Consider the following 57,671-nt stretch of genomic DNA (forward strand, 5'->3'; position numbering starts at 1 on the left):
CGACTGGCAGGCTCACCGTATAAATAGTTTAATTCAGTTGGAAAGTTCATTGACGCTAGGGGTTCCGTGGCTGACCGCTATCGGCCGGTGGTTTACCTGGCAACGCGGGAACCAATTGAAAGAAGGACTCACCCTCTTTCACCATTCCCAGCTGATTTCGGGCTCGCTCTTCTAGCGCCTCCAGTCCTTGCTTAAGGTCTTTAACCTCGGCATCTAACTGATGGTTACGATTCACCAGAAGGTCATTTTCAGCCCGTTGCCGTTCGATCTCCTGCTGTAATGCTTGCACATCGCCGAGATTAGCTTCGCCAAACCATAGTCGATATTGCAGGCCGATCAAACAGATCAACAGCAGTAACGATATCGAACGAAATAAACTCAAACGAAACACAGCCTAGCAGCACTCATATTCTATATAGTCAAAAAAGGGGGCGTTAAGCCCCCTAGTATTTCACAGATCAGTTAAAAGTTAACCCTGACCTTTAATTTCAGATAAACCGTTGTAAACAGCGCCGGCACCCAACTCTTCTTCAATGCGCAGTAAACGGTTGTACTTAGCGACACGATCAGAACGACACAGTGAACCCGTCTTAATCTGACCGGCTGCCGTACCCACCGCCAAATCGGCGATAGTAGTATCTTCTGTTTCACCGGAACGGTGGGAGATAACCACGGTAAAGCCAGCATCCTTCGCCATCTTAATCGCATCCAGTGTCTCAGACAGAGAACCGATCTGGTTGAATTTGATTAAGATTGAGTTACCGATGCTCTGCTCGATACCCCGGCTCAGAATTTTGGTGTTAGTAACAAACAGATCATCCCCGACTAGTTGAATCTTGTCGCCGATCTTCTTCGTCAGATACGCCCAACCATCCCAGTCAGACTCATCCAAACCATCTTCGATAGAAACGATAGGATAGTTTTCGGTCAGTGCAGCCAAATAATCACTAAAACCTTCAGCATCAAAGATTTTACCTTCCCCTGAAAGATCATATTTGCCATCTTGGTAGAATTCAGACGCTGCACAATCCAGTGCCAAGGTAACATCTTTACCTAATTCATAACCGGCATTAGAGATCGCTTCTTTAATAACCACCAGTGCTTCTTCATTAGATGCAAGGTTAGGTGCGAAACCACCTTCATCACCGACGGCTGTACTCAGGCCTCGAGCTTTTAGGACCGCCTTCAAAGAGTGGAAGATCTCAGCACCACAACGCAAGCCATCGGAGAACTTAGTAAAGTTAACCGGCTGAACCATAAACTCTTGAATATCGACGTTGTTGTCCGCGTGCTCGCCACCGTTAAGGATATTCATCATTGGCACAGGCAATGAGAACTGACCCGCAGTACCGTTAATCTCAGCAATATGGGCATAAAGGGGCATCCCTTTAACCAGTGCAGCCGCTTTAGCCGCCGCCAGCGAAACCGCTAGAATCGCATTCGCCCCGAGGTTTTCTTTGTTCTCAGTGCCATCCAGCGCCAGCATCGTATTATCTAACGCACGTTGATCCGTCACATCCATACCAATCAACGCATCACGGATAACACCATTAACAGCCGCTACGGCCTTCAAAACACCTTTACCCAAATAACGGCCTTTATCACCATCACGCAGCTCCAATGCTTCGCGGGAACCGGTAGACGCTCCGGAAGGTGCGCAGGCAGAGCCCATTATACCGGAAGCCAAAATTACATCGGCCTCAACGGTCGGGTTACCACGGGAATCAAGAACTTCACGGGCTTTAATGTCAGCAATCTGTGCCATTGACTAAACTCCAAAAATGATAAGTATTCTTTATTTTTCAAGATCTGCGTAAGTTAACGCTGCCTCGATGAAGCCGCTGAATAAACCGTGGCCATCCCTTGGGGTAGAGGTAAATTCAGGGTGGAACTGACAGGCAACAAACCACGGATGATCCGGCGCTTCCACAACTTCAACCAGTTCACCATCGACAGAGCGTCCAGAAACAACCAGGCCCGCCTCTTCAAGCTGAGCAACATAATTGTTGTTAACTTCATAACGATGACGATGACGTTCTTTAATTTCAGTAGAACCATAAGCCTGATAAGCAGTTGTACCCTCTTTCAGGGTACAAATCTGAGCCCCCAAACGCATGGTGCCGCCCAAGTCATCGGTATAGCCGCGAACTTCCTTCGCGCCCTCTTCTGTCATCCACTCGGTGATCAGACCGATCAAGGGTGAAGTGGTATTTGCATCAAACTCGGTACTGCTCGCATCAGTGATGCCAGCAACATGACGTGCATATTCAATAACCGCCACCTGCATACCCAAGCAAATACCAAGATAAGGAACCTTGTTTTCCCGAGCATACTTAACCGCTGCGATTTTACCTTCGACCCCCCGTTCGCCAAAACCACCCGGCACCAGAATCGCCGATACATCTTCTAACAAATCAACACCGTCGCGTTCGATCTGCTCAGAATCAATATATTTGATATTTACTTTAGTACGCAGCGCAATACCGGCATGAGAGATCGCTTCAATCAGCGACTTATAGGCATCCAGCAGCTCCATATACTTGCCGACCATCGCGATAGTCACTTCACGATGCGGATTAAGCTTCGCATCGGAGACCCGATCCCATTCGGTCAGATCCGCAGGCGGGCATTCCAGATTAAACTGCTCAATAACAATCTGATCCAGTTTCTGTTCACTCAACATGCGAGGGATTTTATAAATACAATCAGCATCAGGCAGAGAGATAACCGCACGCTCTTCCACATTGGTAAACAGAGACAGTTTACGACGCGAAGAGATCGGCAGAGCAAAATCAGAACGACACACCAGAATATCAGGCTGAATACCGATCGAACGCAGCTCTTTTACCGAGTGCTGAGACGGTTTTGTTTTGATCTCACCTGCTGTGGCGATATAAGGCACCAGCGTCAAGTGCATAAACATGGCTCGACGGGCACCCAGTTCAACGCGTAGTTGACGCACCGCTTCCATAAAGGGCAACGATTCGATATCACCGACCGTGCCGCCGATTTCAACCAGGGCGATATCCGCATCACCAGAGCCTTCGAGTACACGGCGCTTGATCTCATCGGTAATATGCGGAATAACCTGCACCGTACCGCCAAGATAGTCACCACGCCGCTCTTTACGCAGCACGTGCTGATAGACACGCCCCGCAGTAAAGTTATTGCGCTTCGACATAGTCGTGCGGATGAAACGCTCGTAGTGACCTAAATCCAAGTCAGTCTCGGCGCCATCTTCGGTAACAAATACCTCACCATGTTGAATGGGGCTCATCGTCCCGGGATCTACGTTGATATACGGATCCAATTTCAGCATGGTAACTTTCAGCCCCCGGGCCTCAAGAATTGCTGCAAGTGAAGCGGATGCAATGCCTTTCCCCAAAGAGGAAACAACACCGCCTGTGACGAAAATATATCGCGTCATGAGGAACCTGTATCTGGTCGTGAAAAGTGAGTCGTGCTGTTCAAAAAACAGCTACTAAAGATGGGGCTACAGGGTATCAGAATCACCCTGAACAGACAATGCAGTTGGCTGCCATTTCAACGCAAAACCATGGCCTTTTTTTTCGCTCTGCCAATCTTCGCAGAGACAGATTCCTGGCAGCGCCACAATCTCATCACCGACCACACACACCGGCCAGCTATTTCGTTGCCACGCAGGGATCTTATGTTCCTGAAATAGCTTCTTCAATGAGCACGACCCGCCACGCCCTAATGGTCTGCAGCGATCGCCATCGCGCCGGTTGCGTACCGTCACTCCCGCTAGCGACTGCAACCCCGTCACACCCGATTCACAGCTGACCTCTAAGCAGCCTTGGGCAATCTGCACTCCATTAAGTGACAACGGTCGATGACCCCACTGAACGGCCTCAAGCGCGGCTTGCAACAACAGCACTCCTTGATACCGCCGTAACTGCAGCGCTCCAAAGGACAGCTGCGGCTGCCGATCATCAGCGGCATTGATCAATTGCGTGACCGCTCGCAATTGCGTCTCACCGAGGCTAACACCCACTCGACGACACCAATAACGCAGCAGATTATGTCGCCGCCGCTGACTCAACCCCATTAATCCTTGGCAATCCAGCCCATCACCGCTGGCCACCGATGCCATATCCAATGTGGCAAGATCATCCAGTAATTGCTCAGACTCACGCATGTGTCCCGCTGTAGCCGCCCAACGGTGAGTAAAACCAGGCCAACGCTGGTGTAGTAACGGCAGAATACGATGGCGAAGAAAATTACGATCAAACGAGGGATCCCTATTGCTAGGGTCTTCAACCCATTGCAACTGTTCGGCTATCGCCCAGCGATGTAATGTCTGGCGAGAAACCGCCAATAACGGCCGAAACAAACTTGCTTGCCCTAACAGTCGACGCTGGGGCATTCCAGCCATCCCCCGCACGCCTGCCCCTCGCAAGAAGCGAAACAGTAGGGTTTCGGCTTGATCATCCAAATGATGTGCCAGCAGCAGACAATCACCCGGCTGTAAGATATCGTCAAAAGCCTGATAACGCGCATCGCGAGCGACCCGCTCTAAGCTCGCACCATCTGCGACAATAACCTGCTGCTGATAAAAGGGGAGATTAAGCGAAGCCGCTAAATGACTACAGAAGGCAGTCCATTGAGTTGATTGGGCTTGTAACTGATGATCAATGGTCACCACCAATAACTGTGAGGCCGGCAAAGCTCTCGCAGCTAAGTGTAATAACACCACCGAATCGAGCCCCCCGCTTAAACCGATCACCCAGCGCTTTACCTCGTGGGGATGGTTTTCAAGCTGCTGATTAAAGTGACGCTGTAAGTCTTTCATAACGATCTATATACCAGCCTTTCACCATACTAACAGGCAAAAAAACCGCCGATTTAACGACGGTTCCGATGTTACTGGCTAATGCCGTAGGACATCAAACGCTGATAACGTCTTTCAATAAGCTCGTCGGTCTCGATATCGGTCAATCGCTCGAGCGTTTCCAATAGATGCTTTTTCAGGTTAGCGGCCATCAGCGCATGGTCACGGTGAGCACCACCTAACGGTTCATCGACGATTTGATCGACCAGACCCAACGCATGCAAGCGATCGGACGTTAGACCCATCGCCTTCGCGGCATCCGGTGCGCGGTCGGCACTTTTCCACAAAATAGAGGCGCAACCTTCTGGCGAAATCACCGAGTAGGTTGAGTATTGCAGCATCATCAATTCATCACATACACCAATCGCTAATGCGCCACCGGAGCCGCCTTCACCCACAACGGTAGCAACAATCGGTGTATTCAGGCGGGACATCGCCGCGAGATTAAATGCGATCGCTTCTGATTGCCCACGCTCTTCGGCATCAATACCCGGATAAGCCCCCGGTGTATCAATAAACGTCAGAATTGGCATCTTAAAACGCTCGGCCATCTCCATCAAACGCAATGCTTTACGGTAACCTTCAGGACGAGGCATGCCGAAATTACGACGTACTTTTTCTTTAACTTCGCGTCCTTTCTGATGCCCAATCACCATCACTGGGCGACCTTCAAGCCGTGCAATACCACCGACCAGCGCTCGATCATCAGCAAAATGACGATCCCCATGAATCTCTTCGAACTCATCAAAGATCATGTCTACATAATCGAGGGTATACGGACGCTGAGGATGACGGGCAATCTGCGAGATCTGCCATTCACTCAGGTCACTAAAAAGCGACTTCGTCAGTGTACGGCTTTTCGCCTGTAACTTTGAGATCTCTTCCTCAATATTCAGTTCATTGTCATCGCCAACCAGACGCAGCTCTTCAATTTTTGCTTCTAGGTCTGCAATTGGCTGTTCAAAATCCAGATAATTGGGATTCATGTATTGATATTCCGTAAGTTCGCTTCGTTCCGGCCGGGACACAGTAGCAACAGAGATCAGCCGACGATAAAAAAGTTGGCCTAATTCTACCCTGTGTCGCGATCAAGAACCAGCCTGAATCAGTAGCGAATCCTGACTGCATCGCCACCAAATTGATCTTTCAGTTTGAGCAAAAGCTCATCCGTTGGTTGCACCTGCCAGGCATCGCCAAGACAGAGGGTTGCTGCCGCATCTTGGCTTTTATAGCGTAACGCAACTGGCATAGTGACTCGCCCTTTATGAGCCTCAAGCAGTGATTCAAAAGCCCTTAAGGGGCGATCTTTCAACTGCACAGCATCACAATCGATCTCTATATGTTGTCCATACCGAGCCCGACACTGGGTTATATCGATAATTTTATTACCGCGCACCTTAAGCTTATCGGTGCCCGAATAGCTATCGATGGTAATTTCACCCTCGATCAGCAGTATGGCATCTTTATTCAATAACGGTCGATATTCATCGTAGGCCTCACCAAATAGGGATATCTCGATGCGGGAGGTTCGATCATCCAAGGTAACAAAGCAGAGCGAATCACCTTTCTTAGTTTTCTTGACCCGCACATCCACCACGAGCCCCAACATCTTCTGTTGCTGTCCCCGCTGCGGCACTAGCTCGGCAATTCGACGCGTAATAAAGTGCGGTAGCTCGGCTTCATACTCATCAATAGGATGACCGGTCACATAGAGACCTAGGGTATCTTTTTCACCCTGCAGACGCTCTTTGTCAGTCCACTGCCGTAGCTTCATGTACTCAGCATAGGGATCTCGAGGCTGCTCGGCTTCGACCTCACCAAACAGGTCGAACATTCCAGCACTCTGATTGCGCTCAGACTGATCTGCCGCTTTAAGCGCCTCGCCAATCGACGCCCAAAGCTGAGCACGATCCGGCCCAAGGTGATCCAACGCGCCTGAACGGACCAAGGCTTCCAAAACTCGTTTATTAAGTTTTTTACTACCCACTCGCTTACAGAAATCGAAGATATCCTTGAACTGACCACCCTCATCGCGAGCGGCCACAATGGCTTCTATGGGTCCTTCACCCACGCCTTTGATTGCCCCCAAACCATAAACAATTTCACCCTTATCGTTAACGGTGAACATGTATTCACCCCAGTTAACGTCGGGCAGCACCAAGGGCAATTTCATGGTGCGACACTCTTCAATAAAGATAACCACCTTATCGGTGTTCTGCATATCGGAAGACAGTACCGCCGCCATAAAAGGCGCTGGATAATGAGTTTTCAACCAAGCGGTCTGGTATGACACCAAGGCATAGGCCGCTGAGTGAGATTTGTTAAAACCATAACCGGCAAATTTTTCCACCAGGTCGAAGATATTCCCAGCCAAATCTGGATCGATGCCATTCGCCGCAGAACCTTCCAAAAACGAGCTTCGCTGCTTCGCCATCTCTTCGGGCTTTTTCTTACCCATCGCTCGACGCAGCATATCTGCACCACCGAGGGTATAACCGGCCATCACCTGGGCGATCTGCATAACCTGTTCCTGATACAGGATAATGCCGTAGGTAGGCTCCAGTACCGGCTGCAGGCTGTCTAACTGGTAATCTGCATGGGGATATGCCAGCTCAGCTTGACCATGTTTTCGTAGAATAAAGTCATCAACCATGCCCGATTGCAGCGGCCCCGGCCGAAACAGCGCTACCAAGGCGACGATATCTTCAAAACGGTCAGGTTTTAGACGACGCACAAGGTCCTTCATACCACTGGATTCGAGCTGGAACACCGCGGTGGTTTCCGCCGACTTGAGCAACTCAAAGGTCGCGGGATCTTCCAAGTCAATTAGAGCAATATTCAGCGGTTCTTCACCGGTTTTGGCCCGAATACGGTCGATGGTTTTCACCGCCCAGTCCACGATGGTTAAGGTACGCAGCCCCAAGAAGTCGAACTTAACCAGTCCGGCCTCCTCCACATCGCTCTTATCAAACTGGGTCACCAAGCCATGACCAAATTCATCACAGTAGGTAGCGGAGAAATCGGTCAACTTAGTTGGTGCGATGACCACACCACCGGCGTGCTTACCCACGTTACGGGTCAGGCCTTCCAACTTAAGGGCCATCTCCATAATTTCTTGCGCTTCTTCGCTAGACTCGACGAATTCCTTCATCAAGGGTTCTTCAACCATCGCACGGGTCAGCGTAATACCCACTTCAAACGGAATCAGCTTAGACAGTTTATCTGCCAAGCCAAAGGGCTTACCTTGCACACGGGCTACGTCACGCACCACCGCTTTAGCGGCCATGGTACCAAAGGTGACAATCTGCGATACCGCATCTCGACCATAGGTCTCAGCCACATAGTCGATCACGCGGTCGCGGTTATCCATACAGAAGTCAATATCGAAGTCAGGCATCGATACCCGTTCAGGGTTAAGGAATCGCTCGAATAGCAGATCGTATTCTAGTGGGTCTAGATCGGTGATTTTCTGCGCATAGGCGACCAGTGACCCCGCACCCGACCCTCGACCCGGGCCAACGGGCACGCCGTTATCCTTGCCCCACTGAATAAAGTCCATCACGATCAGGAAATAACCGGGGAAACCCATCTGGGTAATGATATCGAGCTCAAATCGCAACCGTTCTTCATAAGGACGACGTTTTTCCGCGTAGTCTGGATCATTCTTATCCAGCAGAATTTCCAGCCGATCTTCCAGGCCTTTCCAAGACACCTCCGCGAAGAACTCATCCATCGTTACCCCTTCAGGGATAGGATATTTCGGTAGATAATAGGTCCCCAGATCCAACTCAACGTTACAACGCTTAGCAATCTCGACGGTATTGGTAACCGCCGCAGGTATATCGCTAAACAGCTCAGCCATCTCTTCAGCCGTTCGCAGATATTGCTGATCACTATAATGCTTCGGCCGATGAGGGTCTTCGAGTGTGCGTCCTTGGTTGATACAAACGCGTACCTCATGGGCCTCAAAATCTTCCGGGCGTAGAAACATCACTTCATTGGTTGCCACCAAGGGGCAGCCCGTGTCATGGGCTAACTGAACCGTTGCATGCACACAACTTTCATCACCGGGGCGACCAGTACGCTGAATCTCTAGATAGAAGCGATCAGGAAATACGGCTTGCCACTGCGCCAGAACAGCATGGGCAGAATCGTTATCAGCTAACGCCCGACCTATTTCGCCATCTTTAGCACCGGACAACGCGATCAGTCCCGCAGAGCGCTCCGCAATCCAACCTCGTTTCAACAGCGCTAGCTCTGGCTGAATATTTTGACCTTTCTCATAGGCCAGAGAAATCAACTCCATCAGGTTACGATAACCCTGATCATTCATCGCCAATAGCGTCATTCGATGAGGCGTACCCTCAGGGTCCGCGTCATTTTCGATCCAAATATCAGCCCCAAAAATGGGTTTAATACCTGCACCGGTGGTGGCTTTGAAGAATTTAATCAAGGCGAACAGGTTAACCTGATCCGTAATAGCGATCGCCGGAATCTGCTGCTCTTTCGCCACATTAACCAGTTCTTTAATACGAACAAGTCCATCAACCAGTGAAAACTCGGTATGCAGACGGAGATGTACAAATGCCGGATCAGTCATTTCAACTCGTTTAATCAATTATGTCAGTGTTTAACGCTAGTCGCTCAGCCACCGGTTTGAAGCTGCGACGGTGCTCAGGCAGCGGGCCTAATCGACGCAGTTGTTCCATATGCAGGGCGGTTGGATACCCTTTATGCTTAGCAAAACCATAACCCGGATGACATTGGTCCAATGCCACCATTTCCCGATCACGATAAACTTTTGCCAAAATTGAAGCAGCACTAATTGCGGGCTCTTTTAGATCCCCCTTCACGATCGCTTGCGCTTCACAGGGCAAACCCGGCGGACAACGATTACCATCAATCAAGGCAAGGTCAGGCGTCACACTTAAGCCCAATACCGCCCGCTGCATCGCCAACATGGTCGCATGCAAAATATTTAACTGATCAATCTCTTCGGGAATCGCCCAAGCGATCGACCACGCCAGCGCACGCGCTTGAATCAACGGAAACAGCTGTTCACGTTTTTTCTCAGATAGTTTTTTCGAGTCGGTTAAGCCTTCGATGGGTCGACTAGGGTCCAAAATGACCGCTGCCGCAACCACATTACCGACTAACGGGCCACGCCCTACTTCATCAACCCCCGCAATCAAACGTGCGGCCGACGAATTAAGCCTCTGCTGTGCCATCTTGCCCCCCGTGGGATGCTAATAAGCGCACGATTGCATCGACGGCCTTTTTGCTCGCATCTTGACGCAACTGCTGATGGATCTCGCTAAAGCGCTGCTTTAACTCACTCCGCCCATCACTATCGATCAAGGCCTGCTCAACGGCGGGGCCTAATATCTCTGGTCGCACATCATTTTGCAGAATTTCTGGCACCAGCGGCGCATCCGCCAATAAATTGGGCAACGAAATATACTCACTACTAACCAAGCGAGAGAGAATTCCATAGGTCAACGGTGCCATCCGGTAGGCCACCACCATAGGCTTCTTCAATAACAACGCCTCCAAAGTTGCAGTCCCCGACGCGATTAACACCGCATCGCACGCCGTTAATACTTCACGGGAACGTTTTAGAACCAACACAATGGGTAGATCACTGTATTGACGATCAATCAATTCGCTTAGATGATCATAGCGCTCTTGATTCGCCGCCGGCACGACAAATACCAGATCAGCGTGCCGTTTCAACAACCAACGTGCCGTATCTAAAAAAGGCTCAGCTAAATATTTAAGCTCGCCACCACGACTACCGGGCATCAGCGCCACTATCCGTTGACCATGGGGGAGTTTAAGATCGGAACGAGCGGCACTCTGATCAGGCTCAAGGGGAATCATATTGGCTAAAGGATGGCCGACAAATTCTACCAACATACCGTGACGTTGATAAAATTTTGCCTCAAAGGGGAACAGGGTCAGCATTAAATCGGTCGTTTTAAGTATCTTAAACACCCGCTTACTACGCCATGCCCAAACGGAAGGACTAACGTAATGCACAGTAGGAATACCGGCTTGGCGTAATTTACCTTCTAGATTTAAGGTAAAATCAGGGGAATCGATACCAATAAAGATATCCGGCGGTTGCTGGATAAAATGCTTTACTAGGGCTTTACGAATGCCAAGCAACTCTCTCAGTCGACCCAACACCTCAACCAGCCCCATGACCGACAAACGCTCCATAGGATGCAAACTGACACAGCCTTCAGCCTGCATCAATTCACCACCAATACCTTCAACCGTTATCTCGGGAAAACGATGATTAAGTTCAGCCAGAAGCTCGGCACCCAGAATATCACCGGATGCCTCACCGGCAACGATACCAATACGCAGGGTACTCATATCCTAACGAATGATGCCTCGAGTTGAAGCCTTGAGTGAATCGGACAGTAGCTTGATCTCAGGAGTATCAATGACTAGCCGTTCCAATTGTGAAATCGCCTCATCAAGTTTCAACCCCTGACGGTAGATGATTTTATAAGCACGCTTGACATTCTGAATCGCAGCGGGCGAGAAGCCGCGGCGTTTCAAACCTTCAGCATTGATACCATGGGGCTGAGCACTATTACCATTGGACATAACAAACGCCGGAATATCCTTAAGCACCACGCTCCCTGCACCACACATACTGTGCGACCCAATCAAACAAAACTGATGCACAGCAGTGAAGCCACCGAGAATAATATGATCACCGAGATGAACATGCCCTGCCAAGGCGCAGTTATTCGCTAGAATATTATGATCACCAACGATGCAGTCATGGGCAACATGCACGTTAGCCATAAAGAGGTTATGGCTGCCAATGATAGTAATACTGTTATCTTGAATCGTACCCCGGTGAACCGTGCAACCTTCTCGAAAGACATTATTGTCTCCGATTAACAGCTCGGTGGGTTCACCGTTATACTTTTTATCCTGACAGTCTTCGCCAATACTAGCAAACTGATAGATATGGTTATCAGAGCCGATTTTTGTCGGCCCCTTAATAACCACATGGGAATGAATTTTGGTCCCAGGACCGACCTCAACGTTAGGGCCGATAACAGTCCATGGTCCCACTTCAACATCATCAGCCAGACGGGAGGACGGGTCAATAATGGCCGTGGAGTGGATCAAATCTACACCTTTCTATCTGCGCAAAGAATGGTTGCTGAACTGGCTATTTCACCATCAACGGTAGCACGGACATCAAATTTCCAGATACCACGCTTTTCTGAAATAATCTTCGCTTCCAGCTGCAGCCTGTCTCCAGGTACAACGGGACGCTTGAAACGTACTTTATCAGAACCGACGAAATAGTATATTGAACCATCTTCCGGGGTTTTTTCCATGGTTTTAAAGCCCAGAATACCGGCAGCCTGCGCCATTGCCTCAATAATGAGAACGCCTGGCATCACCGGATGATCCGGAAAATGGCCGTTGAAAAAGTTCTCATTCACAGTGACATTTTTATAGGCAACGATTGACTCACCCGGGACCAACTCAACCACTCTGTCGACCAGAAGGAAGGGGTAGCGGTGAGGTAAATATTTGCGGATCTCTTTTACATCCATCATCATTCAGGCTGACCTTCAGTATGCTGCTTTACAAATTTCTCTAAACTTTTAACCCGACGAGATAGTTCGTCCAAATGACGAAATCTCACCGCATTTCGCTTCCATTGCTGATGCGGTTCCATCACTGTGCCTGATGAAAACGCTCCGGCTTCCAAGATCGACTTACTGACCATGGTCATCGCCGTAATGTGGGTACCATCGGCAATGCTTAGGTGCCCAGCGATACCGCAAGCCCCTGCGATAGTACAGTTTTTACCTATCCGAGTGCTGCCCGCGATAGCCGAACAAGCCGCTATCGCCGTATTATCACCAATATTAACGTTATGACCGACCTGAATCTGATTATCAAGAATCACACCATGCCCAATCACTGTGTCATCTAAAGCGCCTCGGTCGATCGTCGTATTAGCACCCACTTCAACACGATCGCCTAATCGAACACCGCCTAACTGATATATCTTAAGCCATTCACCCTGATTATTGGCAAAACCAAAACCATCCGCACCGATCACAGCACCACTATGAATAACACAGTTAGCACCTATTACAGTCTTATTGTACAGGGTTACATTCGCAGCAATACGAGTATTTTCACCGATCACACAATCGGGTCCAATAACACTATTCGCACCGACCTTCACTCCGGCACCAATAACAGAACGCGCATCAACCATTGTATGCGGACCTATGGCCACACGCTCGCCAATAACGGCAGAATCGCTGATCACCGCCAACGGGCTAATAACACTTTCAGCCTGCTGCTCGCAAAACAATGCCGTTGCACGAGCATAAGCGATATAAGGGTCTGCCACTACCAAGGCAATTGATGATACGTCATCCCGATGCTCAGGTCGCACTAATACAGCACCAGCCTGCGACACTGATAAGTGTTGCTGATAACGTCCGCTATGCAAAAAAGACAGCTGATGTTCAGTGGCCGACTCAAGCGTTCCGATACCATCGATCAGATGATTCGAAACAACCGTCTCTGCACCTAGCAGACCTGCCAGTTCAGACACGGTAAAGCGTGGCTTAGCCATAGATCACTTACTTCTTATTCAGTAATTCGACAACCCGAGGAGTAATATCGAGTTCTGGCTTCGCATAAATCGTGGCTTGTTTATTCACCACTAAATCATAACCTTCGCTTTTGATTAGATCACGAATAACGGCATCGAGCTTAGGGCGCATATCTTTCAAAAACCCCTCTTCACGGGCACGCTGCTTCTGCTGCAACACCTGACCTAAGCGCTGATATTCACCATAAGCTTTCTGAAATTGAACACGCTGCTGGTCTTGTACCTCTTTTGACTGAGTACCCGCACCTTTCTGAATAGCATCTTGAAGTTTCTTTGCCTGCCCTTCCAACTCTAACAACTGCTTTTGTTCACTGCTAAATTCAGTTTTCAATTTTTCACGAAACGTATCAGCGGCCTTACTGCTCAGCAACGCTTGCTGCACACTCAGGGTGGCTACTTTTTCAGCCATCGCATTGAAGCTCAGCACTACACCGAGAATAACTACCAGTGGTCGAAACATTTTTTTCTCCTTAGAACGTTTTGCCAAGTGCAAACTCAAAGAATTGCTCATCATCATCTTCTTCAGCATTCAATGCTTTCGCTAGAGCAATAGAGATCGGTCCAATCGGGGTTAACCAACTAAAACCGAAGCCGGTCGAATAACGTAAGTCTCCAAGATCAATACCGTTTTCACAGTTACTACTCACAACAGGGCAATCTGTTTGAAAGACGTTACCGGCGTCAACAAAGAATAACGTTCGCATGGAACTCGAATCTTTTATAAAAGGTACGGGGAAGATCAACTCGGCACTCAGATCAAGCGCCACATTACCGCCAAAGGGATCATCGTTAGAGTCTTCTGGCCCTAATGAGTTCGAGTCAAACCCTCTCACTGAGCTTAAACCGCCGCTATAATAGTTCTTAAAGAATGGATACTCATTGTCGCTAAGCTTACCCGCAAAGGCTACACGACCACGCAAAGAACCAATCAAACCCTCTTTATTTGCCGTTAACGGCATATAGATACGGCCTTTATACTGTTCTTTATGATAGGACAGGTCACTACCGGGAATACCAATCTCGATAGATGCACTCTGGGAATAACCATTCGTTGGGAAAACTTTCCGGTTTAGGTGATTATCACTCCACCCTAAACTCACATTAAAGATTTGGTACTCATCACCTTCGTTTTGAATAAACTCATAAACTTCCTGAGATGTTGTACCCGAAATGGTTTTAACCTTTACCCCCTCGTAGTTCAATCCGAAGTTCAAGCGCTGGTAATCATCCATGGGGTAACCAAAATTAACGCCGGCCCCAATAGTATCTGTGGAGTAGTTACTTATGTTTTCCTCTTCATAGTCCGTTTCACGAGAGTAAATATTATAACCACGGCTCACACCATCAACAGTGTAATAAGGTTCAACGTAACTAAATTTATATTCGGTCACGGTATCACTCTGAGTAATACCAAAGCCGACACTATTACCCGAACCTAAGAAGTTTTCCTGTTCAACACTCAGATTCAGAATACCACCACTGGTCTGGGAGAAACCCACACTGGCAGTAAAGTTACCGGTATTGTCTTCGATAACACTGTATTCCAAATCAACCAAATCATCAGTTCCCGGCACAGGTACTGTCTCAACATTGACATCTTTAAAATAACCGGTTTGATCAATTCGCTGCTTCGAACGCTCTATCGCAGCAGAAGAGACGAGTCCGCCTTCTAACTGAGACATAGAACGTCGAGCTACCGCATCTGCAGTTTTGGTATTACCTTTAATAGAAACGCGGCGCACATATGTCTGTTTACCCGGCGCAACAAAGAACTGTAAGTTAACGGTATTATCATCATTAACCTGCGGCACTGGGCTCACATTAGCAAAAAGATAACCTTTATCTCCTAGCTTACGAATCAACGCTTCCTGAGACTCTGTCATTTCACGACGAGAAAACGTTGTCCCCTCAACGACGGTGATCGCATCCAGTAATTCTTGTTTATCAACGACTAACTCACCGGCCACAGAAACACCTGCGACAGTAAACTTCTCGCCCTCCGTCACACTGACGGTGATATAAACGTGTTTTTTATCAGGTGACAGGGAGACCTGCGAGGAATCAATAGCAAAATTGATATATCCACGATCGAGATAGAATGAGCGCAAACGTTCTAGGTCACCAGATAATTTTTCCCGAGCGTATTTATCTGAGTCACTAAAAAAATCCCAGAAACCTGGGAGTTTTAGAGAGAAATCGTCTTTTAACTCTTCATCACTAAAGACCGTATTACCAACAATATTGACATGCTGAATGGTGGCTACTTTGCCCTCTTTAATATCAATATTCAGTGCTACTCGGTTTTCACTCAGCGGCTCAATTTCCGCTTGAATATCAGCACCATAACGCCCCTGGCCCGCATATAACCGCAGCAGATCCTGACGAATCTTATCCAATGTCGCACGCTTAAACACGTCACCTTCGCGCAGCCCATTTTGCTTCAGGCCGTCCAGTAGAACATCATCCTCTATGACTTTATTACCCTCAAGACGAATAAGGCTAATAGCTGGGCGTTCCTGCACATAAACCACCAGTACATTACCTTCACGAGCAATCCGGATATCATCAAAATAACCGGTACGAAATACTCGACGGGTCGCCTCAGCAATATCCCCTTGATCGACGCTTTGCCCTGAATCAATATCAAGGTTACGAAGCACCAAGCCTGGTTCAACTCGTTGCAACCCTTTCAGGCGCACGTCGTCGACAGTGAATGATTGTGCCACAGCGACCGATGTATAAAGGGCCAGGGAAAAAGAAGTCCGAATCTGATCTTCATGTACTGGTTCTTATATTAAAAGAGAAAATTTAAAGTCGCATTAGATCATTAAAAATAGCGACGCCCATAAGCGAAAACAAAACGGCCATACCTAGCCTTAAGCCAACCATCTGTACCTTCTCAGATACAGGTCGCCCCCGAAAAAACTCAACTGCATAATACAACAGATGACCGCCATCCAACATTGGAATTGGCAAGAGGTTAAGAATACCAAGACTAATACTCAAATATGCTAAAAAGCCAGCAAAAGCTTCAACGCCCGAAGCCGCTGAAGCCCCGGCCACTTTAGCAATGGTTATCGGCCCACTCAAGTTTTTTACCGATAAGATACCTTTGAGCATTTTCCAAATAGAATCAAGCGTTAGGCTAATCATCTGCCACGTTTTCGAAACCGCATGACTAATCGACTCAAACACACCATAACGAACCTGACGCAGCATCTCTGGAGGCCAGGCAACCGCCGCTACTCCAGCGCCTATATAGCCAACGACCCCACTCTCTTCAAGCTTATCTGCCGGGGTAATATTCAATGACAATGGCTGACCATTGCGCTCCACTGTCACATCCAGTGTTTGCCCCGGGTGCTGACGCACGATCGTCACTAACTGTAGCCATTCTGATACTGGCATATCATCTATTGCTGTCACTTTATCACCGGCCAGCAAACCGGCCTTACCCGCCGCCCCCTCTGGCACCACTTGACCAATCACCGCTGGATACACCGGACGAAACGGCTGAACACCCAAGGCCGACAACGGACTCTGCGTTTCAGGATCAAAATGCCAGCCCTTCAAGTCAAGTCGATATTCCCGCCGAGCACCATTGACACTTTGGCGCGCCTCTAATGGCACAATAGTTGATTCACCGATATAGGTTGCCAGTGCTAGATTCACATCATCCCAAGAACGGGTCTCGCGGCCAGCGACCGACATGATTTCAAACCCTACCTGCAGGCCTGCCTGCTCAGCCACACTCGCAGCAGTAACACCACCAATCACCGGCGCAACTTTTTCAACGCCCGAGACAAACATTGCCCAGTACACGAGTACCGCAAAAATCAGATTAACCACTGGCCCAGCCGCCACGATAGCAATACGCTGCAATACGGGTTTACGGTTAAATGTTTGATCTAACAGCTCGGGATCGACATCGCCTTCCCGCTCATCTAGCATCGAGACGTATCCGCCCAAGGGAATCATAGCAATAACATATTCAGTATCTAGCCGGTCACGCCAGCGTAGCAGCGGCTTACCAAAACCAACAGAAAATCGTAAAACTTTAACGCCACAACGCCGAGCCACCCAAAAGTGACCATACTCATGGATCGTTACCAGAATACCGAGGGTAACAATCAGCGCCAAGACAGTATTAAGAATATCCATCATTCCTCAAATCAACTTATCGACAACAGATGCAAACAGAGCACAAATACAGGAGCGGCCGCCGTAATACTATCAATCCGGTCTAAAATACCGCCATGCCCAGGTAATAAACGACTACTGTCTTTAATGCCTCGATGTCGCTTCAACATACTTTCAAACAGATCGCCCAAAACAGAAGCGACACCCGCTAACATCGCTATCAGCATCAGATAGACTCCTGTAAGCAGATCAAGTTCAAGATAGATAACAAAACAGAATGAGATAACCGCACATGATGCCAATCCGCCCCACAGACCTGCACGGGTTTTGCCCGGGCTTACGTTCGGTGCCAGCTTTGCTCGCCCCCACGTTTTACCCGCAAAATAAGCACCAATATCGGCACCCCAAACAAGCAAAAGCAACATCAGCAACAATACCACACCGTTAGACTGGTGCTGCAAATGAACTAACGCCATCCAGCTCGAGGTTAACACCAGCACGCCAATCAACGACCGCTGCCAAACCGATTGCCAGCCACTCGCAAGGGGGTAACGCACCACCCAAAAGACAGCGATCAGCCAAAAAAGAGCGGTTAGCCAAAGAAAATCAGCAAAATCAGCATTCGGTGAGTAATAGTTCAGTGCTGCAATTAACGCTGCAATCAGGGAGGTATATGCAAGTCGAGCGGTCGCGGGAATCAGACCGGACAGATTAGCCCATTCCCAAGCGCCAAGTAAGATAATACCGGCGACAAACAACTTAAAAACGTCAAAGCTGGAGAGAAAAAGCCCCGCCAAAACCACCGGAGCTAACAGGACTGCGGTCCAGATTCTCTCTTTAAGCATTCTCAGCCTCTATCTGTTCACTGGTTTTACCAAAGCGTCGCTCGCGATTAGCGTAGCTTTCAATCGCAGCACCCAGTGCAAATTTATCAAAATCAGGCCATAACAAATCACTAAAATAGTATTCGCTATAAGCCATCTGCCAAATTAAAAAGTTACTAATGCGCTGCTCACCCGCCGTCCGAATACACAGATCAGGAGCCGGCTGATCATTCAAACAGACCATCGAACCTAGCAGGTCGGCATCCAGTTGATCAGGGGTAAAATGTCCGTCAACGCACTCCTGAGCAAAGCGTTGTGCTGCCTGAACAATATCCCATCGACCGCCATAATTGGCCGCCACATTGATCATCAATCCGGTATTCGCGGCTGTTAACTGTTCAGCTTTATCAATTTTCTTTTGTAACGAGCGGCTAAAACGACTTTTATCACCGATAACCCGCATCCGAATATTATGCTTATGAAGCTTCTTAACTTCACGATCAAGCGCTAACGCGAACAGCTCCATCAACCCTTTAACTTCAAGAGGTGGTCGCTGCCAGTTTTCGCTACTAAAGGCAAACAGAGTCAATACTTCAACGCCCAGCTCCGCACAACCGCGCACAACACTGCGAACACTATCAACACCTGCCCGATGGCCGGCAAGACTTCCCTTACCATTCTTTTTTGCCCAGCGGTTATTGCCATCCATGATGATAGCAATATGACGAGGAACAGATCTGCCTGCAGGCAAGCTGAGTTGTAATTTTTCAGACATATCAGTTGCCGGCAGCCGCAGCCGCCGGCTATTCCCTATCAAATTTCCATCAAATCCGCTTCTTTATCCTGAAGCAACTTATCCACATCAGCGATAAATTTGTCCGTCAGCTTTTGAATCTGATCCTCACCACGACGGGCATCATCTTCAGTCACTTCCTTCTCCTTCAGAAGATCCTTAATATCGCCATTAGCATCGCGACGAATATTACGGATAGATACCCGACCATTTTCAGCTTCTGTGACGCGCTTGGCGAATATAACCTTTACGCGTTTCTTCAGTCAGCGCAGGCATAGGCACTCGAATAACAGCGCCAGCGGTAGATGGGTTCAAACCGAGATCAGACTTCATGATCGCCTTCTCAATATCTGGCACCAGATTCGACTCCCATGGGGAGATAGACAACGTCCGGCCATCCTCAACACTGATATTGGCTACTTGGCTTAATGGCACAGCAGAACCGTAATAACTAATATGTACGGTTTCCAAAATACTAGGATGTGCACGACCCGTACGAATCTTTCTCAGATTTGTTGCTAAAGCCTCTAAGCTTTTACCCATGCGTTCTTGGGCATCCTGAGCGATCTCATTCAGCATATATATCTCCTACCGTCGCATTATTATCAATGACGGTTCCTTCGTCGCTACCAACAATCAGGTTGGCAAGCGCACCTGGTTTATTCATATTGAAAACCCGAACCGGCATATCATGGTCCCGGGCCAAACAAATTGCAGTCAGATCCATAACACCCAACTGTTTATCCAGCGCCTCATCAAATGTCAGATGCATATAACGCTTGGCAGACGGGTCTTTCATTGGATCTGCGGTATACACACCATCAACTTTGGTGGCTTTAATCACAACATCCGCATCGATTTCAATGCCTCGTAAACAGGCGGCAGAATCTGTTGTGAAAAACGGGTTACCGGTTCCCGCAGAAAAAATAACAACGTCACCCTGAGCTAGGTAACGGACCGCATTACGGCGATCATAATCATCAACCACGCCGCGCATCGGTATCGCAGACATCACGCGGGTTGCTATATTACATCGTTCGAGGGCATCGCGCATCGCTAAGGCATTCATCACGGTCGCCAGCATCCCCATATGGTCACCGGTTACCCGGTCAAGACCCGCGGCACTCAAAGCAGCACCACGAAAAAGGTTGCCGCCGCCAATCACCATGCCTATCTGAACACCTATACCGACCAATTGGCCGATTTCAAGCGCCATGCGGTTCAGCACTTTGGGGTCAATCCCGAAATTGCCTTCGCCCATCAGGGCTTCGCCACTTAATTTAAGAAGTATACGTTTGTATTTGGAATGCTTATTTGAGGCAGGCATCGGTATCGTCTCCACCCAGACTGAGTTCGCACCAGTGTAACAAGAAAAAAACAGATTGCGCACCCAGAACGGGCACGCAATCTTCACAGGGTTAGATTAACCCTTCAGTTGCTCAGCAACTTCAGCAGCAAAGTCTTTATGCTCGACTTCGATACCTTCACCCACAGCGATGCGGGTGAAAGAAGCAACAGAAGCGCCAGCATCTTTAACCAACTGACCCACTTTCACATCTGGATTTTTAACGAACGGCTGTTCTACCAGGCTGTTTTCAGCCAGGAACTTGTTGATACGACCAACAACCATTTTTTCAGCGATTTCTGCAGGCTTACTAGCCATATCAGGCTGAGCCAGAATAATTTCTTTCTCTTTAGCCACAACATCAGCAGGCATGTCGTCTTTGCTAACGACCTGAGGATTAACCGCAGTAACATGCATCGCAACGTCTTTTGCCAACTCAGCATTACCGCCAGCCAAAGCAACAATCGCAGCTAGAGTACCGGTACCGTGAACATAGGCAGCAACGGTTTCGCCTTCTACAATCAGAACGCGACGAACACTGATGTTCTCGCCGATTTTCTGAACCAGCGCATCACGCACGTCAGTCAGCTCACCCGCCATCAATGCTGCGACATCAGTTTGCTTATCAGCAAACGCTTTTTCCAGCACTGTGTTAGCGAAAGTCGTGAAGTTTTCATCACGCGCAGCGAAGTCAGTTTCAGAGTTAATTTCAACGGCAACAGCATAGCTATTGTCATCAGCAACTTTAGCAACAACGATACCTTCAGCAGCTGTACGACCTGACTTTTTAGCCGCTTTCATGCCAGACGCTTTACGCAGATCTTCAATCGCCTTGTCTACATCGCCATCAGCAGCTGCCAGCGCTTTTTTACACTCCATCATGCCGAGACCGGTACGATCGCGCAGCTCTTTTACCTGCTTAGCGGAGAACTTTGCCATTTGGTTTTACCCCATCAACAATCTATTAATTCAAATTCAAAAAAGGGGAGCAACTCAGCTCCCCCTCCCGCGTGTCTGAATAGTCTATCCAAACCGCTTGACAGTCTGATTACTCAGCAGCAGCTTCGTCGTTGTTTGCAACTTCAACGAATTCGCTTTTCTCGCCAGCTTCAACTTCAGTACCTTCAGAACATGCATCAGCAACAGCTTTAACATAGATCTGAATAGCGCGCAGCGCATCGTCGTTACCTGGAATAACGTAATCAACGCCATCTGGGTTGCTGTTAGTATCAACGATACCAATAACCGGGATACCCAGCTTGTTTGCTTCGTTGATAGCGATACGTTCGTGATCAACGTCAACAACGAATAGTGCGTCCGGCAGGCCGCCCATATCCTTGATACCACCGATAGACAGTTCCAATTTTTCCATCTCACGCTGACGCATCAATGCTTCTTTCTTAGTCAGCTGAGCGAAAGTACCATCTTGGCTTTGTGATTCAAGATCACGGAAGCGGCGGATAGACTGACGGATAGTCTTGTAGTTGGTCAGCATACCACCCAACCAACGATGATTAACGTACGGCATGTTTGCGCGTGACGCTTCTTCTTTGATGGTCTTGCTGGCAGCACGTTTAGTACCCACGAACAAAATTTTGTTCTTGTTTACAGCCATGCCTTTAACAACATCCAGAGCACCGTTCAGTGCTGGCAGAGTGTGCTCCAGGTTGATGATATGGATCTTGTTACGAGCACCGAAAATGTATTTACCCATTTTCGGATTCCAGTAACGGGTCTGGTGACCGAAGTGAACACCTGCTTTAAGCAGGTCACGCATTGTAACTTTTGCCATTATATATACTTTCCTAAAAGTTTAGGGTTAGACGTCCATGCACCCCAACTCCCAACCGCAAGCGGCACCCAAGGAGATGTGTCGGTAACATGTGTGGATTTATGAAACCTGTGTGTTCTGATACAGATTTCGAGCGCGACTTTATAACATAAACAACAAACTTTTTGAAGCGCGATTTACAATCTATTTATCCCATCCTTTTGTTCTTAGCCGCTAAATTCGCTACAATCGCACCACGAACAACCGCCTTCATCGCTATATCCCACGCCCCAAAGGCTTACACATTTAAGGGTTTATATGAGCATCACTATCAAAACGCAGGAAGAGATCGAAAAAATGCGTGTCGCAGGCCGTCTGGCTGCAGAAGTTCTGGAAATGATCGAACCTTTCATTAAACCAGGCGTCACCACCAATGAGATCAATACGATTTGTCACGACTACATGGTCAATGAACAGGACGTTATTCCTGCCCCCCTCAACTACCATGGCTTTCCTAAATCAATCTGCACCTCGGTTAACTACGTTGTGTGCCACGGTATCCCCAACGATAAGCCACTGAAAAACGGTGATATTATCAACCTCGATATCACCGTTATCAAAGACGGTTATCATGGTGATACCAGCAAAATGTTTTATGTTGGCAACGTAGCCCCACACGCTCAACGCCTCTGCGAAGTCACTCTCGAATGTCTCTACAAAGGTATGGCATTGGTAAAACCGGGCGCCCGTCTAGGCGATATTGGTCATGTGATTCAAAAACATGCTGAAGCCAACCATTACTCGGTAGTGCGTGAATACTGCGGCCACGGTATCGGCATAGGTTTCCATGAAGATCCACAGGTGGTTCACTACGGTACACCCGGTACTGGCGTCGAATTACAAGAAGGAATGTGCTTCACCATCGAGCCAATGATCAATGCGGGCAAACGGCATGTTAAAACATTGAAACGTGATGGCTGGACAGTCGAAACCCTCGACAAACGTCTTTCCGCTCAATGGGAACATACCTTGCTGGTAACCGCCGATGGCTTTGAAGCATTAACGAAACGTAAAGACGAAACTTTCTAAATTTACCGCTGACGGAGTCATTCATGTCGCACACCGCTTTTGCCGCTGACGAGACGCTCTTTTCAGCCAGTGACTTTTCGGCCGCATTGGCGAAATCCACCTCACCGATTCCGGTCTTTAAAAAAGCCCTTAAGGCTGCTCAAGAGACCATGGACACCCGCTTTCGGGCGGGCGAAGACATTCGTAAGTTAATCTATGGCCGCGCCTGGCTGATTGATCAGATATTGCTACAAGCGTGGAATCTGTTTGATTGGCCAGACAATAAACATTTCTGTTTGATCGCCGTTGGCGGCTATGGTCGGGGTGAACTTCATCCCCGTTCTGACGTTGATATACTTATCCTGCTGGATAACATCACCGATGCTGAAGTTCAGGATAGCATCAGCCGCTTTCTTACCCTCCTATGGGATATCAATCTCGATGTTGGCTCCAGTGTCCGCACCGTTGATGAGTGTTACGACGAGGCTCAGAACGATATCACCATCGCCACTAATCTAATCGAGTCACGCCCTCTGGTGGGCAATGCAGACTTACATATCCAGATGTATCTGCGAGTCACCTCGGAAGGCGCCTGGACCGATAAAGAGTTTTTCCTCGCGAAGGTCAACGAGCAAAACAGCCGACACGACAAAACCAATGACACCGAATATAACCTAGAGCCCAATCTAAAAAACTCCCCCGGAGGGCTGCGGGACATGCAGACCATTGGCTGGGTTGCAAAGCGTCATTTTGGTGCCACCTATATTCGCGACTTAGTGGATCATGGATTTCTAACTGAACTCGAACTAGACACCCTCAACAAGGGGGAACTCTACCTTTGGACGGTTCGTTATGCGATGCATATGCTCTGTCAGCGCCGGGAAGATCGCTTACTGTTCGATCACCAGCGCAGCCTGGCAGAACTCTTCGGCTACACCGATCAAAATGGTGCCTTAGCCGTTGAACAGTTCATGAATAAGTATTATCTCGTTGCGAAAGCAATGTCTGAATTCAATGGCATGCTGCTACAGTATTTTGATGAAGTCATTTTACGTCACGAAGAAGAGCAGGTCATCGAACCGCTCAACAATCGCTTCAATCTGCACAACGGCTTTATACGGGTAGCTTATGAGAGCGTTTTCGAACACCACCCGTTTGCTATGCTAGAGATGTTTGTCCTGCTGGCACAGCATCCTGAAGTCAAAGGCGTTCGCGCCTCAACCATTCGCCTCATCAGAAACAATCGTCACCGAATTGATGATGAGTTTCGTAACGACATTCGTAATACGTCGTTGTTTATGGAACTACTGAGACAAGATAAGGGTGTTTCGACCGAACTTAAGCGAATGAACCGCTTCGGTATCCTTGGCCTCTATCTGCCAGAGTTTGGCAAGATTATCGGCCAGATGCAGCACGATCTATTTCATATTTACACTGTTGACGCTCATACACTTAAAGTTATTCAAAAAATTCGTAAATTCCGCCATCTCAATCAGCGGGAGAAGTTCCCCATTGCCTACCGCATTATCAATCAGTTGCCCAAACTTGAGTTGATCTATATTGCTGGACTCTACCATGATATTGCCAAAGGCCGTGGTGGCGACCACTCCGAGCTCGGCGCTGAAGATGCTATCGCTTTTTGCCTACGCCATCACTTGGGCAAATGGGATACACACTTAGTACAATGGTTGGTACGTAACCACCTGCTGATGTCGATGACGGCGCAACGCAAAGATATATCAGACCCCGATGTCATTCTTCATTTTGCTAAACAGGTGAGGGATATCGTCCATCTGGATTATCTCTATATTCTCACCGTCGCTGATATCAATGCCACCAACCATAGTTTATGGAATAGCTGGCGGGCCACTCTAATGCGCCAGCTCTATACCGAAACCAAACGCGCCCTACGTCGCGGCTTAGAGAACCCGGTTAACAAAGACGACCGGGTCGAGCAGATTCAGAATGAATCACTGGCGATCATGCAGCGCAAAGGCTACGAAGAAGACGATGTCCTACAGTTTTGGAAACTCCTCGGCGATGATTACTTTCTGCGCGAGCAACCCCAACATATCGCTTGGCAAACCCAAGCGGTGCTCGAACACGGTGATTCTGACCAACCACTGGTAATGATCCGCAAAACATCATACCGGGCGTTCGAAGGGGCTACCGAGATATTTATCTACATGCCAGATCTGCCTAGTCTGTTTGCCGCTGCCGCTTCTGCGCTTGATCAGCTCAAGCTCAACATCCAAGATGCGCGCATCATGGTGGCAGATAATAATCAGGCCCTGAACACCTATACCGTACTGACAGAAGACAATGAACCGCTGCCAGATGACGATGCGTTCTTAGAGCAGATTCGCCATCATCTTGTGGAAGAGCTCGATGACCCCGACGATTACCCGGCAATTATCCAACGACGCATTCCGCGTCAGATGAAGCTATTCGCCTACCCAACTCAGGTCAACATGAGCACTGATCCCACCACCCAGCTAACAACCCTGGAGATCATTTCACCCGACCGCCCAGGCCTACTGGCGCGCCTCGGGGGGATCTTTGTTAATTTTGATATTTCAGTCCGTAAAGCAAAAATTGCCAGCATTGGCGAACGGGTAGAGGATTTCTTCTTTATTACCGACAATCAGGGCCAGCCCATCAGCGATCCAGATATCTGCATCCGACTGCAGCAGGCCATTTGCCAACAACTCGACGAATACAGCTAGCCGTAAAAGCACACGCCCTACTCGCCTAGCGATAGGGCGTGGTCGCTAACCTAAGGAATACCCATGGACAAACAAACACAGACCGAACTCGAAGCGGCCGCCTTTCGCCGCTTAGTACAACACCTCGATGATCGCAAAGATGTGCAAAATATCGACCTCATGATTCTCGCGGGCTTTTGCCGCAACTGTTTATCAAAATGGTACAAAGCCGCCGCCGATGAACAAGGTGTAGAGCTCAGCTATGAAGCCGCCTGTGAACAGGTTTACGGCATGCCCTATGCCGACTGGAAAGCCAAACATCAACAAAAGGCTACCCCAGAGCAACTCGCCGCCTATCAAGCTAGCCAAAAACCAGCTTAAAGCTGTCTATTAATACAAACGTAGACATCAAAATAAACGCAGCCTCTTCACAGGAGCTGCGTTTTTTTAAATTTCACTCAATTATTCGTGTTAATTATTGTTTTCCCAAGCCTGCTGTACCTGACTCAAGTCAACTTCAAGAATCGTCGCATAAACATCGGTTTGTACCGGGTAACTTTTTACCACCCGCGCGCCATGAATAATCCCAGCGACCGCCCCCTGAAACGAATTATTCTGTAAAATCATATCCTTAACGGAAGTTGTGCCAGCTAAGTACTGACCATGCACCAGCGCCGTTAATTCACGATAAGCATCCAATTTTGACGCCTTCATCGCTTGCAATACTTTATGCTGCTGACTTTGGCCAGTCTGTAAACTGATCGGAGCATAACCGGTGACTTGCACCCAATTTGGTTCGAGTGGCGTATTATCGACCCGTGGCGGCAGATCAGGTAAAGCAGACACAATATCCTTGGTAGACTCAACAAAGGTTTCGCAACCAGACAAAGACACTAGCAACAACGCTGCCAAACAAACCTGAGACAGCTTCTTAAATCCAGCAGTCAACATCATCAATTACTCTCCGAGACCCGTTGCCGAGTCCCATTTTCGATTATCATCCCCTCATCCATCGCCTTAATGGGGTCATAGCCCGGCAGTGCCCCTTCTAATCGAGCCACGGGAATATTCGTTTGCGCAGATGCCAAAATTTGTCGCGTCGTGGTGTCCAACACCCGAGCATTAATAATAATGCCATCTTGATGCTGGCTATAGGTGCCGGTCAGAACAAAATGGATACGAAAACGATTACGAATGCTCGACAGGTTCGCCGTCGATAACGGATCTTTTGCGGTGGTATTTAAACTTACTGCTCGAAAATCCACGAGATTGTAGCCATGCTGCTGCAATTGGAAGATGAAGTTCTCACTGAGTCGTTCACCGGTAGGCGTACCAGATGTTTTGCTCCCTAACTGAACAAAAGGCAAGATCGCAATCGGTAATCGCTTCACCCGATTTTCCATCAATCCGACATTCAGCTGCACCGCCATCTGAGCCACCGCTTCACTTAACGGATCAACACCAGAAGACTCCCCTCTCACCAACCCCGTCTCATACTGGCTTAACGCCTGTTGAGCCTCAAGATTTGCCGCATCGGCTTCACGTATCTGTTCCAACGCTTGTGGATCAACATGTTGCACAGTCACAGGAACCGGCTGATTCAGCGCACACCCCGCCAACAAGACTGGACAAAGTAGTAAAGAATATCTCATCAACAGCGACACTCAGAATTAAAGATCCGTTTAAACTAACATAAATCAGACACTTAAACAGTCCCTGCCGTATTGCAACCAACCAATAATTTGCATACCTTAGTGTATTATCGGTCAGCCAAAAAGTATGTTTAGCCCTATGATACGTATCGCCGCCGTTTTACTGCTTAGCTTTCTCAGTCTGTCACTACATGCCGTAACCATGGAAGCAGAAGGACGTGCCTTAATCTTCAATAAGGATATCGATTCCGCCCGCCAAGCCGCCATCAAAAACGCCACTCAACAGGCATCTTTGCAGGCAAGTGCGATTGTCAGCAGCACCCAAAGTATCGATCAGGGTGTACTGAGCATCGACAACATGCAAGTCAGCACTCTCGGTATGGTCAGTAACATCGAAGTATTAGATGAGAAAATACAGGGCCGGATGCTTTGGGTTAAGGTGCGAGCCGATGTCGATTTTGAGGCAGGCTGCCCTGCCGGAGTTTCCGGTCATGGTTATCAAAAATCGGTGGCTGTTACCGCGTTCCCGCTACTTTATCCACAACAGGCCAATTTAGGTGATCTGAGCAACATTCAAACAGAGCTGAGCCATATTCTTAGCAATCAGATTAACCAAACCAGCAATCTAAAAGCACTCAATGCGGGTATGTTGAATGTCCATCAAAATGTCAGCAACGCCCCGACTCGACAACTTAGTGCCGGCGCACTCACCACCGTTCTAGGCTATACCCGACAACTCGATGTGCAATACATTGTTTCCGGCGTTATCCGGGATATGACCATGTACGACTCGTCAGTGACCGACCCAAACCGCAACATCCTGATCGATTTCTATAACCGTATGGATTATCGCAGCAAGCGCCACCTCCGTACTCTCGCACTGGATCTCTATATCCACGATGGTTTTTCCGGGGCGCTACTCTTTAGTAAGCAATATACCACTGCAGGGCGTTGGAACTTAGAGCCCGAAGCACGCCCTCGCTTTGCTAGCGCTGAATTTTGGCGACAAGACTACGGCAAACAAACCCGCAGTCTGATTGATCAAGTAGCCAACGACCTAAACGATGAACTACGCTGTTTACCCTTCTCTGCCCGTATCACCCGTAGTGAAAACAACCTGCTTTGGTTTAATGCCGGCGCCCTATCTGGCATTAAGGTAGGGGACAAACTGACGGTGTATCGTAAATCGAATTTCTTTACTGACAATATGCGCAGCCATGTTCAACTCACGAATACCCGTAAAACCATGACGGTTACCGAAGTCCAACCGATGTTCGCCATCGGTCGGCTGGCTCAAGACGGCACCATCTACAATATTCAACCGGATGATGTTGTTATTTCTTGGTGATTAGCTTGGTAAGAATCACAGAACGGAGCCTTTAACGCCTGTTCGTAGCTAAATGGGCAATTTCGTTTTCTTGTTAGAAGAAGCAAATAAAATCAATGGCCGAGGGGTATTAACCCTCAGCCACACACTCTAAATGACAGGGCTAACACTTATTCATCGATTAGCGGTGTAGCTCTCCGGCCCTTTCAGGCTGATATAATATATCTTCAATGCTTACCTTAAAAGAACCGCCACCAGGTTTTGGCCATTCAATTTCATCGCCCTGAGCAAGTCCCAGTAACGCACTACCCACCGGGGCCAAAATAGACAGCGTTGTACCACTCGAATCAACATCTCTCGGGTACACCAAGGTTAATTCAAACGCCTCTTGAGTTGATTCAATAACAAACTTTACCTTTGAGTTCATCGTCACAATAGTCGGCGGCATGAGTTCAGGAGCGACCACATTCGCCCGCGCTAGCTCCGTTTCAAGCTCCGCGGCCCCGGCAAAACTCCCTTTAGGTAAAGAATCCATCAGATCGTATAAACGATCGACATCAGAAGAAGATATTGTTATTTCAGGTCTTACATTCATAACTGTTCTCAATACATTGATAAACATCGTTGCACTAAAAAATTGGCCTAGAACTTCGCAACTAAACGAAGTAGCCAATAATTATTTAATCCGGATTTTCTGTTTAAGACTTAGATATTCGCGCTGCTTAGCTACCGATACAGCAGTAACTACAGAAAGGTATCTATTTGATAGAAAAAGAATATTTTGCAGCACTCCATAACTTTACCTGTGGATTTTTTATTAAAACAACCGTTAAAGTAACCGCTTTTTCAGCCGTTGCGAGCGCTGCCGACTGATATTCATATATTTTTGATATTAGTCTGTTTTAAACTTAATTCAAGCAATAAAATTCAGCCTAAACATAGACTCTCCTCACACCTAAAAAAACCGCCAAAAGGCGGTTTTAACGAAGCAGTTTCAAACACGGAAAACGACGTTACTATTTCTGCGTCCCACGGATATTAACTTCAACCCGTCGATTCATCGCGCGCCCAGCAACCGTATCGTTACTCGCAACCGGGTAGCGCTCGCCATAACCTCGGGACTGTAAACGCAATGCCGGTACCCCGCCACTGGACAAGTATTGAGCCACACTGGCTGCACGTCGCTCTGATAAAGTCTGATTGGTTTCAAATGAGCCTGTGCTATCAGTAAAGCCATCAACATTCACGATGGTGTTATCAAACTTGAGTAACACTTTAATCACTGAGTTCAACGTGGGATAGAAGCCTTGATCGATATTGTAAGCACCGGTCGGGAAAGTCACATTACCGGGCATAATCAGCCGAATTGAATCACCAATCCGTTCTACTCGAACACCGGTGCCTTCTAATTCTTGGCGCAGCAACATCTCTTGCTGATCCATGTAATAACCAATACCGCCACCCACAGCACCACCTATCAACGCCCCCGCAATAGTGCCTTCAGTACGTTTACCTTTGCCAGCTACCGCATTGCCTAGCACCGCGCCCGCAACCGCACCAATACCAGCACCCGCAGTTGCATTACTGGTTTTAGCTTGCTGAGTATAAGGGTCCAATGTTTGACAGCCAGCCAACCCGATCGCAGCCGCTAAAATTACAATTTTTTTCATTATCACTCCTTTGGGTATCAGTGAAACAGATCAGCCGGTTTCAGATATGCCTGAGTACTGATAAGATTCTTAAATATCATAACCTTTTACACGGCCATTTTAAGCTGGGCGTTTTAGGTCGATCTTAGTCGTTATATTGCCAACTAAGTTCCCCTTTAGCCAATATCGTTAGTAAATTAGCGTTTTTTAACCCGAATATCACCTGAGTGGTGCATTTTTACCGATATAGATCTGGTTTCAAGTTACAACAACTTATAGAATCGGTATTAACACATAAGTAAGACCTTTGTATTTCGGTCGTATCATTAAGTCCCGAGGATTATCACTTGTCTCAACTACCAGTCATTGTGGGGTTCGGCGGCATTAGCCCAGCCGGACGAAGTTCCTTTCACCATGGCTATCGCCGCCTGTTGCTCGACAAGCTCAATGATACAGACCGCAACGAGACGCTGCTCGATCTTGCAACCTTAATGGGTTTAGCAAGTTACAAAGACAACGGTTATATCGATCAAAACGGCAACCCAACACCGGTTGATGAGCTAATAGCCATTATCCAACCTCAGGTGTGTAATAGCACCCTGATTCGCCGTATCGAGAAAGAGTGTTTCGATGTTCACAGCGTAACCTTCAATAAACCGGCGACCCTCAACACCGACGGCGCTATCCGTTTCACTCTCCGTACCCGCCAGATGCCCAAAAACATTCCCGCAAACTGGAGTGTCAAAGCCCTCTCAGCCAGCCAGATGGAAGTGACGGTTCAGGGTGATCTGGACGTGATCTTTCCCGACTTTAAAGAAGCGCTCGTCCAGTCAGCCGGACAACTGCCCAACGGTTTTCAACCAGGCAAACTATATCAATCCCGCAACCACCCTCGCAATATACAGATGACCATCTTCGGTGCCTCTGATGCATTGCAATCGGTCGGTATTCCATGGGACAAAATTGCAGCAAGTGTACGCCCCGATCAGATCGGTGTTTATGCTAGCAATTCCATTGGTCAGTTGGATGATTTAGGCTTTGGCGGGCTAACAAAATACCCGTCAATCGGCAAACGCACCACGTCAAAACAGATGCCACTGGGTTACGCCCAGATGCCTGCCGACTTCATCAATGCCTATATTCTTGGGAGTGTTGGCGTGACTGGCGGCTCATTGGGCGCCTGTGCCACTTTCCTCTATAACTTGCGTAACGCAGTCAATGATATTCGCGCTGGACGCCGTAAGGTTGTGTTAGTCGGTGGCAGTGATGCGCCCGTCATTCAAGAAGTCATCGAAGGCTTTCGCTCAATGGGCGCACTAGCAGAAGACAAAGACCTGCTGGCTCTCGATAACCTGACAGCACTAAGTGCCGATGATTACCGTAAAGCCTGTCGCCCCTTTGGTAACAACTGCGGCTTTACCATTGCAGAATCATCTCAGTTCACTCTATTGATGAGTGATGACTTGGCCCTTGAACTTGGTGCAGATATCTATGGCGCAGTGCCTGAAGTCTTTGCCAACGCCGATGGTCATAAAAAATCAATTTCCGCTCCCGGCATCGGCAATTACATTACGCTAGGTAAATCCGCCGCATTAGTTGGCAGAATGCTCGGCGAAGAATCACTCCAGCAACGCAGCTTTGTCCAAGCTCATGGCACCAGCACCCCGCAAAACCGGGTGACTGAATCCCACGTTATCAATGAAACCGCTAAAGCTTTTGGCATTCAAAACTGGACCGTTGCCGCCCTAAAATGTTTTATCGGGCATTCACAAGGCACTGCCGGCGGCGATCAGTTAAACCTGTCTCTAGGTATCTGGAAACATGGTTATATCCCAGGCATCCTTACCACCCCTGAGTTCGCAACCGACATTCACGCCAGCAATCTGCACCTAAGCAACCAGCATATCGAGGTCGGCCCACAAGGGATGGATTCGGTCATTCTTAACTCCAAAGGATTTGGCGGCAACAATGCTAGCGCCGTGGTCTTAGCGCCTCACATTACCCGACAGATGCTCCTGAAACGTCATGGACAAGCGGCAATCGATCGCTATCAGGATAAACTCGTAGCGACCCAAGCCACAGCATCTCAGTATGATCAAGACAGCATCAAAGGCCTAACCCGTCCGATCTATCTATATGATAACAATGTGCTTGCCGGTGACGATCTTGAAATTAATAGTCAAGAGATCAAACTGCCAGGCTATGCCCAACCGGTCAGTCTGGATATTGAAAATCCATTTAAAGATATGAGCTAAACGGGCACTGCTTTTATCATGCAGCCTTGAGCGATTTAACCTAAGATTGATAGGAAATTACATGTTCAGAGTTATCACAGCATCACTTGTAACCTTGGCGCTGACGGGCTGCATGGACAGCATCACTAAGCCCTCTGAACCGGTCGATACCAGCTATTACACCATCGACTTGAAACATTACACCTACTGTCGTGGAAGCACCCCCACCTGTCATAAACTCAGCATGATCGCTAGTGGTGCGCTGCACCTCAAACCGATTGAAGATATTTATGACGCCAAAATCACTGGCCCCAACTATCGCAGTAGCTTATTACGCATGATGCTTAATCCAGAAGGCCCTTATCCGGTGAAAAAGATGAGCACTAACGGACGTTATTACCGTCTGCCTGTGAATCAACACACGGATACGGTGTGGCAAGCCTTTGAGAATATGAAAAGCTCTCTTTATAACGACAACGTTTTAACCAACTGAGCCGTCGTTACGTCAATAACCTCCTGCAACGGTTGCTGCCTAATCAGCGCAACCGTTTCTGCCACCATAGCGACCCGCTCCGGATAATTCACTTGTCCCTGATAACCACACAGCGGCATATCAGGACTATCAGTTTCCAATACAAAGCTATCTAATGGCAATGTAGCTACCAATCGACGTAATTTTACGGCACGAGGGTAAGTAACGGCGCCGCCAATCCCCAGCTTAAAACCCAGCTTCAAGTACTCTCTCGCTTGCTGCTCACTGCCTGCAAAGGCATGCACTAAACCGGCCCGCGATAGCTTTAATTGCCGTAACTGCTTCAGTAATGGATCATGGGCTTTACGTACATGCAACAAAACCGGCTTATCAAACCGTTTTGCGAGTTTTAGCTGAGGCACCAGCACCGCTAACTGAGCCGTCAAATCAGCAGCGGGAATAAACAGATCTAAACCTATTTCACCGACGGCCACTATCGCTGGGCAGTGCTGTAACATTGCCTCTAACTTGGTAAGACCCTCTGTAGAATCATTCTGTAAAAAACAGGGATGTAATCCTAAGGCCGGATAAAGGCCCGGATGCTCAGCACAGAGATTCAGCACGCCTTCCCAGTTATCCACCGTCACACCAGGCACAATAAAACAATCTACGCCCGCAATATGAGCGCGCGCCAATACTGCGGTAATATCCGCAGACAGTTCAGGAAAATCTAAATGACAATGAGAATCGATGAGGTTCATAACGGAAAGTATACGGTAGATAGTGACGATAACGTACCGTCAACGACTCGAGCCGCGAAAATAGCAACGCGCCCAGAAGGCGCGTTTTGTCTTAGTGCTCTCGGGTAGCCCGGAACTGCAGATCAGGCCAACGCTCTTCGGTTAAACTCAGATTAACCCGCGTTGGAGCCAGATAGGTCAACAATCCGCCACCATCCAAGGCTAGGTTATCGCCACCTTTACGACGGAACTCTTCCAGTTTACGTTCATCATCACACTCAACCCAACGAGCTGTCGCAATGGTGACCGGTTCATACATACATTCCACTTTGTACTCATCTTTAAGGCGATAAACAACCACCTCAAACTGCAACTGACCCACCGCGCCTAAAATCAGATCATTTTTATTGATCGGCTGGAATAGCTGTACCGCCCCCTCTTCCGATAGCTGCTGCAAGCCTTTCTGCAACTGCTTCATTTTCAGTGGATCTTTCGGCCGTACCCGACGAAACATCTCCGGCGCAAAGTGAGGAATACCGGTAAATTTAAGGTCTTCTCCTTCGGTAAAGGTATCTCCGATTTGAATCGTACCGTGGTTATGCAAGCCAATAATATCGCCGGACCAGGCTTCCTCGACATTCGAGCGATCGCCCGCCAAAAAGGTCACCGCATCGGCAATCTTGACATCTTTCTTAATCCGCACATGGCGCATTTTCATGCCACGGGTATAACTGCCAGAGCATACCCGCATAAAGGCAATACGATCGCGGTGTTTAGGGTCCATATTGGCTTGAATCTTAAACACAAAACCGGAAAAAGCAGCTTCATCCGGTGCCACTGGACGGGTAATGGTTTCTCGAGCGATCGGCGAAGGTGCTAACTCGACAAAACCGTCGAGCATTTCACGCACACCGAAGTTCGATAACGCCGTGCCGAAATAAACCGGCGTCTGACGGCCGGCTAGATACTCATCCTGATCATATTCATGACTCGCACCGCGTACTAGATCGACCTCATCAACAAAGTCTTCGTACAGAGCGCCCAGCAGCTGCTTCGCTTCATCAGTCGCCAACCCTTTAACTTGGATATCATCAGGGATAACACTGCCCTGACCGGGGGTAAAGACATGAATAGTATCGGTGTATAAGTTATACACACCGCGAAAATCTTTACCCATGCTAATCGGCCACGTAATTGGCGCCGCCGCAATCTTCAGCACTTCTTCGATCTCATCCAATAGATCAATAGGATCACGGATATCCCGGTCCATTTTGTTGACAAAGGAAAGTATCGGCGTATCCCGTAAACGACACACTTCCATCAGTTTGATCGTGCGATCTTCGACACCCTTAGCGCCATCAACCACCATCAACGCCGAGTCAACAGCCGTCAGGGTGCGGTAGGTATCTTCCGAGAAATCTTCGTGCCCAGGAGTGTCTAGCAGGTTAACAATACGACCATTATGGGGGAACTGCATCACCGATGAGGTAACCGAGATACCCCGTTCCTGCTCCATGCTCATCCAGTCGGATGTGGCATGACGGTCAGACTTCTTACCTTTTACGGTACCAGCCTTCTGAATCAAGTTTCCGAATAACAACAATTTTTCGGTAATCGTGGTTTTACCCGCATCCGGGTGGGAGATGATAGCGAAAGTACGACGCGTCGTGACTTTCTTAGAGATACTAGACATAGAGATCCGGTTATTGTGGCAACAGCCCTGCAAAAGACACCGCAGCGACTTAAAAATAGAATGGCCGCTATTTTCGCCGATCTACCTTAAATCCACAACTGAAAGCGAGCAACCCGGTCGAGATTACTAAGAATATAATCGTTCGTCACTCGCGAGTGAGTCAATGAGGCAATACAACAGTCTGGAAAAGCTGATCAGGCCATCTACATAGGCTCGATGAGTCAACGCAGACTAAAGATTCCTTGGCATCAAGGCGTGTGGTGCATTTAGCTCTACTGAAAGCTAACATCTTAGTCTGAAAACTTCCAAGGCTTGTCTTTAGGCACATACAAACTCGCTTTATTAACACAACGCTGGCTAATATCAGAGGCTTCAGAAAACAGGATATCACGTCCCTCGGCTACTTTTCGGCTATAGAGTGGCGTTATCCAACCGTAAAAAACCGCGTCACAACGTTGTGTTGTTTGTATTTCGGCAATATCTTCTTCATACCAATTACAGGGAAAATCTGCCACGGTCCTCAAAGTATCTTTTTGGGACAGTACATCGTAGGGGATTGTATTTTTTTCCAACAACGGATGGCTTCGTACTCTGGCGACATTTCCAACAGAAACATAGGTGTAGACCGCATCAAGAGTATCCCAGCGTGTTTTCTGATAAGGAGTATAGGTGGTTTCACCACGCTGCCGGGCATCTGCGGGGAGCATCTCACCCGTCTCTTCATAATAGCGAGTATCGGCCGTTGCCGTGACAACCTGATGACCAATTTTATCCGGCTGCTCATCAATTAACCGAGTCACATAATGATCGTAGGTAATCACATACGCGGGCACTTCACCCTCACTGCAATGAAGAGCCCCCGAATCTTCAGCATAACTGGCTGAAGCAGCGCCTAATAAGATCAACGGCAGTAGTAGTGCAAAGACCCTGTTTCGTTCCATCATCAAATCCGTTCGATAGCAAAAAAGTTATTCGATCACTTTGTAACCCGTAAAGCAGTCCAGTGCAACCAAGGGAACCATGACTGCACTCGAGTTGACGATTTTATCACTATAATCAAAACCATGCCCTTACTTGGGGCTCTATCGGTAATCGGTCAGAAAATAAAGCTGTTCTCGCCCTCTAAGACTGAAAACAGTGCGACAATCTGCCACATCCATGACCTACACCTCTTGGTTATAATTCGGCTTTCTGCCAAGCTAACGATATGAACTACACCAGCAATACCCGCCACCAGCTACTGCAGCTGAGTTATATTCGTACGATCACCATTTTTGGTCAGAGCGGCCTATTGCTGTACCTATTTTTTGGACTGCATGTCCATCTGAATTTTTGGTTGGTTGCCTTTGCACTACTGGCAATGGCCTTGCTCAATATGCTGTCATTGCTGCGGCTACGCTCTCCTTTACCGCTGACACAACTTGAGTTTTTCTTTCAACTCATTGCCGATATTGCCTTCTATGTTTGCTTGTTATATCAAATTGGCGGGGTAGGCAATCCGTTCTCAGCATTGCTATTAATCCCTCTAATTATCAGCGCGACGTCCTTACCAAGACAGTACACCTGGCTGACCGCTCTCTTGGTAACCCTAAGCTATACCCTGTTGATGCGTTTTTTTATCCCTATCACCCTGCCAGATACCGGTCACCAGCATCAAGCCGCAGCCTTATTAAACCTTCACCTTGCGGGCATGTGGTTGAACTTTATATTGACGGCCATTTTGATCACCTGGTTTGTGGTTAATATCCGCGAAAATTTATATCGACAAGAACACAAGCTAAAACAAGCGAGAGAATCCAACCTGCGCAATCAGCAACTATTGTCATTGGCGACGATGGCCGCGGGCACCGCCCATGAGATGGGCACTCCATTAGCCACCATGCGGGTGCTCTTACACGAACTCAAGCTTGATCACAGCGATGATGCCGAGCTGCTCGAGGACATCGATATTCTGCAAGCACAGGTAGAAAACTGCTCCGGCCACCTCAAACAGCTCGCTGAATCGGTGCAGCAAGAGCAAAAAGAATCTCGAGCACTGCCCGCGACACAATTTTTCAACGAAATAATGGAACGCTGGCAACTGATGCGCCCCACTGCCAAATTTAACCCACCTAAGATCAACTTCACCGGTGAGCCGACCGTTATTAGCTCTATCCCTTTACAACAAGCGTTTATCAATTTGTTGAATAATGCCGCCGATGCTTCCGCCGAACCGCTACAAATTGAAGTTTCATCCGATGCCCAACAGATACTCTTTACTATTCTGGATAAAGGGCCGGGGATTCCGTTAGAGCAAGCAGAATCCCTCGGCAGCCCTTTTATCACCACTAAGGGCAAAGGACTGGGGATTGGTTTATTCTTAACCGCTAATGCCCTAGACAGCTATGGAGGCAAGGTTTGTCTATTCAATCACCCTCAGGGTGGCACACTGACTGAAGTTAAACTCCCAGTGATAAAAGAGAGCCCGCAGCATGGACACTAACGCAGCCACACGACGTTTCCTCATCGTGGATGATGATGACACCTTCTCACGCGTACTGAGCCGAGCGATTAAGCGCCGAGGTTATGACACTGCAATTGCTAGTTCAGCGGAGCAAGCACTGGAGATGCTGGCAACATTCAAACCCGATCTTGCCACCTTAGATTTAAAAATGGGTGGCGCTTCTGGGATTACCTTGATTCCCCAGCTCAAGGCCGTTAACCCCGAGATTCGAATTCTAATTCTAACCGGCTATGCCAGTATATCTACGGCTGTTGAGGCCATTAAACTGGGTGCCACTGACTATCTAGCAAAACCCGCGGATACCGATCAGATTCTAGCTAAACTCAAAGGCAGCGCCCCTGATCCCGATGTCGAAATAGCCGATAAACCGATGTCGGTTGGCCGCTTAGAATGGGAACATATTCAAAAGGTACTGACCGAGCATGAGGGCAATATCTCTGCCACCGCCCGGGCCTTGGGAATGCACCGGCGCACCCTACAACGTAAGCTGCAAAAACGCCCGGTGAGAGAGGAGCACTGACCAGATGACTACTGATCGTCGATATATTTTTTCGCGTCAAAGGTGCGAATCCAATCAGGATAGAATACCATCATACCGGTCATAATAATGCCGTTGAGCAAGCCCTCGGGGAACGCAATGAGCGGCAATATCTGGATATATTCACTATAGATTTTTTCGCCAGTGTAGATATCACCAATCCAAAGCAGAAATCCCATACTCAGTCCGCCCGCTAGCGTTGCCGCACCGGCTCCTAAGAATGCACAAAGAAATAGATAAACAAAGAAGTTTGGCGGCAGTCGTGCTTCCACCTGCCGAAGAATGAAATAACTCAGTAAGACCGGAATCACAATGGTGCAGAGGCCATTAACGGCAAAACCATTCCAGCTTTCTTGCCCAATCAACGTAGTACCTAACAATGCCATACTGGCAGACAAAATCGCCAAATTCCAACCAAACATCAGCGTTAACACGGTAACACCTAGAAAATGAATCCCTAGTCCGGGTGTAATACCCGCACGCAACTGCCATAACACGACCAAACCAACCGTCGTCCCGAGAAACAGATGCTGTAGTTGGCGGTTACTAATAAGGGTCGACCAAGGTGCCGACCAGATCGCCGCACCAAGCAACAGAAAATATCCTACCTGAGCAAACCAAAACCAAAAGCCGGTAATCAGATCTGATGTTAAATTCATAGATTAATCCGTTAATAGAGGTCGCGTTAACCCGCGCTACCTGTTGCCACCCAAGCAGTCAAAATTTTAGATCTTAACTTAGCGTTAAAGCCGGTCGGCTGATAGTGCTTAACCACCTAAAGCAGACTTAAGCTTGCCACAGCTCATTAAAATAGCATCTTCACTACCCTTGGCGGTTGGATAATAGCCCTTACGGACACCGTCCTCCTGATAGGCTAAACGATGATAGAGTCCCAAAGCCGGCGTATTAGAGCTTCGCACTTCTAGTAGGCAGCGATTAATACCCCGATCATTGAGCCGAGCATGTACATAACTCAGCAACTCTGTCGCCCCGCCCTGTCCACGGTAATCGGGATGAACGCCAATTTGCAGTAGCTCTGCCTCATCCAACACCGTCGACAACAGTGCAAAACCGTGCAATTGAGTTGTCGACCATAGGCCAAAGCAAAGATAACGTTCACCGACTAGATACGTACTGAGCTGTTTTTCAGACCATGGATGGTCGAAACAGACGGTTTCTAATTCAAGCAGCGCCGCCAAATCTGTTTCATGGAGCGCTCGCACTAACGGCTTACTCATCACGGCCCTGCTGTGTTTGCAGGTGTGTTAACAACGGCTGTAGGTCACTCCATACATCCCGCTTACAGCCAGGTAACATCATCATTTCGGTAAGAGACGCCGAAGCCAAGGTTTTAACACTCGAGCGCAAGCTGAATAACATACCCCGTAGCTGCTCTAACGGTTCATCTCGCTCTAACACCATCTGTGCCGCCGCTTCCCCCAACAACAGCACCGTATTCAGCGGATATTTTTGCAGGCTTTTCTTCAGCTTATGCTGGACCGTCAGACGCGCCTGTTCCGCTCCCTGATCCAGCGATTTACTGGCGAACATCGGCCAAGGCAACGTGTGATATTCACTGCTGCTACCACCAGACAAGCCTAATGAACGCAAGATTTTGTCCAACAAAATTTGATGATGCGCATCAGCTTGACCGTTGTTCAACGGCGAACGAGCGGAAGCCGACACCGGTGGCAACGAATCGATCACGAGGCAGTCTTGATACACCATGAAGGCCAATTTAAAGGGTTTCTGCGGAGTCTGCTCAGATGTTGAGGATAACTCAATGTCAGGATCGACTATCGTATCAGCCCTCGCGGCGGGTTTTGAGGGTGTAGCTATCGACACCGTTGGAGTCGAAGTGACTTGAGGAGTAGAAGCCGCAGGTGCAGTCTGCGTCGAGACCTCAGCGACGGTTTTCACGACACTAGCCTGTGGATTAACCGCCGGCTTAATCATTGGCGCCGCAACCGCACTCGCCGCTTGCACTTTTGTCTCGCTGCCAAAACTCGCACTCAGTTCGGACCGAGCCTGTTTGGCAGCCAACGCACGATCCGCGGGATTAAGAATAGGAGCGGCCTTGGCAGTACTCGTTGCACCTGCACTATCATCGGCTTCAGGCCAACAGTATTCCCACACCCAATCAGGTGTCGGCCGAGCTCCCGGTAACTGACGACGAGGCAGCCAACTGACAATACCCAACGTTTCCAGATACTGATTGCGCAGTGACTGCTCCATTCGTTTTTCCTTTTGTGCTAAGTTACCCCAGCACCTGAGTTAAAGGCAGGTTAAACCTGTGGATGTTCTTTTTCGACAGTAGATTCAAGCATATTTAACGCATGAATATAGGCCTTAGCTGAAGCAATAATAATATCGGTATCGGCCCCCAGACCATTGACGATACGGCCGCCTTTTTCCAACCGCACGGTAACTTCACCCTGAGAGTCAGTACCACTGGTAATCGCATTAACCGAATACAGCTCTAACGACGCACCCGAAGCAACAATCGACTCAATCGCTTTAAACGCCGCATCCACTGGACCACTACCTTCGGCTTCGGCAGTCTTTTCAATATCATTCATCGAGACGGTCACTTTAGCCAACGGCACTTCGCCGGTCTGAGAATTCACTGCCAAACTACTCAGCTTAAACTTCTCGTAATGTGACGCACGGGTATCACTCACTAGCGCTTGTAGATCTTCATCGAAAATCTCATGCTTTTTATCAGCCAAGTCTTTAAATCGAGCAAAAGCGGTATTCAGTTCGGCATCGGATTCAAACGTCGTACCCAACTCTTCTAAACGAGAGCGAAACGCGCTACGGCCAGAATGTTTACCCATCACCATCTTGTTGGCGTTCCAGCCAACATCTTGAGCGGTCATAATCTCATAGGTTTCACGGTGTTTCAGCACGCCATCCTGATGAATACCGGACTCATGGGCAAAAGCATTCGCCCCGACAATCGCTTTGTTAGGCTGTACCGGGAAACCGGTAACACTAGAAACTAAGCGAGAAGCAGGAACGATCTGTGTGGTATCAATACCGGTATGTAACCCCAGCACATCCTGACGAGTACGTAGCGCCATCACCACTTCTTCGAGTGACGCATTACCCGCCCGTTCACCAAGACCATTAATGGTACATTCCACCTGCCGCGCACCTGCCGTCACCGCCGCTAATGAATTCGCCACTGCCAAGCCTAAATCATTATGGCAATGCACCGAGAAAACCGCTTTATCGGCATTGGGAATACGGCTAAGCAGCTGTGTGATGGTATGACCAAACTCGTCTGGCACCGCATAGCCAACCGTATCAGGGATATTGATCGTACGGGCACCCGCATCAATGACCTTCTCGATAATTCGACACATGAAATCCAGATCAGAGCGGCTGGCATCTTCCAGAGAGAACTCCACGTCGCTGATTAGGTTACGCGCGCGTTTAACGGCATAAACCGCTTGCTCAACAACCTTATCGGGATCCATCTGCAATTTATATTTCATATGGATAGGCGAGGTAGCGATAAAGGTATGAATACGGCCAGAGTTAGCGTTCACTAACGCCTCACCTGCTCGATCGATATCGGCATCCAATGCCCGAGATAGAGAACAGATAGTGCTGTCTTTAATGGTATCGGCAATCGCTTTAACCGAGGCGAAGTCCCCTGGAGAGGCGATCGCAAAACCCGCTTCAATCACATCGACCCGCATCTTTTCCAGCTGTTTAGCAATTCGCAGCTTCTCTTCCCGGGTCATGGACGCACCGGGACTCTGCTCCCCATCACGCAACGTTGTATCAAAAATAATTACACGGTTATTATCGGTCATGACCGGACTCCAAAACTGATTAACGACCGCGATACGCAGCGCTGTAAACAGGCGGCATGGCTAAGCCGGAAAAGGGATCAACAGGTGGCGGGACGGAATGTTGCAAAGGTAAAAATTTGCCGGAAAATCAGGGCCGCATCCACTATATTATCGATTAGTGACTAATATAACTTTCTGATGGCTATTTGCAACTCAATGACGTACAAATAAATGCCTGTCAGCCTCTAAATCAAAGGGATACAGCCGATGAGTAAGCGCGGTGTTAGCAACCAGAATTCAGCCACACGTTTCGATCAAGCCGTCGACCGCCATACCACTTCCAGTCAAAAATGGGAAAAATACCGCGATACCGATATTTTACCTATGTGGGTGGCCGATACCGACTTCATGGCCCCGCCAGCGGTAATCGAAGCCCTGCAGGCACGGGTGGATCATGGCATCTTTGGTTACACCAACACGCCGGCCGAGCTCAATCGGTTGGTGATTGAGCGGATGCAAACGCTTTACCAATGGTCGATTAGCGAAGAGTGGCTCGTTTGGTTACCGGGGCTCGTGTGCGGCCTTAACCTTGCCTGCCGCAGTGTCGGGGTAAGTCAAGATGAAGTCGCCACCGCTAAGCCGGTTTACCCTCCTTTTATGTCGGCACCGCGTTTATCTGATCGCCGCTTAATCACCGTGCCGATGGTTGAACAGCAACAACGCTGGCTAATCGATTTTGATGCCCTAGAACAGTCCATCACCGACGCCACCTCGCTGCTACTCTTTTGTAACCCCCATAATCCGGGCGGCACCGTCTACCGCCAAGAAGAGCTGCAACGACTCGCGGATATCTTTCTGAAACATGGACTTACCGTCTGCTCCGATGAGATTCACTGCGATCTGATTATGGAGCCAGGCCTAAAACATATTCCCCTTGGCTCACTCAACACAGAGATCGCTGCCAAAACCATCACCCTGATGGCCCCCAGCAAAACCTTTAATATTGCGGGGCTAGGTTGCTCCTTTGCCATTATTCCTGATCCACAGCGACGCAAACAGTTCCAACAGATACGTAAAGGGATCGTGCCGGACGTAAATTTACTGGGTTACACCGCAACGATGGCTGCTTACAAAGAGGGCGGCGAATGGCATCAACAACAGCTAAATTACCTTAAAGGCAACCGCGATTACCTGACCAAAGAGATCAATCAGATACCCGGCCTACGGCTCAATCCGGTCGAGGCCACTTATTTGGCATGGATCGATGTATCAGCCGCTAAATTAGAAAACCCCGCTCACTTCTTCGAGCAAGCAGGGGTAGGAATGTCTCCAGGACGAGATTTCGGCGATGATCGCTTTATGCGACTCAACTTTGGCTGTCCGCGCAGCATGTTAATTGAAGCCGTTGACAGGATTCGCCGCGCGATGTTGAGCCATTTGCCTAGTGGGTGAATACAACCGTTCTAAAATAGCGGAGTTGATAGAAGCAACCCCTGTTAATTTAATATGCCAACAAAAAAGCCTCTAATTCAGAGGCTTTTCTATCTAATCAACCAAGGCGCCGCCAGTATTCTTGGCGACTATGTGAATAAATTAGTTATATTAATTAACTAGATTTTGGATTGGCAATACCCAGAGTTTCCGTTGCCTTTCCATTCGCAAATGTTATTACCCTGAGAATCTGTAACTTTCTCACACTGTCCCTTGTTTTGCTTAACATTTTTACAGCTCTGTTCATTTGCCGCAGCATCTGCTGCCGCTTGAGCATCTGCTGCCGCTTGAGCATCTGCTGCAGCTTGGGCATCTGCTGCCGCTTGGGCATCTGCTGCCGCTTGAGCCGCTGCAATGGCCGCAGCTTGGGCTGCTGCATCCGCCGCTGCTTGAGCTGCTGCATCCGCCACTGCTTGAGCTGCTGCATCCGCCACTGCTTGAGCTGCTGCATCCGCCGCTGCTTGAGCTGCTGCATCCGCCGCTGCTTGAGCTGCTGCATCCGCCGCTGCTTGAGCTGCTGCATCCGCCACTGCCTGGGCTGCTGCATCTGCCGCTGCATCTGCCGCTGTACTACCTGAGCCACTACCTGAGCCACTACCTGAGCCACTACCTGAGCCACTACCTGAGCCACTACCACTACCACTAGCCCCTGCGCTCGTGCTAGCTAAGCTTGCTAACGTACAAGATGTCGAGGTGCTGCTAGTCCCAGACACACAAGACGTAGGCAGGTACTCAGCAGCAACACCAGAACCTTGTGGCGAAGTACACTGCCAACCAACAATGAGATCACTATTACATTCAGGCACAAACTGTAAAACGTTGTTATTGCCGAGTTGATCCAACTTATACTCAACATTAATAATACCGTCAGCAATGGTAACAGCCTCAATAGCGTCCGTCTTATAGTCAGCAAGGTTCAATCCCAAACCCGCATCAGTTGGGGGGATTTCACCCTCTTGCATCAATTCATCAGCCATCCGTAGCTTAACCGGGCTTACCATACTAAACCCTTCAGACACCTCAGCTCTGGTTGTATAGCCAGTGTAAGCAGGTATTGCTATTGCAGCCAACACCCCTACCACCGCTAATGAAACCAAAATTTCTATCAGTGTAAAACCGGAATGACTTTTTTTCATATATGAGCCTTATTCTGCAACCACAATTGGTTATTTAATAAACAGTATAATCTACATTGCATAGATTATCGTGTTCCAGCCCTAGATATCATCCTCACTATGGGAGGTTACAACCAAACACGAAACAGACGCTTAGGTATGAAAAAGAGAGACAGCGTGTATTTGGCTCAGCATTAGAGCGAAAACAACCACAACCAACCGGAAGACTTACGACGATAACGCTTTATTAACTACGAATTCACTTCAATGCAACAGGTAAAATCAGGCCCGCTCAAACGGTAGGGCAATCACATCACTAATATTCTCGGTTCCTAGCGCCAACATGACTAACCGGTCAAGCCCGATAGCAACCCCTGCACACTCAGGCACACCACTCTGCAATGCGTCCACCAGCAGTTGATCAGTCGGTCTAAGCGGTAAACCTTCGGCTTGGCGCTGCAGGATATCTTGTTGAAAACGACAAGCCTGCTCGTCACCATCAGTCAGTTCAAAGTAACCATTTGCGAGTTCAACACCTGCCACGAATAGCTCAAATCGACAGGCAACTAAGTCCCCTTCAGCATCGAGCGCCGTGCGTGCCAATGCCGCCTGACTCGCGGGATAATCATAAACAAACACCGCACCTTGATCCGCCAACTGCGGTTCGATCACATGGGACATCAACAGGTTCAGCCAGTTATCTCGGTTATCGTCCTCCATCTGAATATCGATATGCTGTCGAGTTGTCGCGGTGAGCTCTGCAACAGTGACCGTTTGGAGGTCTATTTGAAGGTATTGCCGAAATAACTCCGCATAGCTGATGCGCTGAAAGTCATTCAGCCTGATAAGAGGGCCCACCAGCATTTCAACCTCATCCATCAACTGATGATGGTCAAATCCGGGCCTATACCACTCTAACATGGTAAATTCTGGATTATGACGCCGCCCACATTCACCGTTACGAAACGCTTTACAGATCTGATAGATCGCCCCGCTTCCTGAAGCAAGTAGCCGCTTCATGGCATACTCAGGCGAGCTTTGTAGATAGCGCGTCTGCTCCTGCTGGCCCGGCAAAGGATGATAACAACACTCAATCGTATCGATATAAGGATCACTCACTGCAGCCGACGTCATCAGAGGCGTTTCCACTTCGAGCACATGGCGGGCGGCAAAAAAGCCCGTATTTGAGCAAATATCTCAGCTCGACGTCGAAGGTTTTCAAGCGGTGCGGTTGCCCGCCACTGTTCACTCATTAAAATCACTCATTAATACAAACCACCGTAGTAAAAGCATATCGACTATCCAGACATCGCCGCTCCTGCGCATCCCTGCACCCGCGGCATACACTGATAAAAACACCTGTACATCGCAGCTCCTGCGCATCCCTGCGCTCGCGGCATACACTGATACAAATACCTGTACATCGCCGCTCCTGCGCATCCCTGCGCCCGCGGCATACCGTACATCCTGTACATAAAATGGCAGCCGAAGCTGCCATTATTGAGGTAATACAAGCGCGTTAGAAACGCGGGATTACTTATGCACGAGAAACGTAATCACCTGAACGGGTATCAATTTTCAAGATATCGCCCTGTTCAATAAACAGTGGTACACGCACCACCGCACCGGACTGCAATTTAGCCGGCTTAGAGCCACCCTGTGCAGTATCACCTTTCAGGCCGGGATCGGTTTCAACCACTTCTAATTCAACAAAGTTTGGCGGTGTAATCGAGATAGGGTTGTTATTCCACAGCGTCACCAAACACTTATCCTGTTCCTTAAGCCATAGGTGAGCATCGCCAATAGCGGTTTTATCCGCAGCAACCTGTTCATAACTTTGTGGGTCCATGAAGTGCCACATTTCACCATCGCAATACAGATATTCCATATCCGTATCCATGACATCAGCCCCTTCAGCGGTTTCGTTCGACTTGAAAGTACGCTCCCATGTACGACCCGTAATTAGGTTTTTCAGTTTAACGCGGGTGAAAGCCTGTCCTTTACCTGGTTTAACGAATTCAACATCTACCATTGAACAAGGATCACCCTCGATCATCACTTTCAGGCCGTTTTTAAACTGGTTGGATGGGTAATTTGCCATATTGATCTCGAAATAGATTAGACTCAGGTGATCTGTTGCCACCGCAAAATTGACACACATTCTACTTGAAAGGAGAATGCGAGCAAATTTTCCAGCGAAATTATTCAAATATGAATTCAATCATACCATTACCGGACACTTGGCAGACTCTGCTTAGCCAGACGTTAGAGAGTCCGGAAGAGCTGATTCGTTATCTTCAACTGCCAGAAACCATGCTACAAGGCGCGCAACGTGGCCATGCCGAGTTTGCCATGCGCATTCCTCGCCCCTGGCTCGATCGCATAGAGAAAGGCAATATTAACGATCCGCTCCTACGACAGGTGTTACCACTGGGCGAAGAACTGGATGATGTACCCGGGTTTACGCAAGATCCACTGGAAGAGAGGCATAGCAATCCCGTGGACGGATTGATCCATAAATATAAAGGCCGTGTGCTGATCATACTCACCGGTGCCTGTGCGATTAACTGTCGCTACTGCTTTCGCCGCCACTTTCCCTATGCTGAAAACCGTCTCGGGCCGCAGCAATGGCAGAAAATTTTGGCCTATATTTCCGCCGATAGCAGCATTACCGAAGTGATTTTTTCTGGTGGCGACCCGCTAGTTTCCAGTGATACCCGTTTAAAACAGTTTATTTCGGATCTCGAACAGATCCCCCATCTCACTCGGTTAAGGATTCACAGCCGCCTACCGGTAGTGCTGCCGCAACGAATTACCGACACCCTAACATCGATTCTGAACCAGAGCCGTCTCAACGTGGTCACAGTCATTCATAGCAACCATCCACAAGAACTCGATGACCAAGTGGCCTCAGCGATCCAACGCCTTCGCCAAGCGGATGTGACCGTATTAAACCAAGCGGTCCTTCTGCGAGGCGTCAATGACAGCCTGGACATTCTTAAGGCGCTGAGTGAAAAACTATTCAATATCGGTGTATTACCCTATTATCTGTTTACCTTTGATCCGGTCAAAGGTGCGGCGCACTTTGACCTTCCTGATGCGGAAGCAAAGCAGCTATTACGTCAGTTACAGGATCAACTTCCCGGCTACCTAGTCCCCCGCTTAGCGCGAGAGATTCCCGGCCGTGGGGCTAAAACCTTGCTGTTTATCGATCAGGATTAAAAGGCGATGTCACAGAAATACCAACAGCACCCGCTGCAAACAGCCTTACTTTTTCTAGCGGCATTGATGTTCGGTTTTGGTGCCTTAGTTCAGATAGCCGACCAACGAGATAAATCCGCGCAGCAGAGTCCAAAAAGCCTCGACATTCAATATCGTCCAGTCACCACCGCCGGCGATATTCTCCACCTGACAAACCCCACCTCTGCGGTCGCCTACACCTCCGTTGTTTCATTGGCGAAACTGCCTGTCTCAGATAAAAAACAACGTTTTATTGCACTACTGCTGCCGGCTATTCTCATCAGTAAACAGCGATACCAACAACAGCGGCTTAAACTCGCCAGAATCCTCGCCAGTGACCGTCCGACTAGTTTGGAACAGGCTTGGCTGGACCAGATGATGGTGCAATATGAAGCTCAAACACCGGCACAACTTAAGCGACGCATGATTAACCTGCCCAACAGTCTGATATTAGCTCAGGCGGCGCTTGAAACTGGCTGGGGAAGTTCTCGATTTTTTGTTAAAGCGAATAATGTTTTCGGTATCTGGTCATTCGATCCAAAGGAAAAACGGATCATGGCAAGCCAACGGCGAGAAGGTAAGGCGATCTACGTTAAACGCTATGATTCGCTACTAGGCGCGATAGACGACTATTTTTTAACATTGGGAAAGGGCAGCGCCTACACTGAATTGCGTCAAGCTGCACAAAAAAGTCAGGACAGCCTAAAACTCATACATCATTTACATCGTTATAGTGAGTTAGGTGACGAGTATATTCAGCGTTTGGAATCGATTATCCGCCGCGACAAACTAAAAAAATACGATAGTTATAACTTATAACACTGTGACACGTTCACTGGAGCTGACGAGGTTTCATCAATTAACGATCATCTTCGCCACTGACCTGCTGCAACAATTTGTCCAGCGGCTCTGGGTAACCTAACCCGTAACCCTGCCCATAATCCACACCGATATCTCGCAGCATATCGCATATTTCATCATTTTCGACAAATTCTGCGATGGTGGTTTTATGCATCACATGGCCAATATCATTGATCGATTTAACCATTGCTTGATCTAGCTCGTCATCCAAAATGCCTTTAACAAACATACCATCAATTTTAAGGTTATCCACCGGCAGGTTCTTCAAATACGCAAAGGAAGATAGCCCACTGCCAAAATCATCTAATGAGAACTGGCAACCATAGGCCTTTAACGCATTAATAAACCGCTGAGCTTCCACAAGGTTCGCAATGGCTGCCGTTTCTGTGATCTCAAACTTCACTTTATAAGGCAGTAAAGTGGAGCTTTCCAGGTGCCGAATAATGGCATCTTTAATGCGCGGATCACCCAGGCTTCCACCGGAAAGGTTAATAGCACAACAACCAAAAGAGCGGCTGAATTGAGTGAAGTTTCGATTCAACCAAGCAAAAGCGTGACTAACGACCCACTCATCAATTCGGCCCGCTAACTGGTAACGCTCCGCAGCAGGCAGAAATGCACCGGGGGGAACAACATTTCCTTCCCGATCTTTCATTCTAAGCAGGATTTCTACATCGGGTTTCAGGCAGGTGTTCTGCAAGGGGACAATCAACTGACCGTAGAGCATAAAACGATTTTCTTCGAGGGCTGCATTAATCTCTGAGACCCAATGCATCTCACCCTCTCGCTGGGCCAACATTTCATTACCCTGGGTATAGAGATGTACCCGGTTACGGCCAGCATCCTTTGCGGTATAACAGGCAGAATCCGCCTGTTTAAGCACTTCGGTTAAATTAGCCGAATGCTCTGTAATAGCGACGACCCCAATACTCACACCGATATTAAAGGCTTGCTGCTCCCAGCAAAATTTAAACTCAGCAATCGAGTCCCGTATATTTTCAGCGACGGTATAGGCTTTTTCGAGTGGACAATTTTGCAACAGTATCCCGAACTCATCCCCCCTAGACGGGCAAGAGTATCATTCGAGCGCACCTGACTCTGCAGCATTGAGGCAATCTGACGCAACAGCTCATCGCCAGCCACATGGCCGCAGGTATCATTCACAACCTTAAACTGATCTAAATCGAGGAAACAAAAGGCATGCTGACACCCCGGCGGGCGTTGATGCTGAAACATAGCCTGTAAACGCATTTCAAATTCGCGCCGATTAATCAAGCCTGTTAGTTGATCATGACTAGCATGATAACTCATCTGTTCTGAAATCAGTCGGTTCTCGGTGACATCCAGCAGAGTCACCACATAGTTAGTCAACTGACCTTCAAGATCATAGATCGGCGCGATATTCACTTGCGCCCAATACAGCATGTTCGATTTTTTCGGTTACCCAGCTCGCCACCCCAATTGGGCTGATTGATCAATTGCTGCCAGATATCCTGATATGAAATACCGCCCGGCTGTTTGAAATGCAATATATCAATATGCTTGCCAACCACGTCGTCAAAAGTAAAGCCGGTTTCTTCCGTAAACCGCGGACTTGAATACTCTATCTCGCCATCCGGCAGGGTAATCAGCACCATATTAGGACTAAACTCTACCGCTTTTGAAACCTTAAGTAGTTGCTGCTCAGTCCGGCGACGCTCTTCTACTTCATACTGTAAGGATGCGGTTTTTTCTTTAACCTCCCGACTAATTCGAAGTGTTGTGCCGGTTAGAGAGAGTAGCCAGCCCCCGAGCAATGCCGTAAATAGCATTCCGCCCAATAAAATAATTGAGCTGCTCCATTGTGTAAAATTCACTAGGAAAGCTGGCTTGGCATGATATTCGAACAGATAAATCCGCCCACCCATAAAATATTCACGCGTCCAGACAAGTTCTTCTATCGCGTTTTCAGCTTGCATACCGGTGGGATAAAGCTGGACAGGGTCATCGGTAATATCAAATAGTTGAAGATTAATCTGTTCTGCCAGATCCGCACGATCTTTTAACACCGCGGAGACAAAGTCGCCAATACGATAAACGGCGGCGACAACCCCTTCATCCGACAAACCATTATCAATTCCCCGATGGTCAACATGCAGGTATTCAACGACCCCCCACTGAGCAGCGGACTCCTGAACTAAGCGAATCGGCGCCGTTGCGACCGCACCATTATCCAGCCGCGCTCTGTCTAAAGCTTCCATTGCCACAGGATTACTCGCGATATCAAAACCAAACGCGCGCTTATTCTCGACAAAAGGCACGATATAACTCACCGGATAATAAAACGGTCTCTCGGCAGCGGGTATGAGTTGATCACCTTCTCCAGCTTCGAATATATGTTCCGGCATACCTTCTGTGGCTTCATACGTCGACCGGTTCGCATTAACAATACGCGGCGTCCACTCCAGCGCTTGCAGCTCGGGATAACGCGTCAAAATATGGGCGGTAAAGCGAGTAAAGTCATCTTTATCGATATTATTGCTACTCAAGAAAAGACTACGCAGCGAAAACAGCACCTCTCGGCCCGCCTCCAGTCGGTTCTCCATACTCGAATGTAGCTGCTCCGATTGTTGGTTAAACTTTAATCGACGTTCCTGTAGCTCGTAACTTTTCGTTATCGAAAACAACACCACAATCACGACCAACAACCCGGTCAGTGGTAAAACGATCGCGAACTTGCGGGAATATAGAGAGCTCTGTTGCGTGGCAAAAATCGCCATTAAAATAGGTGTAACAACAATGGCCCCGATGCTATCGCCAATAAACCACGTCAGCCAACTAATAAAAAAATGCTCCCAGCCAATCCCCCCGAAGAGCAACAAAATCAATGTCGCGGATAGACTCGCTAATACCGATGCTAAAGGTCCAATAATCAGTAAAAATAGCGTAATTTGCTTCTCGCCAATTAAATTCGGATAACCGCCCATCAATCGATAGACTAACCAAACCGCACTCGCCGCTTCCAACACCGCCGCGCTACTGAGTAACGACATCAAGGCTATCGAGCGAACAAAAGCTTCCACGCTACTCACATCAAGCCAAGTCGTGGCATAAAAGATCATTAAGGCAACAAACAAACCAAAACAGACACGATAACCCCGTAGCAGAACGGCGGTAATCGCTACGCCGGCAGAAGGCCAAACCGCCGAAGCATCACTCGGAGGAATCGATAAAAGGTCTTCTGAAAGAAATGCCAGCAACAGATAAGCAATACCCGGCAAAACATGGGTACAAAACAGACCGGTTATACGATCGAACGGTCTAACAGGAAGGATTGACTGCGACGACATAGGTAAATTGCATTCTCTGTTTAAATACTGGTCGATAAAAATCCTAAAGCAGCGTTTACGCGCTGCTCAGTCGATATTGAGCCAAAACGGACGGATCTGCAAAATAACTTTGTCTAAACCACCGTCAGACGTTGGATAATCCATCCAACAAACCAACACATTTTAAGTGCGAAATACTAAAGCTGATGTTCATCGCACTATAAAGGCGCTAACGAAAACACTCTAATTAAAATGCCAGATATATGCGTTTATACACGCATCATAAACGATGAATCCCTAAATCCATATTAAAACACGGTTAATAGGGCCTACAGGGTAATCATAGGAAGATGATCTGAGCCAAACGACATAAACGAAATAAACGAAATAACACGATAGAAGAACAGAACAGCAAGGATTAACAAATCCAGTATTCATGTGTTACTCGGTTGTATTACTGAGATATGACGACCGCAGGACAGTGCGGGCGTCAAAATTGAATAGCTTATAGCGCGTTAAGGATTTCTTGGCGGCATCACCGGAAAAGGTGTCACGGTGCCCTTCACTTCAGTAATTTTTGCCGGTCCCTGATGTTTAACCTCGTCAATACGGATGACCGCCTGCATAGGAATATAGCTTCTTTCGACGTCTTCAAACTGTTTTTTTAATTTTTCTTCGGTCGGATCAACAACCATTGCACTCTGACTACCAAAGACGATATTTTCTATCTCAAGAAAGCCCCAAAGATCACTTTGGTAGACATTCTGCGCATAGATCTCGTAGATCTCGTTCTGATTAAGAAATTTTATCCGGTAGATCGGGTCACTTGCCATAGTTCATCATACTCAACAAAAGGGTTTACTGCGGTTATTATGGGGGCGCTTTAGCTGATTACAAGTGATCATCTAGAGCGGTTAAAAACTATGCAGTTTGATTGCCATAAAGTATAATTCCCGCCCTTTTAATTTCTCCAAGATGTGAAACAGGTGTGCCATGGCCAAAAAGCTATTCATTAAAACCCACGGTTGCCAGATGAACGAATACGATTCATCGCGAATGGCCGATCTGCTGGGCGAAAGCCATGAACTTGAGCTAACCGACAATCAGGAAGAAGCCGACGTGCTGCTGCTGAACACCTGTTCGATTCGGGAAAAAGCTCAGGAAAAGGTATTTCATCAATTAGGCCGCTGGCGCAAACTGAAAGCGAAGAACCCCGACCTAAAGATCGGCGTGGGCGGTTGTGTTGCCTCTCAAGAAGGTGACGCAATCCTCAAACGGGCGCCCTATGTGGATATGATCTTTGGCCCACAAACCCTGCATCGTCTGCCTGAGATGATCGATATCACCAATGCCGGCACCCATAAAAAAGGCATCGTCGATATTAGCTTCCCAGAGATCGAAAAATTCGACCACCTCCCCGCCCCACGGGTTGAAGGTGCCGAAGCATTCGTCTCAATCATGGAGGGTTGCAGTAAATACTGCACTTTCTGCGTTGTGCCTTACACCCGTGGCGAAGAAGTTAGCCGGCCAATGGATGATATTATCGCCGAAGCGGTGGAGCTATCTGAACAGGGGGTTCGCGAAATCCACCTGTTAGGCCAGAATGTCAACGCCTATCGAGGTGACACCCACGACGGTGATAGCGCCGATCTCGCCGAGCTGATTCGCTGCATCGCAGGCATAGAAGGTATCGATCGCATCCGTTTCACCACCTCCCATCCGGTTGAATTTAGCGACAGTTTAGTCGAGGTTTACCGCGAAGTGCCCGAACTGGTGAGCTTCTTGCATCTACCCGTACAAAGTGGTTCAGACCGTATTTTGATGGCGATGAAACGGGGCCACATGGCGCTGGAGTACAAATCATTGATTCGTAAGATTCGCGCCGCCCGCCCAGATATTACCCTGTCATCAGATTTTATTATTGGCTTTCCTGGCGAGACCGAAGCCGACTTCGAAGCCACCATGAACCTGATTGCCGAGATCGGCTTCGATAACTCCTATAGCTTTATATATAGCCGTCGCCCCGGCACACCCGCTGCCGACCTGCCTGATGATGTATCGGAAGAGACTAAAAAACAGCGGCTCAACATTCTACAGAACCGTATCACCCAGCAAGCATTGCAGATTAGCCGTCGCATGGTCGACACGGTGCAGCGTATTCTGGTTACCGATTACTCTCGTAAAGATCCTGGCATGCTGCAGGGACGCACCGAAAATAACCGGGTAGTCAATTTCCGCTGTGATAACCCGGATCAGATCGGCCACTTTGCCGATGTCCGTATCGCAGAGGTCTATACCAACTCCCTATTAGGTGAGTTAGTCGGTTCAGAGCTGGACGGCACACTGCAATAAGCAATAACGGTTAAGCGCTATACTCAGCCCTGCCGAGACGCTAAATTAAACAGATTCGTTATCTTAAGGATTCATTCTTGAATACAGCGCAAACCATTCAGCTCACCCTAGAGCCGGATAATACTCAATCACTCGCGAACCTTTGCGGTCAGCTCGATGAGCATCTGCGGTTGATCGAACAACGGCTGGGCATTGAGATCAGCAACCGAGGCAACCATTTTAAACTGGCAGGCAAATCAAATGTTGTGCGCGCCGGTGCCAAAATGCTCGAACAGCTTTATGAAGACGCTGAAAAGGGTGAACAGATCACCCCGGATCAGATCCACCTATTACTGCAACAATCCGGTATTGAGCAGCTATCAGGAAGTGAACCTGCCCCGGTATATCAGGCCGACATTGCGATTCAAACCCGTAAAACCCTGATTCGTCCCCGTGGACCAAATCAGCAGAGCTATGTCCGTACTATTTTGACCCACGATATTAATTTCGGGATCGGTCCTGCCGGCACCGGCAAAACTTACCTCGCGGTGGCCTGCGCCTGTGAGGCCCTAGAGCGTGAAGAGGTTAGCCGTATTTTATTGGTGCGCCCGGCCGTTGAAGCGGGTGAGAAGCTGGGTTTTCTGCCCGGTGACCTCAGTCAAAAAGTCGACCCTTACCTGCGGCCACTCTACGACGCCCTCTATGAAATGTTGGGAATCGAACGGGTCAGCAAGCTAATCGAACGTAATGTGATCGAAGTGGCACCACTGGCCTATATGCGTGGCCGTACCCTCAACGGTTCATTCGTTATTCTCGATGAAAGCCAGAATACCACCCGGGAACAGATGAAAATGTTTCTGACGCGCATTGGCTTTGGCTCAACCGCAGTCATCACCGGTGATACCACACAGATCGATCTACCTAAAGGAGTCCGCTCCGGCCTGATTCATGCTAGCGAAGTCCTCAAGGACGTCAAAGGTATCGGCTTTACCCGCTTTACCGCCAAAGACGTGGTCCGCCATCCGCTGGTCGGCCATATTGTTGAGGCCTATGATCACTATGAACAACATCACGACGATCAGTCCGCTAACCAACAGGGGCGCCGATGACTTACTTTGTTGACCGTCAGTGTCAAATCACCGATGAAAACCTCCCGAGCGAAGCGCAGCTAACCGCGTGGGTTAGCGCCGCCCTAAAAGGCCGACTAGAGGATGCCGAACTATCGATCCGTATCGTCGACGCCGAAGAGAGCCGGACTCTTAACCATCAATACCGTGGTAAGGACAGCTCAACCAATGTGTTATCCTTCCCATTCGAGATGCCTGAGGGCATAGAACTTGACCTGCTGGGCGATCTGGTCATTTGCGCAGAGGTTGTTGCCCGCGAGGCGGAGCAACAAAATAAGCCACTATTGAATCATTGGTGTCATATGGTCGTGCATGGAGTCTTGCATCTGCTTGGATTCGACCATATAAATAACGCTGAAGCAGAAGAGATGGAACAGCTGGAACGGGACATTCTTGCCGGCTTAGATATACCTGACCCTTATTTAGTTTCTGAATAAGTCTGACACCTAACACACGGAGCACCACATGAGCGAAGAGCGATCGGGACATGGCCAGAATAAATCCTGGCTGGGCAAGCTCTCCCAGATTTTTTCTGACGAGCCGAAAACCCGGGAAGATCTGTTGGCCGACCTAAAAGACGCCACCGATGAAAACGTTCTGGATCAAGAAGCCTTTAGCATCATTGAGGGCGCTATGCAGGTTGCTGACCAGCAGGTACGTGATGTTATGATCCCCCGTTCACAGATGATTTTAGTTGAAGCAGACCAAACTCCGAAAGAGTTTCTACCCATCATCATCTCTTCGGCTCACTCTCGCTTTCCAGTCATTGGTGAAAACCCCGATGATATTCTCGGAATATTGCTGGCCAAAGATTTACTGCCACTTATTCTCGATGAAAACCATCTAGAAAACTTCGACATTCGACAATACGTGCGTAAAGCGACCTTCATTCCTGAGAGTAAGCGTCTTAATGTGCTGCTCAAAGAGTTTCGAGCGACCCGTAACCATATGGCGATTGTGGTTGACGAATACGCCGGGGTTTCCGGGGTCATTACCATCGAAGATGTGCTCGAACAGATTGTCGGACAGATAGAAGATGAACACGATGTCGAAGATGATGACGGCAATATCAAACCCTTTGACGATAACGGCTATATTGTTAAAGCCCTGACTCCCATCGAAGACTTTAACGAATTTTTTGATATCGGTATGCCGGATGATGATTTTGACACCATCGGCGGTCTGGTTACGCAAAAATTTGGGCACTTACCCCGTAAAGATGAGAGCGTTGAAATCGATGCTTTTACCTTTAAGATTCTCAGCGCCGATAACCGACGTATTCGCCTACTACAGGTGACTCGTTCAGAGCCGGTCAAACAATAATGACCCATCGCACCCCCAATATATTTTGGCGTGTCCTGCTGGCCACAATAGCTGGCGCGCTTGCGCCACTGTCCTTGGCGCCGTTTGACTAC

At 48.4% G+C, this 57,671-nt stretch carries 53 protein-coding genes and 2 pseudogenes (2 of these 55 running past the window's edge); 16 read left to right on the forward strand and 39 right to left on the reverse strand.

The annotated features are described in order from the left end of the window. The 21 genes and pseudogenes from truD to rpsB all read right to left on the reverse strand — a co-directional run. Nucleotides 1-50 carry the start of a tRNA pseudouridine(13) synthase TruD gene (truD, locus tag AC0L4K_RS16480; RefSeq protein WP_473267223.1) on the reverse strand. 1,003 nt of this gene lie to the left of the window's left edge, so the window shows 50 of its 1,053 coding nt (coding positions 1-50); its start codon is at nucleotides 48-50; the stop codon falls past the left edge of the window. A gap of 5 nt (nucleotides 51-55) precedes the next feature. Beyond that, nucleotides 56-382: a cell division protein FtsB gene (gene ftsB / locus AC0L4K_RS16485; protein WP_417223647.1), complete on the reverse strand. Its 327-nt coding sequence runs from the start codon at nucleotides 380-382 to the stop codon at nucleotides 56-58. 87 nt (nucleotides 383-469) lie between these two features. Continuing rightward, nucleotides 470-1,765, reverse strand: coding sequence for a phosphopyruvate hydratase (gene eno, locus AC0L4K_RS16490; RefSeq protein ID WP_473267224.1), 1,296 nt, complete (start codon nucleotides 1,763-1,765; stop codon nucleotides 470-472). A gap of 30 nt (nucleotides 1,766-1,795) precedes the next feature. Then, nucleotides 1,796-3,427 (reverse strand): CTP synthase, encoded by a 1,632-nt coding sequence (locus AC0L4K_RS16495; protein WP_473267225.1) that lies wholly within the window; start codon nucleotides 3,425-3,427, stop codon nucleotides 1,796-1,798. A gap of 66 nt (nucleotides 3,428-3,493) precedes the next feature. After that, on the reverse strand, nucleotides 3,494-4,813 hold the full coding sequence (gene tilS / locus AC0L4K_RS16500; protein WP_473267227.1) for a tRNA lysidine(34) synthetase TilS: 1,320 nt from the start codon (nucleotides 4,811-4,813) through the stop codon (nucleotides 3,494-3,496). Between the two features lie 71 nt (nucleotides 4,814-4,884). Beyond that, complete coding sequence (gene accA, locus AC0L4K_RS16505; protein ID WP_417223639.1) at nucleotides 4,885-5,838, reverse strand: acetyl-CoA carboxylase carboxyl transferase subunit alpha; 954 nt, start codon at nucleotides 5,836-5,838, stop codon at nucleotides 4,885-4,887. Between the two features lie 119 nt (nucleotides 5,839-5,957). After that, a complete protein-coding gene (dnaE, locus tag AC0L4K_RS16510; RefSeq protein ID WP_473267229.1) occupies nucleotides 5,958-9,452 on the reverse strand; it encodes a DNA polymerase III subunit alpha in 3,495 nt (1,164 codons plus the stop codon). Nucleotides 9,453-9,462: 10 nt separating this feature from the next. Further along, a complete protein-coding gene (gene rnhB, locus AC0L4K_RS16515) occupies nucleotides 9,463-10,080 on the reverse strand; it encodes a ribonuclease HII (RefSeq protein WP_473267231.1) in 618 nt (205 codons plus the stop codon). After that, on the reverse strand, nucleotides 10,061-11,233 hold the full coding sequence (gene lpxB / locus AC0L4K_RS16520) for a lipid-A-disaccharide synthase (protein WP_417223633.1): 1,173 nt from the start codon (nucleotides 11,231-11,233) through the stop codon (nucleotides 10,061-10,063). The genes rnhB and lpxB overlap by 20 nt, the downstream gene beginning before the upstream one ends. Nucleotides 11,234-11,236: 3 nt before the next feature. Continuing rightward, nucleotides 11,237-12,007, reverse strand: coding sequence for an acyl-ACP--UDP-N-acetylglucosamine O-acyltransferase (gene lpxA, locus AC0L4K_RS16525; protein ID WP_417223632.1), 771 nt, complete (start codon nucleotides 12,005-12,007; stop codon nucleotides 11,237-11,239). Nucleotides 12,008-12,009: 2 nt separating this feature from the next. After that, nucleotides 12,010-12,450 (reverse strand): 3-hydroxyacyl-ACP dehydratase FabZ, encoded by a 441-nt coding sequence (fabZ, locus tag AC0L4K_RS16530; RefSeq protein WP_417223630.1) that lies wholly within the window; start codon nucleotides 12,448-12,450, stop codon nucleotides 12,010-12,012. Then, nucleotides 12,447-13,487 (reverse strand): UDP-3-O-(3-hydroxymyristoyl)glucosamine N-acyltransferase, encoded by a 1,041-nt coding sequence (gene lpxD, locus AC0L4K_RS16535; protein WP_473267233.1) that lies wholly within the window; start codon nucleotides 13,485-13,487, stop codon nucleotides 12,447-12,449. The genes fabZ and lpxD overlap by 4 nt, the downstream gene beginning before the upstream one ends. A gap of 7 nt (nucleotides 13,488-13,494) precedes the next feature. Beyond that, nucleotides 13,495-13,986 carry an OmpH/Skp family outer membrane protein gene (locus AC0L4K_RS16540; protein ID WP_417223627.1) on the reverse strand — a complete coding sequence of 164 codons (492 nt, stop codon included), beginning with the start codon at nucleotides 13,984-13,986 and terminating at the stop codon, nucleotides 13,495-13,497. A 10-nt stretch (nucleotides 13,987-13,996) separates the two neighbouring features. Beyond that, entirely contained in the window at nucleotides 13,997-16,252 is a 2,256-nt protein-coding gene (gene bamA / locus AC0L4K_RS16545) for an outer membrane protein assembly factor BamA (protein WP_473267234.1), read from the reverse strand. A gap of 82 nt (nucleotides 16,253-16,334) precedes the next feature. Then, nucleotides 16,335-17,687, reverse strand: coding sequence for a sigma E protease regulator RseP (gene rseP, locus AC0L4K_RS16550; RefSeq protein WP_473269240.1), 1,353 nt, complete (start codon nucleotides 17,685-17,687; stop codon nucleotides 16,335-16,337). 11 nt (nucleotides 17,688-17,698) lie between these two features. Next, nucleotides 17,699-18,511, reverse strand: a complete 813-nt coding sequence (locus AC0L4K_RS16555; RefSeq protein WP_473267236.1) for a phosphatidate cytidylyltransferase — start codon at nucleotides 18,509-18,511, stop codon at nucleotides 17,699-17,701. After that, nucleotides 18,504-19,265, reverse strand: a complete 762-nt coding sequence (gene uppS / locus AC0L4K_RS16560; RefSeq protein WP_473267238.1) for a polyprenyl diphosphate synthase — start codon at nucleotides 19,263-19,265, stop codon at nucleotides 18,504-18,506. Before uppS ends, AC0L4K_RS16555 begins: the two co-directional genes overlap by 8 nt. Before the next feature lie 38 nt (nucleotides 19,266-19,303). After that, a pseudogene (frr, locus tag AC0L4K_RS16565) lies at nucleotides 19,304-19,862 on the reverse strand (ribosome recycling factor). Continuing rightward, nucleotides 19,852-20,610 (reverse strand): UMP kinase, encoded by a 759-nt coding sequence (gene pyrH, locus AC0L4K_RS16570; protein WP_215951329.1) that lies wholly within the window; start codon nucleotides 20,608-20,610, stop codon nucleotides 19,852-19,854. The pseudogene frr and the gene pyrH overlap by 11 nt, the downstream one beginning before the upstream one ends. A 96-nt stretch (nucleotides 20,611-20,706) precedes the next feature. Then, on the reverse strand, nucleotides 20,707-21,567 hold the full coding sequence (tsf, locus tag AC0L4K_RS16575) for a translation elongation factor Ts (protein WP_473267240.1): 861 nt from the start codon (nucleotides 21,565-21,567) through the stop codon (nucleotides 20,707-20,709). Between the two features lie 109 nt (nucleotides 21,568-21,676). Then, nucleotides 21,677-22,420, reverse strand: coding sequence for a 30S ribosomal protein S2 (rpsB, locus tag AC0L4K_RS16580; protein WP_417223617.1), 744 nt, complete (start codon nucleotides 22,418-22,420; stop codon nucleotides 21,677-21,679). Nucleotides 22,421-22,717: 297 nt separating this feature from the next. On the opposite strand from rpsB, the gene map reads away from it, so the two are divergent. The 3 genes from map (at nucleotide 22,718) to AC0L4K_RS16595 (ending at nucleotide 26,553) form a co-directional block, all read left to right on the forward strand. Then, nucleotides 22,718-23,488 carry a type I methionyl aminopeptidase gene (gene map / locus AC0L4K_RS16585; RefSeq protein ID WP_417223616.1) on the forward strand — a complete coding sequence of 257 codons (771 nt, stop codon included), beginning with the start codon at nucleotides 22,718-22,720 and terminating at the stop codon, nucleotides 23,486-23,488. A gap of 23 nt (nucleotides 23,489-23,511) precedes the next feature. Beyond that, nucleotides 23,512-26,193, forward strand: a complete 2,682-nt coding sequence (locus AC0L4K_RS16590; RefSeq protein WP_473267242.1) for a [protein-PII] uridylyltransferase — start codon at nucleotides 23,512-23,514, stop codon at nucleotides 26,191-26,193. A 63-nt stretch (nucleotides 26,194-26,256) separates the two neighbouring features. Further along, a complete protein-coding gene (locus tag AC0L4K_RS16595) occupies nucleotides 26,257-26,553 on the forward strand; it encodes a DUF1244 domain-containing protein (RefSeq protein WP_417223613.1) in 297 nt (98 codons plus the stop codon). 90 nt (nucleotides 26,554-26,643) lie between these two features. Here AC0L4K_RS16595 and AC0L4K_RS16600 read toward each other — a convergent pair whose 3' ends face one another. Next, the gene (locus tag AC0L4K_RS16600) at nucleotides 26,644-27,126 is read right to left on the reverse strand and encodes an LPP20 family lipoprotein (RefSeq protein WP_417223612.1); all 483 of its coding nucleotides are present in this window, start codon (nucleotides 27,124-27,126) and stop codon (nucleotides 26,644-26,646) included. Then, a complete protein-coding gene (locus AC0L4K_RS16605) occupies nucleotides 27,126-27,824 on the reverse strand; it encodes a FlgO family outer membrane protein (RefSeq protein ID WP_473267244.1) in 699 nt (232 codons plus the stop codon). Before AC0L4K_RS16605 ends, AC0L4K_RS16600 begins: the two co-directional genes overlap by 1 nt. 139 nt (nucleotides 27,825-27,963) lie before the next feature. Between AC0L4K_RS16605 and AC0L4K_RS16610 the strand changes: the two genes are divergently transcribed. Then, nucleotides 27,964-29,172: a flagella assembly protein FlgT gene (locus AC0L4K_RS16610; RefSeq protein WP_473267245.1), complete on the forward strand. Its 1,209-nt coding sequence runs from the start codon at nucleotides 27,964-27,966 to the stop codon at nucleotides 29,170-29,172. Between the two features lie 160 nt (nucleotides 29,173-29,332). On the opposite strand, the gene rnk is transcribed toward AC0L4K_RS16610, so the two are convergent. Both rnk and AC0L4K_RS16620 read right to left on the reverse strand, forming a co-directional pair. Further along, nucleotides 29,333-29,773, reverse strand: a complete 441-nt coding sequence (gene rnk / locus AC0L4K_RS16615) for a nucleoside diphosphate kinase regulator (protein WP_473267247.1) — start codon at nucleotides 29,771-29,773, stop codon at nucleotides 29,333-29,335. A 394-nt stretch (nucleotides 29,774-30,167) separates the two neighbouring features. After that, a complete protein-coding gene (locus tag AC0L4K_RS16620) occupies nucleotides 30,168-30,821 on the reverse strand; it encodes a YiaD family glycine zipper/OmpA-like lipoprotein (RefSeq protein ID WP_473267249.1) in 654 nt (217 codons plus the stop codon). Nucleotides 30,822-31,147: 326 nt separating this feature from the next. Between AC0L4K_RS16620 and AC0L4K_RS16625 the strand changes: the two genes are divergently transcribed. Together AC0L4K_RS16625 and AC0L4K_RS16630 are read left to right on the forward strand one after the other, a co-directional pair. Next, nucleotides 31,148-33,055, forward strand: coding sequence for a beta-ketoacyl synthase (locus AC0L4K_RS16625; RefSeq protein ID WP_417223604.1), 1,908 nt, complete (start codon nucleotides 31,148-31,150; stop codon nucleotides 33,053-33,055). A 61-nt stretch (nucleotides 33,056-33,116) separates the two neighbouring features. Continuing rightward, a complete protein-coding gene (locus AC0L4K_RS16630; protein WP_473267251.1) occupies nucleotides 33,117-33,527 on the forward strand; it encodes a hypothetical protein in 411 nt (136 codons plus the stop codon). Here AC0L4K_RS16630 and AC0L4K_RS16635 read toward each other — a convergent pair. The 3 genes from AC0L4K_RS16635 to AC0L4K_RS16645 all read right to left on the reverse strand — a co-directional run bounded on the left by AC0L4K_RS16635 (nucleotide 33,500) and on the right by AC0L4K_RS16645 (nucleotide 36,883). Further along, on the reverse strand, nucleotides 33,500-34,267 hold the full coding sequence (locus AC0L4K_RS16635; RefSeq protein WP_473267253.1) for a TatD family hydrolase: 768 nt from the start codon (nucleotides 34,265-34,267) through the stop codon (nucleotides 33,500-33,502). The two genes, AC0L4K_RS16630 and AC0L4K_RS16635, sit on opposite strands and share 28 nt — an antisense overlap. 91 nt (nucleotides 34,268-34,358) lie before the next feature. Beyond that, nucleotides 34,359-35,939, reverse strand: a complete 1,581-nt coding sequence (locus tag AC0L4K_RS16640; protein WP_473267255.1) for a peptide chain release factor 3 — start codon at nucleotides 35,937-35,939, stop codon at nucleotides 34,359-34,361. A gap of 290 nt (nucleotides 35,940-36,229) precedes the next feature. Then, a complete protein-coding gene (locus AC0L4K_RS16645) occupies nucleotides 36,230-36,883 on the reverse strand; it encodes a hypothetical protein (RefSeq protein WP_473267256.1) in 654 nt (217 codons plus the stop codon). A gap of 263 nt (nucleotides 36,884-37,146) precedes the next feature. On the opposite strand from AC0L4K_RS16645, the gene AC0L4K_RS16650 reads away from it, so the two are divergent. Both AC0L4K_RS16650 and AC0L4K_RS16655 read left to right on the forward strand, forming a co-directional pair. Next, nucleotides 37,147-38,421 (forward strand): ATP-binding protein, encoded by a 1,275-nt coding sequence (locus tag AC0L4K_RS16650; protein WP_473267258.1) that lies wholly within the window; start codon nucleotides 37,147-37,149, stop codon nucleotides 38,419-38,421. Beyond that, nucleotides 38,411-38,962, forward strand: a complete 552-nt coding sequence (locus AC0L4K_RS16655) for a response regulator transcription factor (protein WP_417223598.1) — start codon at nucleotides 38,411-38,413, stop codon at nucleotides 38,960-38,962. Before AC0L4K_RS16650 ends, AC0L4K_RS16655 begins: the two co-directional genes overlap by 11 nt. A gap of 8 nt (nucleotides 38,963-38,970) precedes the next feature. Here the strand turns inward: AC0L4K_RS16655 and AC0L4K_RS16660 are convergent, their stop codons facing one another. From AC0L4K_RS16660 to AC0L4K_RS16675, 4 genes are all read right to left on the reverse strand, one after another. Further along, a complete protein-coding gene (locus tag AC0L4K_RS16660) occupies nucleotides 38,971-39,639 on the reverse strand; it encodes an energy-coupling factor ABC transporter permease (protein ID WP_417223597.1) in 669 nt (222 codons plus the stop codon). Nucleotides 39,640-39,747: 108 nt separating this feature from the next. After that, on the reverse strand, nucleotides 39,748-40,218 hold the full coding sequence (gene rimI, locus AC0L4K_RS16665; protein ID WP_473267259.1) for a ribosomal protein S18-alanine N-acetyltransferase: 471 nt from the start codon (nucleotides 40,216-40,218) through the stop codon (nucleotides 39,748-39,750). Then, entirely contained in the window at nucleotides 40,211-41,215 is a 1,005-nt protein-coding gene (locus AC0L4K_RS16670; protein WP_473267261.1) for a uracil-DNA glycosylase family protein, read from the reverse strand. The genes rimI and AC0L4K_RS16670 overlap by 8 nt, the downstream gene beginning before the upstream one ends. 50 nt (nucleotides 41,216-41,265) lie before the next feature. Continuing rightward, the gene (locus tag AC0L4K_RS16675) at nucleotides 41,266-42,804 is read right to left on the reverse strand and encodes a 2-isopropylmalate synthase (protein WP_473267263.1); all 1,539 of its coding nucleotides are present in this window, start codon (nucleotides 42,802-42,804) and stop codon (nucleotides 41,266-41,268) included. 246 nt (nucleotides 42,805-43,050) lie between these two features. Here AC0L4K_RS16675 and AC0L4K_RS16680 point away from each other — a divergent pair, with 246 nt between their 5' ends. Continuing rightward, nucleotides 43,051-44,235, forward strand: a complete 1,185-nt coding sequence (locus tag AC0L4K_RS16680) for a MalY/PatB family protein (protein ID WP_473267265.1) — start codon at nucleotides 43,051-43,053, stop codon at nucleotides 44,233-44,235. A 158-nt stretch (nucleotides 44,236-44,393) separates the two neighbouring features. On the opposite strand, the gene AC0L4K_RS16685 is transcribed toward AC0L4K_RS16680, so the two are convergent. The 3 genes from AC0L4K_RS16685 to efp all read right to left on the reverse strand — a co-directional run bounded on the left by AC0L4K_RS16685 (nucleotide 44,394) and on the right by efp (nucleotide 47,490). After that, nucleotides 44,394-45,410, reverse strand: a complete 1,017-nt coding sequence (locus AC0L4K_RS16685) for a pilin (RefSeq protein WP_473267266.1) — start codon at nucleotides 45,408-45,410, stop codon at nucleotides 44,394-44,396. Nucleotides 45,411-45,671: 261 nt separating this feature from the next. Then, nucleotides 45,672-46,523 (reverse strand): EF-P lysine aminoacylase EpmA, encoded by an 852-nt coding sequence (epmA, locus tag AC0L4K_RS16690; protein WP_473267267.1) that lies wholly within the window; start codon nucleotides 46,521-46,523, stop codon nucleotides 45,672-45,674. A gap of 403 nt (nucleotides 46,524-46,926) precedes the next feature. Next, nucleotides 46,927-47,490, reverse strand: coding sequence for an elongation factor P (efp, locus tag AC0L4K_RS16695; protein WP_126157536.1), 564 nt, complete (start codon nucleotides 47,488-47,490; stop codon nucleotides 46,927-46,929). Between the two features lie 110 nt (nucleotides 47,491-47,600). On the opposite strand from efp, the gene epmB reads away from it, so the two are divergent. Both epmB and AC0L4K_RS16705 read left to right on the forward strand, forming a co-directional pair. Beyond that, nucleotides 47,601-48,611 carry an EF-P beta-lysylation protein EpmB gene (gene epmB, locus AC0L4K_RS16700; protein ID WP_473267268.1) on the forward strand — a complete coding sequence of 337 codons (1,011 nt, stop codon included), beginning with the start codon at nucleotides 47,601-47,603 and terminating at the stop codon, nucleotides 48,609-48,611. Between the two features lie 6 nt (nucleotides 48,612-48,617). Continuing rightward, complete coding sequence (locus tag AC0L4K_RS16705) at nucleotides 48,618-49,448, forward strand: glucosaminidase domain-containing protein (protein ID WP_417223583.1); 831 nt, start codon at nucleotides 48,618-48,620, stop codon at nucleotides 49,446-49,448. Between the two features lie 40 nt (nucleotides 49,449-49,488). Here AC0L4K_RS16705 and AC0L4K_RS16710 read toward each other — a convergent pair whose 3' ends face one another. The 4 genes and pseudogenes from AC0L4K_RS16710 to AC0L4K_RS16725 all read right to left on the reverse strand — a co-directional run bounded on the left by AC0L4K_RS16710 (nucleotide 49,489) and on the right by AC0L4K_RS16725 (nucleotide 53,631). Continuing rightward, nucleotides 49,489-50,289: an EAL domain-containing protein gene (locus AC0L4K_RS16710; protein WP_473269241.1), complete on the reverse strand. Its 801-nt coding sequence runs from the start codon at nucleotides 50,287-50,289 to the stop codon at nucleotides 49,489-49,491. Nucleotides 50,290-50,367: 78 nt separating this feature from the next. Further along, nucleotides 50,368-50,915, reverse strand: a pseudogene (locus AC0L4K_RS16715) (GGDEF domain-containing protein); the annotation flags it as partial. Further along, nucleotides 50,894-52,819, reverse strand: a complete 1,926-nt coding sequence (locus tag AC0L4K_RS16720) for a CHASE domain-containing protein (protein WP_473267270.1) — start codon at nucleotides 52,817-52,819, stop codon at nucleotides 50,894-50,896. The pseudogene AC0L4K_RS16715 and the gene AC0L4K_RS16720, both read right to left, overlap by 22 nt. A 494-nt stretch (nucleotides 52,820-53,313) precedes the next feature. Then, nucleotides 53,314-53,631 (reverse strand): DUF1820 family protein, encoded by a 318-nt coding sequence (locus tag AC0L4K_RS16725; RefSeq protein ID WP_417223581.1) that lies wholly within the window; start codon nucleotides 53,629-53,631, stop codon nucleotides 53,314-53,316. 160 nt (nucleotides 53,632-53,791) lie between these two features. On the opposite strand from AC0L4K_RS16725, the gene miaB reads away from it, so the two are divergent. From miaB to lnt, 5 genes are all read left to right on the forward strand, one after another. After that, a complete protein-coding gene (gene miaB / locus AC0L4K_RS16730) occupies nucleotides 53,792-55,150 on the forward strand; it encodes a tRNA (N6-isopentenyl adenosine(37)-C2)-methylthiotransferase MiaB (RefSeq protein WP_417223579.1) in 1,359 nt (452 codons plus the stop codon). A gap of 77 nt (nucleotides 55,151-55,227) precedes the next feature. Next, a complete protein-coding gene (locus AC0L4K_RS16735; RefSeq protein ID WP_417223578.1) occupies nucleotides 55,228-56,238 on the forward strand; it encodes a PhoH family protein in 1,011 nt (336 codons plus the stop codon). Then, nucleotides 56,235-56,693: an rRNA maturation RNase YbeY gene (gene ybeY / locus AC0L4K_RS16740; protein ID WP_473267272.1), complete on the forward strand. Its 459-nt coding sequence runs from the start codon at nucleotides 56,235-56,237 to the stop codon at nucleotides 56,691-56,693. Before AC0L4K_RS16735 ends, ybeY begins: the two co-directional genes overlap by 4 nt. 28 nt (nucleotides 56,694-56,721) lie before the next feature. Next, nucleotides 56,722-57,579 (forward strand): HlyC/CorC family transporter, encoded by an 858-nt coding sequence (locus AC0L4K_RS16745; protein ID WP_417223574.1) that lies wholly within the window; start codon nucleotides 56,722-56,724, stop codon nucleotides 57,577-57,579. Beyond that, nucleotides 57,579-57,671, forward strand: partial view of an apolipoprotein N-acyltransferase gene (gene lnt, locus AC0L4K_RS16750; protein WP_417223571.1) — the beginning only. It continues 1,428 nt past the right edge of the window; 93 of the gene's 1,521 nt are visible here — the first part of the coding sequence; it begins with the start codon at nucleotides 57,579-57,581; the stop codon falls past the right edge of the window. Before AC0L4K_RS16745 ends, lnt begins: the two co-directional genes overlap by 1 nt.

Source organism: Amphritea sp. GJ51-11 (genome assembly GCF_055808735.1).

What these genes read in the sequence shown, in the direction of transcription:
- AC0L4K_RS16720 (WP_473267270.1), bottom strand. Translation starts at nt 52,819, where the DNA reads ATGTCGTCGCAGTCAATCCTTCCTGTTAGACCGTTCGATCGTATAACC.
- AC0L4K_RS16555 (WP_473267236.1), bottom strand. Translation starts at nt 18,511, where the DNA reads ATGCTTAAAGAGAGAATCTGGACCGCAGTCCTGTTAGCTCCGGTGGTT.
- dnaE (WP_473267229.1), bottom strand. Translation starts at nt 9,452, where the DNA reads ATGACTGATCCGGCATTTGTACATCTCCGTCTGCATACCGAGTTTTCA.
- AC0L4K_RS16495 (WP_473267225.1), bottom strand. Translation starts at nt 3,427, where the DNA reads ATGACGCGATATATTTTCGTCACAGGCGGTGTTGTTTCCTCTTTGGGG.
- ybeY (WP_473267272.1), top strand. Translation starts at nt 56,235, where the DNA reads ATGACTTACTTTGTTGACCGTCAGTGTCAAATCACCGATGAAAACCTC.
- uppS (WP_473267238.1), bottom strand. Translation starts at nt 19,265, where the DNA reads ATGTCTGAAAAATTACAACTCAGCTTGCCTGCAGGCAGATCTGTTCCT.
- rnk (WP_473267247.1), bottom strand. Translation starts at nt 29,773, where the DNA reads ATGTTTATCAATGTATTGAGAACAGTTATGAATGTAAGACCTGAAATA.
- AC0L4K_RS16640 (WP_473267255.1), bottom strand. Translation starts at nt 35,939, where the DNA reads ATGTCTAGTATCTCTAAGAAAGTCACGACGCGTCGTACTTTCGCTATC.
- AC0L4K_RS16595 (WP_417223613.1), top strand. Translation starts at nt 26,257, where the DNA reads ATGGACAAACAAACACAGACCGAACTCGAAGCGGCCGCCTTTCGCCGC.
- fabZ (WP_417223630.1), bottom strand. Translation starts at nt 12,450, where the DNA reads ATGATGATGGATGTAAAAGAGATCCGCAAATATTTACCTCACCGCTAC.
- pyrH (WP_215951329.1), bottom strand. Translation starts at nt 20,610, where the DNA reads ATGCCTGCCTCAAATAAGCATTCCAAATACAAACGTATACTTCTTAAA.
- AC0L4K_RS16685 (WP_473267266.1), bottom strand. Translation starts at nt 45,410, where the DNA reads ATGAAAAAAAGTCATTCCGGTTTTACACTGATAGAAATTTTGGTTTCA.
- accA (WP_417223639.1), bottom strand. Translation starts at nt 5,838, where the DNA reads ATGAATCCCAATTATCTGGATTTTGAACAGCCAATTGCAGACCTAGAA.
- AC0L4K_RS16645 (WP_473267256.1), bottom strand. Translation starts at nt 36,883, where the DNA reads ATGATGGAACGAAACAGGGTCTTTGCACTACTACTGCCGTTGATCTTA.
- AC0L4K_RS16745 (WP_417223574.1), top strand. Translation starts at nt 56,722, where the DNA reads ATGAGCGAAGAGCGATCGGGACATGGCCAGAATAAATCCTGGCTGGGC.
- AC0L4K_RS16605 (WP_473267244.1), bottom strand. Translation starts at nt 27,824, where the DNA reads ATGAGATATTCTTTACTACTTTGTCCAGTCTTGTTGGCGGGGTGTGCG.
- AC0L4K_RS16725 (WP_417223581.1), bottom strand. Translation starts at nt 53,631, where the DNA reads ATGGCAAGTGACCCGATCTACCGGATAAAATTTCTTAATCAGAACGAG.
- AC0L4K_RS16680 (WP_473267265.1), top strand. Translation starts at nt 43,051, where the DNA reads ATGAGTAAGCGCGGTGTTAGCAACCAGAATTCAGCCACACGTTTCGAT.
- AC0L4K_RS16670 (WP_473267261.1), bottom strand. Translation starts at nt 41,215, where the DNA reads ATGGAGCAGTCACTGCGCAATCAGTATCTGGAAACGTTGGGTATTGTC.
- AC0L4K_RS16660 (WP_417223597.1), bottom strand. Translation starts at nt 39,639, where the DNA reads ATGAATTTAACATCAGATCTGATTACCGGCTTTTGGTTTTGGTTTGCT.
- AC0L4K_RS16705 (WP_417223583.1), top strand. Translation starts at nt 48,618, where the DNA reads ATGTCACAGAAATACCAACAGCACCCGCTGCAAACAGCCTTACTTTTT.
- eno (WP_473267224.1), bottom strand. Translation starts at nt 1,765, where the DNA reads ATGGCACAGATTGCTGACATTAAAGCCCGTGAAGTTCTTGATTCCCGT.
- AC0L4K_RS16635 (WP_473267253.1), bottom strand. Translation starts at nt 34,267, where the DNA reads ATGAACCTCATCGATTCTCATTGTCATTTAGATTTTCCTGAACTGTCT.
- rpsB (WP_417223617.1), bottom strand. Translation starts at nt 22,420, where the DNA reads ATGGCAAAAGTTACAATGCGTGACCTGCTTAAAGCAGGTGTTCACTTC.
- tsf (WP_473267240.1), bottom strand. Translation starts at nt 21,567, where the DNA reads ATGGCAAAGTTCTCCGCTAAGCAGGTAAAAGAGCTGCGCGATCGTACC.
- epmB (WP_473267268.1), top strand. Translation starts at nt 47,601, where the DNA reads ATGAATTCAATCATACCATTACCGGACACTTGGCAGACTCTGCTTAGC.
- rnhB (WP_473267231.1), bottom strand. Translation starts at nt 10,080, where the DNA reads ATGGCACAGCAGAGGCTTAATTCGTCGGCCGCACGTTTGATTGCGGGG.
- AC0L4K_RS16590 (WP_473267242.1), top strand. Translation starts at nt 23,512, where the DNA reads ATGTCGCACACCGCTTTTGCCGCTGACGAGACGCTCTTTTCAGCCAGT.
- AC0L4K_RS16620 (WP_473267249.1), bottom strand. Translation starts at nt 30,821, where the DNA reads ATGAAAAAAATTGTAATTTTAGCGGCTGCGATCGGGTTGGCTGGCTGT.
- lpxD (WP_473267233.1), bottom strand. Translation starts at nt 13,487, where the DNA reads ATGGCTAAGCCACGCTTTACCGTGTCTGAACTGGCAGGTCTGCTAGGT.
- miaB (WP_417223579.1), top strand. Translation starts at nt 53,792, where the DNA reads ATGGCCAAAAAGCTATTCATTAAAACCCACGGTTGCCAGATGAACGAA.
- tilS (WP_473267227.1), bottom strand. Translation starts at nt 4,813, where the DNA reads ATGAAAGACTTACAGCGTCACTTTAATCAGCAGCTTGAAAACCATCCC.
- AC0L4K_RS16630 (WP_473267251.1), top strand. Translation starts at nt 33,117, where the DNA reads ATGTTCAGAGTTATCACAGCATCACTTGTAACCTTGGCGCTGACGGGC.
- AC0L4K_RS16650 (WP_473267258.1), top strand. Translation starts at nt 37,147, where the DNA reads ATGAACTACACCAGCAATACCCGCCACCAGCTACTGCAGCTGAGTTAT.
- lpxB (WP_417223633.1), bottom strand. Translation starts at nt 11,233, where the DNA reads ATGAGTACCCTGCGTATTGGTATCGTTGCCGGTGAGGCATCCGGTGAT.
- rseP (WP_473269240.1), bottom strand. Translation starts at nt 17,687, where the DNA reads ATGGATATTCTTAATACTGTCTTGGCGCTGATTGTTACCCTCGGTATT.
- AC0L4K_RS16540 (WP_417223627.1), bottom strand. Translation starts at nt 13,986, where the DNA reads ATGTTTCGACCACTGGTAGTTATTCTCGGTGTAGTGCTGAGCTTCAAT.
- rimI (WP_473267259.1), bottom strand. Translation starts at nt 40,218, where the DNA reads ATGAGTAAGCCGTTAGTGCGAGCGCTCCATGAAACAGATTTGGCGGCG.
- epmA (WP_473267267.1), bottom strand. Translation starts at nt 46,523, where the DNA reads ATGACGTCGGCTGCAGTGAGTGATCCTTATATCGATACGATTGAGTGT.
- AC0L4K_RS16610 (WP_473267245.1), top strand. Translation starts at nt 27,964, where the DNA reads ATGATACGTATCGCCGCCGTTTTACTGCTTAGCTTTCTCAGTCTGTCA.
- AC0L4K_RS16710 (WP_473269241.1), bottom strand. Translation starts at nt 50,289, where the DNA reads ATGTTGGCCCAGCGAGAGGGTGAGATGCATTGGGTCTCAGAGATTAAT.
- AC0L4K_RS16675 (WP_473267263.1), bottom strand. Translation starts at nt 42,804, where the DNA reads ATGACCGATAATAACCGTGTAATTATTTTTGATACAACGTTGCGTGAT.
- efp (WP_126157536.1), bottom strand. Translation starts at nt 47,490, where the DNA reads ATGGCAAATTACCCATCCAACCAGTTTAAAAACGGCCTGAAAGTGATG.
- AC0L4K_RS16655 (WP_417223598.1), top strand. Translation starts at nt 38,411, where the DNA reads ATGGACACTAACGCAGCCACACGACGTTTCCTCATCGTGGATGATGAT.
- AC0L4K_RS16600 (WP_417223612.1), bottom strand. Translation starts at nt 27,126, where the DNA reads ATGATGTTGACTGCTGGATTTAAGAAGCTGTCTCAGGTTTGTTTGGCA.
- map (WP_417223616.1), top strand. Translation starts at nt 22,718, where the DNA reads ATGAGCATCACTATCAAAACGCAGGAAGAGATCGAAAAAATGCGTGTC.